The organism is Methylobacterium sp. 092160098-2, assembly GCF_028920805.1.
In the GTDB taxonomy this organism is placed as follows: Bacteria; Pseudomonadota; Alphaproteobacteria; order Rhizobiales; family Beijerinckiaceae; genus Methylobacterium; species Methylobacterium fujisawaense.
The window spans coordinates 2958093-3015763 of record NZ_JAQPZJ010000001.1; the positions used below are offsets into that span (position 1 = coordinate 2958093).

At 71.2% G+C, this 57671-nt stretch carries 48 protein-coding genes (2 of these 48 cut by a window edge); 27 read left to right on the forward strand and 21 right to left on the reverse strand.

The features are described from left to right. On the reverse strand, nt 1-380 hold the 5' portion of the coding sequence (locus PQI07_RS13955) for a 3-deoxy-manno-octulosonate cytidylyltransferase (protein WP_043347096.1). 364 nt of this gene lie to the left of the window's left edge; the window shows 380 of its 744 coding nt (coding positions 1-380); its start codon is at nt 378-380; its stop codon lies off the left edge, out of view. Nucleotides 381-688: 308 nt separating this feature from the next. Between PQI07_RS13955 and PQI07_RS13960 the strand changes: the two genes are divergently transcribed. Together PQI07_RS13960 and PQI07_RS13965 are read left to right on the forward strand one after the other, a co-directional pair. Further along, entirely contained in the window at nt 689-1666 is a 978-nt protein-coding gene (locus PQI07_RS13960) for a c-type cytochrome (protein WP_274926803.1), read from the forward strand. 143 nt (nt 1667-1809) lie between these two features. Continuing rightward, entirely contained in the window at nt 1810-2991 is a 1182-nt protein-coding gene (locus tag PQI07_RS13965; RefSeq protein ID WP_043350030.1) for a multidrug effflux MFS transporter, read from the forward strand. Nucleotides 2992-3069: 78 nt separating this feature from the next. Here the strand turns inward: PQI07_RS13965 and PQI07_RS13970 are convergent, their stop codons facing one another. Both PQI07_RS13970 and PQI07_RS13975 read right to left on the reverse strand, forming a co-directional pair. Then, the gene (locus PQI07_RS13970; RefSeq protein WP_274926804.1) at nt 3070-3579 is read right to left on the reverse strand and encodes a GNAT family N-acetyltransferase; all 510 of its coding nucleotides are present in this window, start codon (nt 3577-3579) and stop codon (nt 3070-3072) included. 64 nt (nt 3580-3643) lie between these two features. Continuing rightward, complete coding sequence (locus PQI07_RS13975; RefSeq protein WP_043758956.1) at nt 3644-4840, reverse strand: MFS transporter; 1197 nt, start codon at nt 4838-4840, stop codon at nt 3644-3646. Nucleotides 4841-4920: 80 nt separating this feature from the next. On the opposite strand from PQI07_RS13975, the gene PQI07_RS13980 reads away from it, so the two are divergent. Then, nucleotides 4921-5712, forward strand: a complete 792-nt coding sequence (locus PQI07_RS13980; protein WP_236952718.1) for an AraC family transcriptional regulator — start codon at nt 4921-4923, stop codon at nt 5710-5712. A gap of 13 nt (nt 5713-5725) precedes the next feature. Here PQI07_RS13980 and PQI07_RS13985 read toward each other — a convergent pair whose 3' ends face one another. From PQI07_RS13985 to PQI07_RS14020, 8 genes are all read right to left on the reverse strand, one after another. Next, the gene (locus PQI07_RS13985) at nt 5726-7189 is read right to left on the reverse strand and encodes an FAD/NAD(P)-binding protein (RefSeq protein WP_274926805.1); all 1464 of its coding nucleotides are present in this window, start codon (nt 7187-7189) and stop codon (nt 5726-5728) included. Nucleotides 7190-7413: 224 nt separating this feature from the next. Next, entirely contained in the window at nt 7414-8520 is a 1107-nt protein-coding gene (locus tag PQI07_RS13990) for a microcin C ABC transporter permease YejB (protein WP_043350022.1), read from the reverse strand. A 4-nt stretch (nt 8521-8524) separates the two neighbouring features. Continuing rightward, nucleotides 8525-10324, reverse strand: coding sequence for an extracellular solute-binding protein (locus tag PQI07_RS13995; RefSeq protein ID WP_274927721.1), 1800 nt, complete (start codon nt 10322-10324; stop codon nt 8525-8527). Nucleotides 10325-10386: 62 nt separating this feature from the next. Beyond that, complete coding sequence (locus tag PQI07_RS14000) at nt 10387-12300, reverse strand: extracellular solute-binding protein (RefSeq protein WP_274926806.1); 1914 nt, start codon at nt 12298-12300, stop codon at nt 10387-10389. A 149-nt stretch (nt 12301-12449) separates the two neighbouring features. Continuing rightward, the gene (locus PQI07_RS14005) at nt 12450-14534 is read right to left on the reverse strand and encodes a hypothetical protein (RefSeq protein WP_274926807.1); all 2085 of its coding nucleotides are present in this window, start codon (nt 14532-14534) and stop codon (nt 12450-12452) included. Nucleotides 14535-14748: 214 nt separating this feature from the next. Further along, entirely contained in the window at nt 14749-17568 is a 2820-nt protein-coding gene (locus PQI07_RS14010; RefSeq protein ID WP_274926808.1) for a DUF4159 domain-containing protein, read from the reverse strand. A gap of 7 nt (nt 17569-17575) precedes the next feature. After that, nucleotides 17576-18487 carry a DUF58 domain-containing protein gene (locus PQI07_RS14015; RefSeq protein WP_043381192.1) on the reverse strand — a complete coding sequence of 304 codons (912 nt, stop codon included), beginning with the start codon at nt 18485-18487 and terminating at the stop codon, nt 17576-17578. A gap of 103 nt (nt 18488-18590) precedes the next feature. Then, on the reverse strand, nt 18591-19595 hold the full coding sequence (locus PQI07_RS14020) for an AAA family ATPase (RefSeq protein WP_043381190.1): 1005 nt from the start codon (nt 19593-19595) through the stop codon (nt 18591-18593). A gap of 356 nt (nt 19596-19951) precedes the next feature. Between PQI07_RS14020 and PQI07_RS14025 the strand changes: the two genes are divergently transcribed. From PQI07_RS14025 to PQI07_RS14045, 5 genes are all read left to right on the forward strand, one after another. Next, entirely contained in the window at nt 19952-23098 is a 3147-nt protein-coding gene (locus tag PQI07_RS14025) for a rhamnan synthesis F family protein (RefSeq protein WP_274926809.1), read from the forward strand. Between the two features lie 19 nt (nt 23099-23117). Beyond that, on the forward strand, nt 23118-24650 hold the full coding sequence (locus tag PQI07_RS14030) for a glycosyltransferase family 2 protein (RefSeq protein ID WP_274926810.1): 1533 nt from the start codon (nt 23118-23120) through the stop codon (nt 24648-24650). 183 nt (nt 24651-24833) lie between these two features. Next, the gene (locus PQI07_RS14035) at nt 24834-25337 is read left to right on the forward strand and encodes a cupin domain-containing protein (protein ID WP_043349987.1); all 504 of its coding nucleotides are present in this window, start codon (nt 24834-24836) and stop codon (nt 25335-25337) included. A gap of 140 nt (nt 25338-25477) precedes the next feature. Further along, nucleotides 25478-26617: an acyltransferase family protein gene (locus PQI07_RS14040; protein ID WP_274926811.1), complete on the forward strand. Its 1140-nt coding sequence runs from the start codon at nt 25478-25480 to the stop codon at nt 26615-26617. A gap of 43 nt (nt 26618-26660) precedes the next feature. Beyond that, nucleotides 26661-27560 (forward strand): phosphatase PAP2 family protein, encoded by a 900-nt coding sequence (locus tag PQI07_RS14045; protein WP_274926812.1) that lies wholly within the window; start codon nt 26661-26663, stop codon nt 27558-27560. A gap of 7 nt (nt 27561-27567) precedes the next feature. On the opposite strand, the gene PQI07_RS14050 is transcribed toward PQI07_RS14045, so the two are convergent. Then, a complete protein-coding gene (locus PQI07_RS14050) occupies nt 27568-28833 on the reverse strand; it encodes an FAD-dependent monooxygenase (RefSeq protein WP_043758941.1) in 1266 nt (421 codons plus the stop codon). A 99-nt stretch (nt 28834-28932) separates the two neighbouring features. Here PQI07_RS14050 and tesB point away from each other — a divergent pair, with 99 nt between their 5' ends. The 3 genes from tesB to PQI07_RS14065 all read left to right on the forward strand — a co-directional run bounded on the left by tesB (nt 28933) and on the right by PQI07_RS14065 (nt 32051). Continuing rightward, nucleotides 28933-29832 (forward strand): acyl-CoA thioesterase II, encoded by a 900-nt coding sequence (tesB, locus tag PQI07_RS14055; protein ID WP_078947062.1) that lies wholly within the window; start codon nt 28933-28935, stop codon nt 29830-29832. Nucleotides 29833-30131: 299 nt separating this feature from the next. Continuing rightward, a complete protein-coding gene (locus PQI07_RS14060) occupies nt 30132-30470 on the forward strand; it encodes a P-II family nitrogen regulator (RefSeq protein ID WP_010683623.1) in 339 nt (112 codons plus the stop codon). Nucleotides 30471-30551: 81 nt separating this feature from the next. Continuing rightward, the gene (locus tag PQI07_RS14065) at nt 30552-32051 is read left to right on the forward strand and encodes an ammonium transporter (RefSeq protein ID WP_043381174.1); all 1500 of its coding nucleotides are present in this window, start codon (nt 30552-30554) and stop codon (nt 32049-32051) included. Between the two features lie 155 nt (nt 32052-32206). On the opposite strand, the gene PQI07_RS14070 is transcribed toward PQI07_RS14065, so the two are convergent. Together PQI07_RS14070 and trmD are read right to left on the reverse strand one after the other, a co-directional pair. Then, nucleotides 32207-33376, reverse strand: coding sequence for a phosphoserine transaminase (locus PQI07_RS14070; protein ID WP_274926813.1), 1170 nt, complete (start codon nt 33374-33376; stop codon nt 32207-32209). Between the two features lie 352 nt (nt 33377-33728). Next, a complete protein-coding gene (gene trmD, locus PQI07_RS14075; protein ID WP_043381166.1) occupies nt 33729-34478 on the reverse strand; it encodes a tRNA (guanosine(37)-N1)-methyltransferase TrmD in 750 nt (249 codons plus the stop codon). Between the two features lie 75 nt (nt 34479-34553). Here trmD and PQI07_RS14080 point away from each other — a divergent pair, with 75 nt between their 5' ends. Further along, entirely contained in the window at nt 34554-35273 is a 720-nt protein-coding gene (locus PQI07_RS14080; protein ID WP_274926814.1) for a class I SAM-dependent methyltransferase, read from the forward strand. A gap of 7 nt (nt 35274-35280) precedes the next feature. Here PQI07_RS14080 and PQI07_RS14085 read toward each other — a convergent pair whose 3' ends face one another. Together PQI07_RS14085 and PQI07_RS14090 are read right to left on the reverse strand one after the other, a co-directional pair. Further along, on the reverse strand, nt 35281-36318 hold the full coding sequence (locus tag PQI07_RS14085) for an aromatic ring-hydroxylating oxygenase subunit alpha (RefSeq protein ID WP_446720977.1): 1038 nt from the start codon (nt 36316-36318) through the stop codon (nt 35281-35283). Nucleotides 36319-36724: 406 nt separating this feature from the next. After that, nucleotides 36725-37354, reverse strand: coding sequence for an ATPase (locus tag PQI07_RS14090; protein ID WP_274926816.1), 630 nt, complete (start codon nt 37352-37354; stop codon nt 36725-36727). A 299-nt stretch (nt 37355-37653) separates the two neighbouring features. Between PQI07_RS14090 and PQI07_RS14095 the strand changes: the two genes are divergently transcribed. The 10 genes from PQI07_RS14095 (at nt 37654) to PQI07_RS14140 (ending at nt 45899) form a co-directional block, all read left to right on the forward strand. Further along, a complete protein-coding gene (locus PQI07_RS14095; protein WP_043381159.1) occupies nt 37654-37872 on the forward strand; it encodes a glutathione S-transferase in 219 nt (72 codons plus the stop codon). Nucleotides 37873-37890: 18 nt separating this feature from the next. After that, complete coding sequence (gene ffh / locus PQI07_RS14100; protein ID WP_043349964.1) at nt 37891-39453, forward strand: signal recognition particle protein; 1563 nt, start codon at nt 37891-37893, stop codon at nt 39451-39453. Continuing rightward, on the forward strand, nt 39450-39782 hold the full coding sequence (locus PQI07_RS14105) for a chorismate mutase (RefSeq protein ID WP_043349961.1): 333 nt from the start codon (nt 39450-39452) through the stop codon (nt 39780-39782). Before ffh ends, PQI07_RS14105 begins: the two co-directional genes overlap by 4 nt. Nucleotides 39783-39789: 7 nt before the next feature. Then, nucleotides 39790-40152, forward strand: coding sequence for a 30S ribosomal protein S16 (gene rpsP / locus PQI07_RS14110; protein WP_020092607.1), 363 nt, complete (start codon nt 39790-39792; stop codon nt 40150-40152). 11 nt (nt 40153-40163) lie between these two features. After that, complete coding sequence (gene rimM, locus PQI07_RS14115; RefSeq protein WP_274926817.1) at nt 40164-40859, forward strand: ribosome maturation factor RimM; 696 nt, start codon at nt 40164-40166, stop codon at nt 40857-40859. A 438-nt stretch (nt 40860-41297) separates the two neighbouring features. After that, nucleotides 41298-41534 (forward strand): DUF6894 family protein, encoded by a 237-nt coding sequence (locus tag PQI07_RS14120; RefSeq protein ID WP_043349956.1) that lies wholly within the window; start codon nt 41298-41300, stop codon nt 41532-41534. A gap of 86 nt (nt 41535-41620) precedes the next feature. Further along, nucleotides 41621-42682 carry an MBL fold metallo-hydrolase gene (locus PQI07_RS14125; protein ID WP_043349954.1) on the forward strand — a complete coding sequence of 354 codons (1062 nt, stop codon included), beginning with the start codon at nt 41621-41623 and terminating at the stop codon, nt 42680-42682. 147 nt (nt 42683-42829) lie between these two features. Next, nucleotides 42830-44449 carry an ABC transporter substrate-binding protein gene (locus PQI07_RS14130; protein ID WP_274926818.1) on the forward strand — a complete coding sequence of 540 codons (1620 nt, stop codon included), beginning with the start codon at nt 42830-42832 and terminating at the stop codon, nt 44447-44449. Nucleotides 44450-44788: 339 nt separating this feature from the next. After that, the gene (gene lanM / locus PQI07_RS14135; RefSeq protein WP_043349950.1) at nt 44789-45202 is read left to right on the forward strand and encodes a lanmodulin LanM; all 414 of its coding nucleotides are present in this window, start codon (nt 44789-44791) and stop codon (nt 45200-45202) included. A 370-nt stretch (nt 45203-45572) separates the two neighbouring features. Beyond that, nucleotides 45573-45899: a hypothetical protein gene (locus tag PQI07_RS14140; protein WP_043381150.1), complete on the forward strand. Its 327-nt coding sequence runs from the start codon at nt 45573-45575 to the stop codon at nt 45897-45899. A 73-nt stretch (nt 45900-45972) separates the two neighbouring features. On the opposite strand, the gene pcaD is transcribed toward PQI07_RS14140, so the two are convergent. Next, nucleotides 45973-46770 carry a 3-oxoadipate enol-lactonase gene (pcaD, locus tag PQI07_RS14145; protein ID WP_274926819.1) on the reverse strand — a complete coding sequence of 266 codons (798 nt, stop codon included), beginning with the start codon at nt 46768-46770 and terminating at the stop codon, nt 45973-45975. 411 nt (nt 46771-47181) lie between these two features. Between pcaD and PQI07_RS14150 the strand changes: the two genes are divergently transcribed. Beyond that, a complete protein-coding gene (locus tag PQI07_RS14150) occupies nt 47182-47451 on the forward strand; it encodes a hypothetical protein (RefSeq protein WP_043381144.1) in 270 nt (89 codons plus the stop codon). Between the two features lie 52 nt (nt 47452-47503). Here the strand turns inward: PQI07_RS14150 and PQI07_RS14155 are convergent, their stop codons facing one another. Continuing rightward, the gene (locus PQI07_RS14155) at nt 47504-47887 is read right to left on the reverse strand and encodes a hypothetical protein (protein WP_043345682.1); all 384 of its coding nucleotides are present in this window, start codon (nt 47885-47887) and stop codon (nt 47504-47506) included. A 101-nt stretch (nt 47888-47988) separates the two neighbouring features. On the opposite strand from PQI07_RS14155, the gene PQI07_RS14160 reads away from it, so the two are divergent. After that, the gene (locus PQI07_RS14160; RefSeq protein WP_274926820.1) at nt 47989-48417 is read left to right on the forward strand and encodes a DUF1810 domain-containing protein; all 429 of its coding nucleotides are present in this window, start codon (nt 47989-47991) and stop codon (nt 48415-48417) included. Nucleotides 48418-48421: 4 nt separating this feature from the next. Here the strand turns inward: PQI07_RS14160 and PQI07_RS14165 are convergent, their stop codons facing one another. Then, complete coding sequence (locus tag PQI07_RS14165; protein WP_274926821.1) at nt 48422-50716, reverse strand: PBP1A family penicillin-binding protein; 2295 nt, start codon at nt 50714-50716, stop codon at nt 48422-48424. Nucleotides 50717-51040: 324 nt separating this feature from the next. Beyond that, entirely contained in the window at nt 51041-51706 is a 666-nt protein-coding gene (locus tag PQI07_RS14170; protein WP_043345689.1) for an HdeD family acid-resistance protein, read from the reverse strand. 191 nt (nt 51707-51897) lie between these two features. Between PQI07_RS14170 and PQI07_RS14175 the strand changes: the two genes are divergently transcribed. Together PQI07_RS14175 and PQI07_RS14180 are read left to right on the forward strand one after the other, a co-directional pair. Continuing rightward, the gene (locus PQI07_RS14175; protein ID WP_274926822.1) at nt 51898-53175 is read left to right on the forward strand and encodes an HlyD family secretion protein; all 1278 of its coding nucleotides are present in this window, start codon (nt 51898-51900) and stop codon (nt 53173-53175) included. Nucleotides 53176-53180: 5 nt separating this feature from the next. Beyond that, a complete protein-coding gene (locus PQI07_RS14180; RefSeq protein ID WP_274926823.1) occupies nt 53181-54863 on the forward strand; it encodes a DHA2 family efflux MFS transporter permease subunit in 1683 nt (560 codons plus the stop codon). Between the two features lie 214 nt (nt 54864-55077). Here PQI07_RS14180 and PQI07_RS14185 read toward each other — a convergent pair whose 3' ends face one another. Beyond that, nucleotides 55078-56310, reverse strand: coding sequence for a transglycosylase SLT domain-containing protein (locus PQI07_RS14185; protein WP_274927722.1), 1233 nt, complete (start codon nt 56308-56310; stop codon nt 55078-55080). A gap of 324 nt (nt 56311-56634) precedes the next feature. Between PQI07_RS14185 and PQI07_RS14190 the strand changes: the two genes are divergently transcribed. Continuing rightward, nucleotides 56635-57671, forward strand: partial view of an inositol-3-phosphate synthase gene (locus tag PQI07_RS14190; protein WP_043381133.1) — the 5' portion only. It continues 154 nt past the right edge of the window; 1037 of the gene's 1191 nt are visible here — the first part of the coding sequence; its start codon is at nt 56635-56637; its stop codon lies beyond the right edge, outside the window.

Consider the following 57671-nt stretch of genomic DNA (forward strand, 5'->3'; position numbering starts at 1 on the left):
GTGACGATGTCGACGGTGCGGTCGGCCAGCGGCACGATGGAGGCGCCGATGATCGCCGGGTCGATGGTCGGCAGGTCGCCCTGGACGTTGACGACCACGTCGTGGCGACCCTCCGGATCGACGATGTCGAGCGCCTCGGCGAGGCGGTCGGAGCCCGATGGGTGATCGGCCCGGGTCATCACCGCGAGGCCGCCCGCGGCCTCGACCGTCCGGGCGATCTCCGCCGTGTCGGTGGCCACCACCACGGGGCCGATGCCGGCCTCCATGGCCCGGCGCCAGACATGGACGATCATGGCCTCGCCGGCGATGTCGGCCAGCGGCTTGTTCGGCAGGCGGGTCGCGGCGAGGCGGGCCGGGATCAGGACCAGGGGATCGGACATCGAGATTCGGATCCGGATGCGCGGATCGGGGCCGCGGCGGCAGGCGGCCGGCTGCTTAACAGGCCGGCCCCCGATTGTCGTCCCCCCGGAGACGGGCCGGAGCGCAGTGGAGAAAATGTGCCACTCGGTGACAAGCTGGGCAATTCAGTGGAACAATCCTGCGCTGGAGCGACGCGGAGCCCTCTGGTGGCATTGTCAGGAGCCGCCCGGAACCGCTAAGGCAACCTCGAAATCTTCCAATGTCCGGTGTCCGAGCCCGCTCGCCCGTGTCAGGCGCGCGATCGGCACGGCCGAGTTGCGAGAAGAGCATGAACTCGTTCGAGGTGAACAAGGTCCTGGGTGCGGTCCTCGGCGCCCTTCTGTTCGCGGCCGGATCGGGTTTCGTCGCCGAATTGATCTACCACCCGAAGCCGGCGGGCAACGCCGGCTACGACCTCCCCGAGCCGCAGCCCGAGGCCGCCGCCGCGGCGCCCGAGGCCAAGGTCGAGCCGATCGCCGTCCGCCTCGCCAGCGCCAATGTCGAGAAGGGCGAGGCCGGCACCAAGGCCTGCCATGCCTGCCACAATTTCGAGAAGGGCGGCCCGAACAAGGTCGGGCCCGACCTGTACGGGGTCGTGGAGCGGCCGAAGGCCTCACATCCAGGCTTCGACTATTCGGCGGCCCTGAAGGAGAAGGGCGGCACGTGGACCTATGCCGACCTCGACGGGTTCCTCACCAACCCGAAGGGCTACGTGAAGGGCACGAAGATGGCCTACGCCGGCATCGCTTCGCCGCAGGAGCGGGCCAACGTCATCGCCTATCTGCGAACCCTGGCCGAGACGCCGAAGCCGCTCCCCGCCGTCGAGAAGGACGAGGCCCCGTCGGCTGCGCCTGCGGCGGCCAAGCCTGACGACAAGCCCGCGGCTGCGCCCGCCGAGAAGCCGTCCGCCGACAAGCCCGCCGCCGGCAAGGCGTCCGAAGGCAAGGACAGCCCGGCCAAGCCCGCCGAGACCGGCACCGCCAAGCCGGTCGAGGCGAAGTCGCCCGGCAGCCCGCGGACGACCGGTGAATCGAGCGACCGCAACGCCCCGGCTCCGCCGGCCGGCGCCCATGACAGCGACCAGCAGGGTCAGCCTTCGAGCCTGATCCCCGCCGAGCCGACCGCGCCGACGGCGCCGGCCGCCAAGGAGCCGCCCGCGCAGGCCAATCCCGAGGCGGTCGACCGGGCGAAGGATCTCGAGGTCGGCGGCCCGACCAAGGACCTGAACGCGCCGCTGCCGACCCCGCAGCCGCTTCCGAAGGAGTAGAGGCACGGACCGGGTGCGGGGCTCCGGACGGTCCCGCCCCTCGCGTGTCAGGCGCGTTCCGCCGGCATGGCTCCGGGCGCGCCCCTTGCTCTAAGGCGGCCGCGCCCCGGCATCGTGCCGGATTGAAAACCGCGTAGGACCCCTTGGCTGACCGAAGTTCCGTTGGGGAGGAGCGCCGGGCGCCCCTCCCGCTGCTCGTTGCCGTGACCATGACCGGGACGGTGGCGCTGCACATCTTCGTGCCGGCGCTGGCGGCGGCGGCCGTGGACCTCGGCACCAACGCCGCCGGCGCGCAACTGACGATCACCGTCTACCTGATCGGGCTTGCGGGCGGTCAGCTGCTCTACGGCCCGCTCTCGGACCGGTACGGCCGGCGGCCGGTCCTGATCGGCGGCCTCGGCCTCTATCTCGCCGGATTGCTGCTCGCGATCCCGGCGCCGAACATCGGCGTCCTGCTCGTCGCCCGGGTCCTGCAATCGCTCGGCGCCTGCGGCTCCCTGGTGATCGGCCGGGCGATGGTGCGCGACGTCTCCACCCGCGAGGACGCCGCCCGGAAGCTCGCGATCCTCACCACCGCGATGACGCTCACGCCCGCCCTGGCGCCGGCGATCGGCGGCGTCGTGACCGAGGCCTTCGGCTGGCGCGCCGTGTTCGTGGTGCTGGCCGGCCTCGTCGCCCTGCTGGGCGCGCTCGTGGTCTTCACCCTGCCCGAGACCAACCGCCACAAGGTGGCGCTGCCGGGATTCGTCGCGGTTCTGTCCGGGTACCTCCGGCTCGTGCGGATCCCCGTGTTCCGCGCCTATCTGGTGGCGGGGGCCTGCGGCGGGACCAGCCTCTACGCCTTCCTGGCCGTGGCGCCGTTCCTCCTCGTGGACCGGCTCGGGCGCTCCTCTCAGGAGGTGGGATTCGACTGCCTGATCGTCGTGTTCGGCATGGTCGGCGGGGCCGTCCTGGCGAGCCGGCTCGCCGCCAGGGTGCCGATCCGAAAGGCGGCGCGGAGCGGCAATCTCCTCTGCATCGCCGCGGCGCTGACGCTGCTGATCGTGGACCGCACCGGGATGCTCGGCGTCGTCAGCCTGATCGTGCCGCTCTTCGCCTACGCGGTGGGCGTCGGCCTGCTCAGCCCCAATGCGGTGGCGGGGCTCATGAACGTCGATCCGCACGCGGCCGGCTCAGCCTCCAGCCTCTACGGCTTCACGCAGATGACCTTCGGGGCGCTGTTCACGGCGGCCGCCTCCGCCTGGCCCGCGACCTCGGCGACGCCGGTGGCGCTGGCGCTCCTCTCCGCCGGGCTGATCGCCGCGCTGGCGCTCCGGCGGGCCTGACGGGCTCGCGCTCGCCGACGGCGTCAGTTTCCGTCGCCATGGCCCCCGCGCGCTGCCGGAGGCGCGCGGCGGTGTCCCTTAAAGCGACGCGCCGCGGGCCTCGACGAGGCCGGACGCGCCTGCGCTGAAGCCGTCGGCCAGTTCCAGCCACAGCAGGCGCGCGTGGTCGACCGGTCCCGGCAGGCTCAGGCGCCCGGGCGGGACCGGCGTGAAGCCGAAGCGGGCGTAGTAGGGCGCGTCGCCGACGAGGATCACGAGACCCTCGCCCGCCTGCCGCGCCCCCTCGATCGCCGCGCGGGTCAGGGTACCGCCGATGCCGCGGCCCGCGAAGCTCGGATCGACGGCCAGCGGACCGAGCATCACGAAGGATGTCGCCCCGGTCCGCACCGGCCCCATCCGGACCGAGCCGACGAGGAAGCTGCCCACCGAGGCGGTGATGCCGAGATCGATCCGCTCGGCCGCGCCCTCGCGGAGGCGGTAGGCGGTACGGGCGAAGCGGCCGGGGCCGAAGGCCCGGGCATGGAGCCGCTCGATGGCGGGGGCATCCTCCGGCCGCTCGGGTCGGATGACGAGGGACAGATCGGTCACGGGTTGCTCGCGGCTCGGACCGGCGCCGCGTAGCAGCGCCGGGCCGGACCCGCAAACCGCCGCGCTACTCGGCGGCCGCCAGAGCGGACTGTCCGCCGCCCTGGGTCAGCCGCAGGAAGCCGAGGGCCGAGAGCCAGATCACCGCGCCGCAGGCGGAGGCGACGCCGAGAACCAGCGCGAAGCCGCCGCGGTCATGCAGGAGGGCGATCGCCGGCACCACGAAGCCGCTCGCCGTGAAGCCCACGAAGTAGCGCAGGCTGTAGGCCCGGGCCCGGTAGACGGGCGGGACGTAGCGGGCGATCATCGCGTCGTTGATCACCACCTGCCCGTAGATCGCCGTCATGGCCAGCACGAGCCCGGCGAGCAGCGGCAGGCCGGTGGAGAGGGCGGCGATCCCGAGCCCCACCGGCTGCAGCACCGAGAGCGCCACGAACAGGGACGGCAGGCTGTAGCGGTCGATGAGGCGGCCCATGGCCAACTGCATCAGCGCGCCGAACAGGAACACGCCGGTGGCGAGGGAGCCGGTGAGCGCCAGCGGCAGCGCCTGCCCGACGCCCTCGTCGATCACCTTCGGCAGGCTGATCGTCGTCAGGTTGAAGGTCAGGCCGCCCGCGAAGATCGACAGGGCGAACATCGCCAGCAGCGCCCAGGGCCGGGTCACCGGGATCACCGCCGCGCCGCCGGCCTTCTGGCCCGAGGCGTCCCCGTCGCCCGGCACCAGGGCCAGGAAGGCGGCCCCGCAGGCGAGGCAGACGAGGCCCGGGACCACGAAGGCCGCGCGCCAACTGACGGCGGCGGCGAGCAGCGCCGTGAGTCCGGAAGCCGAGGCCGCGCCGAAATTGCCCCAGACGCCGTTGATGCCGAGATCGCGCCCGAGCCGGCGGGCATGGGTCACCAGCATGGCCGAGCCGACCGGGTGGTAGATCGCCGAGGCGAGCCCGAGCACGCAGAGCCAGAGGGCGAAGGCCAGCGGCGTCGAGGCGCTCGCCACGCCGAGGCAGGACAGGCCGTAACCGAAGAAGAACACCGCCAGCATGTTGCGCCGCCCGAACCGGTCGGCGAGCGAACCCATCGGGAGGGAGCACAGGCCGAAGGCCACGAAGGCGCCGGTGGCGAGCCCGATCAGCTCGCCGTAGCCGAGCCCCGTCTGGGCCGCGATGGCGATGACGGCGGTCGGGTAGATCAGCAGTACGAAATGGTCGAGGGCATGCGCGACGTTGACGAAGCGCAGGGTGCGGCGGGACAGCGTATCGGAATCCATCGCGGCGTATCCTCCGGGACTGCGCGCTGATAGCCTGACCCGATGGTGGTGTTGGGCCGGATATGTATGCGAACGGGCCAATGTTGACGGAGGCACCTGTCGCCGCGAAGCGGTCGACCGAGGCGGCCGACTATCAGGACGTCCCGCGCCCGGTCGCAGTGATGCCCAAGACCTACGCGGCCGGGATGCATCTCGCCCGGCACTTCCATCCCCGCGCGCAGCTGCTCTACGCCACGACCGGGCTGATGATGGCGTTCGCGGAGGACGGCACCTGGGTGGTTCCCGAGGGGCACGCGCTCTGGATCCCGCCGCGGCTGCCGCACGCGGTCGCGACCCACGGCGCCGTCTCGATGTGCTCGGCCTATCTGGATCCCGCCGCGGTTCGGTCCTTCCCGGCGAGTTGCCGGGTGATCGCGGTGTCGCGGCTCCTCGCCTCCGCGCTTACGGCGCTGGCCGAGGAGCCTGTGCTCTACGCAGAGGATGGCCGCGGCGGCCATCTCGCCGCTCTGGTCCTCGACGAGATCGGCCGGGCCCCCGCCACGCCGCTCGCCCTGCCACTGCCGCGCGACGCACGCCTGCGCCGGGTCTGCCTGGAGCTGATCGAGAATCCGGCCTCGGAGGACGACCTCGATGCCTGGGCCGACCGGGCCGGGGCGAGCCGGCGCACGCTGACCCGGGGGTTCCGCGCCGAGACGGGCCTGAGTTTCGGTGATTGGCGGGCCCGGGCCCGGGTGATCCGTGCGCTGGCGCTCGCGGCCGAAGGACGCCCGCCCCGGGTTGTGGCGGCGGCGGTGGGGTATCGAAGTGTCCAGACACTACGACTGACGGTGGCGCGGGTGCTCGACGCTCACCCTCCCCGCTCGGCAACCTGATCGGGACCGACTCTCAAGCCTGTGCAGAGGGCTCAAGCGATGCGGACGGTTCCTGCGCCGCCGCGACGGACCGAGCCAGGTCGACGGCTTGGTTGCGGATGTCCGGCACGGCCGTGCATTCCCAGTATGCGCCGCGGAGCAACGGGCCCAGAGTCCAGAGGCGCGCCGCTGTATCGGATGCACCCAGGACCGTCAGATCGGGGCGCACGGCAAGACCGAGGCCGAACGGACCGGCTCGGACAAGGCCGCGACCGATCAGATTGCGCAGAAGCGGGTCGGTCGTATCCGCGACCCGTCCGACGCCGCGAACATCGAAGATGCGCTGCACGCCGAGGGTTCTGGGTTCGGATGCCCCCCGCGGCCGGTACGTGACGCGCGCTTCACCGGTCTGATCCTCGATCGCCACCAGCTTTCCGGCGAGCACCTGAAGCGAGCCGGCTTCGATCTCGTCGGCGATGGCCGCGCCCGTGGGCGGTGCGGAGCGGTGCCGATGCGTGTCCCAGAACGGGCGGAGATGGCGCAGGAAGCGCGCCTGGTCGGCTGGCGGCAAGCCGAGCCAGAGGGCGTCCGTAACCGGCCGCAGAGCGTCGATCACCCCGTGCCAGGCGATGCGAGCCTCCGCCGCGGAGGCGACCTCCCGGCGGATCCGGCCCAGAAGCCGGGTGATCGAACGGGTCTCGGCGGCCGTGAAGTCCGGACGCGGCCAGGGGGCGGCGCGTACGTGCACGGCCGGGATCCGCCCCCGCCGCGAGAGCGCGATGATCTGCCCGCGAAAGCCATGGCGCCGAAGACTGATCACCGCATCGACCATGCTGAGACCGGTCCCGATGATGAGAACCGGATGATCCGGATGCAGCCGCGCGTCATGCGCCGGATTCCACGGATCGCCCCGGAAGCGGCTTTCCGGTTCCTGGGGCAGGGCGAGGTTGCCCATCGCCAGCACCGCACCCGCGACGTCGACGCGTCGGCCGCCCTCGGCAACCATGACCAGACGGTCCTCGTCCGGCACGAGGTCGATGATCATGTCGTTGATCAGGTGCAGCCGCGGCGTCGAACCGCCTGTCACCGCTTCGGTCAGAAGCGCCGCCAGATAATCTCCGTATAGCCCGCGTGCCGCGAAGGTCCCGGCCGGGGTCCGCCAGATGCCCACATGTCCGTGCCCGATCGCGGGGTTGCCGGCACCGGTGCCCGCCTCACCCGCGGCGATCTTCGAAAGCCAGTCTTCGAAATGGGAGGGCCGGTCGGGATAGGCGCTCATGTTGGCGGCGCGCACGTTGAGCAGGTGGTCGGGGTTCCCGGTGGCGTAGGCGCGACCGCTCCCGAAGCGCTCCGCCCGTTCACACAACAGAACCGACTGGTGCGGCGGCAAGCGGGCGAGCAGCTGTATCGCCGCCATCGTGCCGCTGAAGCCTGCCCCGATGACGGCAATGGGAGCGGGGTGCGGCCCGGCTTCCAAGCTTTCGTGCTGGTCCGACATCGACGACGAGCCTGCGCCAGAAGACAATGCCACGACCCGTCTGCCTAAAGTCGCGGATCAGGATCGATCCTGCCCTGACATTGCCAGCAAAGGCGGTCTGTGTCAGCCGGCGTATGCGTGTTGAAGGGGTCTGGGTCGGGGTGAATCTTTTCTGTCCCGCGGGATGCGGAAGAAATTTCAGCGATCCGTATCCTTTCGTATGGTGTGGGCGCCCTGGAAAATCTTCACGTCGCCCGCGCGGAGAAGTCGATCCGCGGGTCGATCCAGACGTAGATCAGGTCGGAGAGCAGGTTCACCGCGAGACCAAGCAGCGAGAAGATGTAGAGGGTGGCGAACACCACCGGATAGTCGCGCCCGACGATCGCCCGGAACGACAGCTCGCCCAGGCCGTCGAGGGAGAAGATCGTCTCGATCAGTAGCGAGCCGGTGAAGAAGGCCGAGATGAAGGCCCCGGGGAAGCCCGCGATCACGATCAGCATGGCGTTGCGGAACACGTGGCCGTAGAGCACGCGCCGCTCGGAGAGCCCCTTCATCCGTGCGGTGAGCACGTATTGCTTGCGGATCTCGTCGAGGAACGAGTTCTTCGTGAGCAGGGTCGAGGTTGCGAAGGCGCCGATCACCAGGGCTGTGAGCGGCAACACCATGTGCCACGCGTAGTCGGTCACCTTGTGCCAGGTCGAGAAGCTCTCCCAGCCTTCGCTGGTCAGCCCGCGCAGCGGGAACCATTGGTAGAACGATCCGCCGGCGAAGAGGATGATGAGCATCAGTCCGAACATGAAGCCCGGGATCGCGTAGCCGATGATCACCACGAAGGAGGTCGCGCGGTCGAATTGCGTGCCGTCCGCCACCGCCTTGCGGATGCCCAGCGGGATCGAGATCGCGTAGGACAGGAGCGTCATCCACAGGCCGAGCGAGATCGAGACCGGCAGCCGCTCCTTGATCAGCTGGATGACGGTGACATCGCGGAAGTAGCTGCGTCCGAAATCGAACCGGACATAGTCCCAGAGCATCTTGGCGAAGCGCTCGGGTGCAGGCTTGTCGAAGCCGAACTGCTTCTCGAGCTTGGCGATGAATTCCGGGCTCAATCCTTGAGCGCCGCGATAGCGGGAGCTGGCGTCGCCGCCACCGCCCGACGGCCGGCTGGCGCCGCCGAGGTCGCCCGATCCGCCGGTGACGCGGGACATGGCTCCGTCGCGCTGGCCCTGGAGCTGCGACAGAACCCGCTCCACCGGGCCGCCTGGGGCGAACTGCACGATCGTGAAGGTGATCAGCATGATCCCGAACAGGGTCGGGATCATCAGACCGATGCGGCGCAGGATGTAGGCGAGCATGGCGTCAGTCCCGGCCGATCCGCTTGGCCTTGTCGGCGTCGAACCACCACGTCCCGGGGGCGCCGAGATCGTATTTCGGCGGCGTGGCGGGGCGGCCGAACACGTCCCACAGGGCGAGACGGTGGGTCGAGGCGTACCACATCGGCACCCAGTAGCGCCCGGCCCGCAGGACCCGGTCCAGGGCCCGGCAGGCCGTGGTCAGGTCCGCCCGCGACGTCGCGTCGGCGACGGCGGTGAGCAGCGCGTCGATCACCGGGTTCGCGATCCCCGAGAGGTTGTTGGAGCCCGCGGTCCCGGCGGACCGGGAGCCGTAGGTCTCGCGCAGCTCCGCGCCGGGGGTGAGCCCGCTGCTGTAGCGGCGCGGCGTGACGTCGAAGTCGAAATCCTTAAGCCGCGCCTGGTACTGGGACGGGTCGACCGTGCGCAGGCTCGCCTTGATGCCGAGCAGTCCCAGGTTGCGGATGAACGGCTGCGTGACCGCCTGGAAGACCGGATCCTCATAGAGGAACTCGAGGGTCAGGGGCTGGCCGCCGGGCAGCATGAGGCTGCCACCCTGGCGGGTGCAGCCGGCCTCCCGCAGGAGCGCGTCGGCGCGCTTGAGCAGCGCCCGGTCCTGGCCGGACCCGTCGGAGACCGGCGGCGTCCAGGCCTCGCCGAATACCTCCGGCGGCAGGTCCTTGAACGGCTCCAGCAGGGCGAGTTCCTCGGCCGAGGGCTTGCCGGTCGCCTTGAGGTCGGAATTCTCGAAGAACGAGGCCGTGCGCGTGTAGGCGCCGTACATCAGGTTGCGGTTCGACCATTCGAAATCGAAGCACAGGCCGATCGCCTCGCGCACCCGCGGGTCGCGGAACGCCGCGCGGCGGGTGTTGATCCACCAGCCCTGGGTGCCGCTCGGCCGGGCATCCGGCACCATCTCGCGGACCACGCGACCCTCGGTCATCGCCGGGAAATCGTATCCGGTCGCCCAGACCCGGGCGGTGAACTCCTCGCGGAACGTGAAGGCGCCGCTCTTGAACGCCTCGAACGCCACGGTGCGGTCGCGGAAATACTCGTAGCGGATCGCGTCGAAATTGTTCTGGCCGACATTCACCGGCAGCTCGGCGGCCCAGTAATCAGGCACGCGCTCCAGGCCGATGGACCGGCCCGGATCGACCGTGCCGACCCGGTAGGGCCCGGAGCCGAGGGGCGCGTCCAGGGTCGAGGCCTCGAAGTCCCGGCCGGCGTAGTAGGCGGCGGAGAAGAGCGGCAGCTGCGCGACGAACAGCGGCAGGTCCCGGGCGCGGCCCGGCTCGAAGGTCACCACCAGCCGCCCGTCGCCCTCGGCCCGGGCATCGGTCATGGGCCGGATCACCTCGGCAATCTCGGGGTGGCCCTTGTCGCGCAGGAGCTTGAGGCTGAAGGCCGCGTCCCGCGCGGTCAGCGGCGAGCCGTCATGGAACCGCGCCTGCGGGCGCAGCGCGAACGTGTAGGTCAGGCCGTCCGGACTGACCGTGACGGCGCGCGCCACCAGCCCGTAGAGGGCATCCGGCTCGTCGAGGGCCCGGACCATCAGGCTGTCGAAGGTCAGGGGCATGCCGGCGGCCCCGTCGCCGCGCAGCACGTAGATGTTGAGCGTGTTGAAGGTGTTGAGCGACTGGTTGCCGGTCGTCGCGGCGAGCTGCGCCGAGAAGCGCCCGCCGCGCGGTGCCATCGGGTTCACGTAGTCGAAATGCGCGAAGTCGGGTCCGTATTTCAGCTCGCCGAAGCTGGACAGGCCGTGGCGCTCGGCGGCGTCGGCCGCCTTGGCGCGGCGCCACGGCGGCATCGCCGCCAGGGCGCCGGCCCCGAGGACCAGCCCGCGCCGGGTCGGCAACCCGGGACCGCCCGTCAACGGGGTGCCCCGGTCTTGGCCGCAAGCTTCTCGTCGTACCACCACGTCGTCGGGAAGCCGGAGCTGGCATAGAGCGGCAGGATCGCCGGGTGGCCGAACCGGTTCCAGCGCAGCGTCCGCTGCTGGTCGGAGGACCATTGCGGGACGACGTAATCGTGCGCCAGGAGCACGCGGTCGAGGGCCCGCGTCGCCGCGATCACGGTGTGCCGGTCCTTGGCGAAGATCACCTTCTCGATCAGGGCGTCGATGCCGGGATCCTTGATCCCGATCAGGTTGCGCGAACCGGGCTTGTCGGCCGCCGCCGAGCCCCAGTACTCGCGCTGCTCGTTGCCCGGCGAGAGCGACTCGCCCCACGACGTCGTGGTGACATCGAAATCGAAGTTGCGGATGCGGTTCTGGTATTGGGCCTGATCGATTACCCGGAGGGTGGCGTCGATGCCGATCAGCTTCAGCTGCGCCGAGAACGGCAGGATCACGCGCTCGAACGTGTTCTGGAACTCGAGGAACTCGACGGTCAGCGGCTCGCCGGTCGCCTTGCTGACCATCTTGCCGCCGCGCAGCTCGAAGCCGGCCTCGCGCAGCAGGCCGACGGCCTCGCGCAGGTTCTTGCGCACCGCCTCCGGGCCGTCGTTGATTGGGTTGGCGTAGGGCGTGGTGAAGACGGCAGGCGGGACCTTGTCCCGGACGCTCTCGAGGATCGCCTTCTCCTCGCCCTCCGGCAGGCCCGATGAGGCGAGTTCCGAGCCGAAGAAGTAGGAGTTGATGCGCTTGTACAGGCCGTAGAACAGGGCCTTGTTCATCTCCTCGTAGTTCATCGCGAGGTTGAAGGCCCGGCGGACGCGCGGGTCCTTGAACTTGTCCCGGCGGGTGTTGAACGCGAAGGCCTGCATGATGCCCATGCCGCGCTCGGGGAAGGCCTCCTTGATCAGCCGCCCCTCCTTCACGGCCGGGAAATCCTCATAGGCGGTCGCCCAGTTCCGGGCGATGTTCTCCACGCGGAAATCGTAGAGATCGCCTTTCAGCGCCTCAACCAGCACGGTGCCGTCGCGGAAATACTCGTAGCGCTCGGTGTCGAAGTTGTAGCGCCCGGCATTCACCGGCAGGTCCTTGCCCCAGTAGTCGGGGACGCGGGTGTAGGTCGTGGTGCGGCCCGGCTCGAACTTCGCGAGCCGGTAGGGGCCCGAGCCGAGCGGCGGCTCCAGGGTGGTCTCGGTGACGCTGCGCGGCTTGCCGTTGGCGTCCTGGGCGGTCCACCAGTGCTTGGGCAGGACGCGCAGCTGCCCGATCACCTGCGGCAGCTCGCGGTTGCCGGTCTCCGTGAAGGTGAAGGTCACCTCGCGCGGCCCGGTCACCGCGGCCTTGGCCACGGTCTGGTAATAGGCGGCGTAGAACGGGCTGTTGGCCTTCAGCACGTCGAAGGACCAGACCACGTCCTCGGGGGTGATCGGCTTGCCGTCGTGCCAGCGGGCGTTTTCGCGCAGCCGGTACGAGACCGAGCCGAGATCGGGGGCGATCCGCACAGCCTCGGCGAGCAGGCCGTAGGAGGTGAACGGCTCGTCCGAGGACTCGGTCATCAGCGAATCGTAGATCTGCTGGATGCCGTTCTCGAGGTCGCCCTTCAGGCCGGCGACGACGATGTTGAAATTGTCGAAGCCGCCCTGGGCCCCGAACCGGACCATCCCGCCCTTGGGCGCGGCCGGGTCGGCATAGTCGAAATGCTTGAAGTCGGGGCCATATTTCGGCTGGCCCATCAGCGTGATCGCGTGGGTCCACTGGCCGTTGGCGGCCGGCAGGGTGGCCGGCGTCGACGGCATCGCGACCGGTTCCTGCGCGTGGGCCGGACCGAGCTGGAGGCAGGCGAGGAGGAGCGTCGCGGCGAGGAGGCGTCCAGTCACGGTCTGCGCTGTCACGGGCAGGCTGTCTCCGTTGCATCGGGCCCGCGCGGGCGCGGACAACTCGAAAATATCAGGGGGTCATAGGACGCGGGCCGCCATCCGTCGACCATGCGGGGCCGCACGCCGTCCGGCGCGAGCGACGCCATTCCCCATCCGAAGGCCTGTCACGCCGCCCGGCCCCGTCTGCCCTCGACCAGCCACATGGCGAGCAGGGCGGCCGCCAGGGCGGCCAGCGCCGCGAGGCCGAGTGCCAGGGGATAGACCTCGACGCCGCGGATATTGGCGCTGTCGCTCGGCCGGAAGCCGATCCAGTCGCTGCCCGCGAGGCGACCGCCGCGCACCAGGGCGAGGCGCGGGACCTGGATGCCGCCGCCGGCCTCGGCGACCCGGCGCACCGAGCCGCTCGATCCGTCGGCCACGGCCTTCAGGCGCTCGGTGTCGCTGAACACGTCGGCGAGTTCGCGCGGATTGGCCGGGCCGACGCTGACGAAGGCCACGAGGTTTCCCGAGCGCAGCGTGTGCAGCCCCAGTGTTTCCGCATCGAAGGTCGCCGTGAACAGACCCGGTTCACCGGGCTTCAAGGTGAGGGTCGTCACCTTGCCCGTGGGACCGGTGACGGTGACCGGCTCGGCCTGATCCGCCATGGTCTGGCGCTCCACCCGGACCTCGCGGCCGCGTCCGGTGGTCTGCGCGCGCAGCGCCTCCTCCTCCAGGGCCGGCTCCTTCATGAGCCAGTGGCCGAGGCGGCGCAGCAGATCCAGGTACGGCCCGCCCTCCTGGTAGCCCCGGGCCCACAGCCAGGCGTGGTCGGACAGGAGCAGGGCGACCCGGCCCTTGTCCTCGCGCGAGAGGGCGAGCAGCGGCAGCCCCTCGGCCCCCGACAGGATCGGCTGGATGCCGGGGCGGGTGCGCGCCTCCACGATGCGCAGCCAATCGCCCCAGGCGGGCGGGTTCGCATCCGAGCCCGGCAGGGCCCGGGTCACCGGGTGGCGCTGGCCGACCTGCGTCGGCGTCGCCTTGTAGGGCTTCTCGACCACGCGCCCGTCCGGGTCGCCCGGCAGGATCCCGGCCAGCCGGGTGCGCGCCAGGCTCGCCGGTCCGGCGAATTCGGGCCCGGCCGCGATGAGGAGTGCGCCGCCCTCGCGGACGTAGCGGACGATGTTGTCGAAATAGGCCTGCGGCAGCACGCTCTGATTGGCGTAGCGGTCGAAGATGATCAGGTCGAAGTCCTTGATCTTCTGGACGAACAGCTCGCGCGTCGGGAAGGCGATCAGGGAGAGTTCCGAGATCGGCGTGCCGTCCTGCTTCTCCGGAGGGCGCAGGATGGTGAAGTGGACGAGGTCGACATTGGCGTCCGACTTCAGAAGGTTGCGCCATGTGCGCTCGCCCTGGTGCGGCTCGCCGGAGACGAGGAGCACCCTGAGCTTCTCGCGGATCCCCTCGATGGGCAGGACCGCGCGGTTGTTCACCGTGGTCAGCTCGCCCGACAGCGGCTCGACCTCGATCTCGACGACGTTCGGGCCGCCATGCTCGATGCGCAGGTTGAGGGAGAACGGCTTGTCGGTGGCGACGTCCCGCCGGCCGATCTCCTCGCCGTCGCGGCGCACGGTGACGACGGCGTGGCCGGTCCCGCCGCGCTCCATGACCTCGGCGCGGATCGTCAGATCCTTGCCGACGATGCCGAAGCGGGGCGCCTCCAGGAGCTTGATCTGCCGGTCGCGCTCGTCCGGATGACCGGTGACGAGGACGTGGAGCGGCGCCTTGATGCCGAGCTGCGCCAGGGAGGCGGGGATGTCGTGCACCACGCCGTCGGTGAGCATCACGATCCCGGCCAGGCGTTCCGGCGGCACGTCGGCGAGGGCCTGGCTCAGGGCCGTGAACAGCTTGGTGCCGTCATCGCCGTCCTTGGAATCCGGCACGTCGATGAAGCGGGGCTCGATGTCGGTGAGCGCACCGAACCGGCGCTGCAGCTCGGCACGGACCGCGTCGGTCATCTGCGGCCGGTCGCCCAGGGCCTGGGATCCGGACCGGTCGACCACGATGGCGGCGACGTCCTTCACGGGCTCCCGGTCCTCGCGCACCAGCGCCGGGTTGGTGAGCGCTGCCAGAACGAGAGCGAGGACGAGCATGCGCAGCAGAGCGGTCCGGCCCCGGGCCAGGACGGCGAACACCGCCAGGACGACGACGATGACGCCCAGGACGGCGATCGCCGGCCAGGGCAGGAGGGGGGTGAAGCTGAGGCTCAGCATGATGGTCCGGCCTCCGGGATGCGTATGCGGGACGAGGCGGTCGACCGATCAAATCCCCTCATCCTGAGACGCCGCGTCGGCGGCCCCGAAGGAGGGCTCCAGGGATCGCCGAGACCTCTGGAGGGCTCCTTCGAGGCGCCCGCTGCGCGGCCGCACCTCAGGACGAGGACGATGGATGGGAGCACGCGCGGCCTTGGGAACGTCGCGACGGTCGTCACTGCCCCAACCGCTCCAGCAGCGCGGGCACGTGGACCTGGTCGGCCTTGTAGTTACCGGTGAGCGTGTACATCACGATGTTCACGCCGCCCCGGAACGCCATCTCGCGCTGGCGCTGGTCACCGCCCACGACGGGATAGAGCGGCTCGCCCCGACGCCCCACCGCCCAGGCGGCGGCGAGGTCGTTGCTCGTGATGATGATCGGGCTCACGCCGTCACCGGCCCGGGCGGGACGGCGTTCGACGCCATCGGCGGCCGGTGGCAGAGCCTCCACCCAGGTCTGGCCGGTGGCGTAGCGACCCGGAAAGCTGTCCACCAGGTAGAACGCCTTGGTCAGCACGTGGTCGAGGGGCACCGGCTCCAGCTCCGGGACCTCGAGCGTCGCCAGCATCTTGCGTAGATACGCGGCCTCCGGGGTGGGCGGACCGCCAGGACGGGCGGTGAGTCCGTCCCGGGTGTCGAATAGGACGGTCCCGCCGTTGCGCATGAACGCGTCGATCTTGCGGATCGCCACGTCCGAGGGCTGCGGCCGGTTCGGGGCGATCGGCCAGTAGATCAGCGGGTAGAAGGCCAACTCGTCCTTGGCCGGATCGATGCCGGCGGGCTCACCCGGCTCCAGGGCAGAGCGCGCGGCGAGCATCTGGGTCAGCCCGGTGAGGCCGGTCCGGCTCGCCTCGTCGACGGCGGCGTCGCCCGTGATCACGTAGGCGAGGCGCGTGACCAGTGCCGATTCGACGCCGTTCGGCCGGTTGGCCGGCGGCTCCTCGGCCTGGGCAGGGCGCACCGGCAGGGCGGCGAGCAGGAGCAGGGCACCGAGAGCCAGAGCGGCCGGCCGCCCGCGGAGGCGAGCCGCCAGGCCGCCGCGACGCAGGAAGCCGCCGAGCCACAGGCCCGCCAGGGTGTCGAGGGCCAGCAGAAGCAGCGCCAGGGTGAACAGGCTCGGTCGCAGGTCCAGGGTCTCGGCGCCCGCCAGGGATCCGAACCGGGCGCCGTCGAGGGCTGCGGCGTCGAGGGGCTTCAACCGATCATCCGGTTTCAGGGCGTTCACGCTGATGCCTCCGTCCGGCGGGCCGTAGAAGCCCGGCGGATGCTCAAGGGTCGCCCGGTCGGCGTAGTCGGCCGACACCGCGGTGGCCGAGGCCGGCGGCGAGCCCAATGCGCCGAACCCGTCGAGGGTCACCCGCGGGGCGAGCACCGGCGCGGTGGCCCGGGAAGGATCCCCCTGCACCGGTGCCGAGGCGCCAGCCAACGCCACGACGCGTCGGAGCATGTCGATGAACAGGCCCGAGAGCGGAAGGTTCGACCACGTCGTGTCGGCGGTGACGTGGAACAGCACGATCGTGCCCTGGCCGCGCTTCTGCGCGGTGACGATCGGGGTGCCGTCCTGGAGGGAGGCCCAGGTCCGATTCGGCAGGTCGCCGTCCGGCTCGGCCAGGATCTGGCGGCGCACGCCGATATCGGCCGGCGGCGTCAGGCCCGCGAAGGGGCTCTCGGGCGGGAACGGCGCCAAGGTCTTGGGGCTATCCCACGAGAGGGTGCCGCCGAGCGTCCGGCCGCCCCGGCGCAACCGCACCGGCACCAGCGGATCGTTGCCGGCAGCGAGCCGCGGACCGGCGAAGCGCAGCAGCATCCCGCCCTCCTTCACGAAGCTCTCGATCCGGGCGGTGGTCTTCTCGTCCAGCGCGCCGACATCGGCCAGAACGAGGACCGAGACCTGATTGTCGAGGAGCTGGTTGATCGACTCCGCGATCCCCTTGGCGCCCCGCGGCTCCTGAACGTCCGCGAAGGGCTGGAGCGCCCGGGACAGGTAGTAGGTCGGCGCCAGCAGGGGCTGTGCTTGGTCGAGGGTGCCGCCGAAGACGAGGCCGACCCGGCGCCGCTTGCCGCGCTCGTCCTGCAGCACCACCGCGCCGGCCGAGCGCTCGCCCGCGATCTCAAGCCGGCTGATGCTGTTGCGCAGCTCCACCGGCAGCTCGAAGGTCGCGTCCGCCTCGGTGGCGTCGGCCGCGAAGGCGAAGTCGCGCTCGGCGAGCGGCAGGCCCTTCTGGTCGAGCGCCCGGATCAAACCGGTATCGCGCCCGTTCGGCGCGGCCCGCAGGGCGTGCGTGACGAGCTTGCCGGCGTTCTCGGTGGCGGTGAGGGCCAGGGCCGGCGGCCTGTCGGCGCGCAGCACCGTGAGGGCGGCGCCCTTGTCGCCGACGAGATCGGCGAGACCCTTCGCGAAGCGCGTATCGTTCGCGCCGGCGACGCCGTCGCTGATCCAGACGAGGGCGGCACCCCGGTTCTTGTCCAGGAACGTCTCGATCGTGGCGAGATGCGCGTCGCGGGCGGGGAGGATCGGGCGCGGCGCCAGGGCGCGCAGACGCTCCAGGGCGGCGGCCGGCGTCTTCGCCTCGAAGGCCGATGGCGCGTCGGCGAGCCCGATCACCGCCACCGGACGGCCGTCACGGGCCGCGCCCTCCACGGCGTCGGTGGCGACGCGCAGCCGGTCGCGCCAGTCGTGGGCGGCGGGGAAGCCGTTGTCGAGGAGCACGAGGAGGGCGCTGCGGCCGCCACCGGCCCCGATGCCCCCGGCATTCCAGACCGGGCCGGCCACCGCCAGGATCAGGGCGGCGGCGATCAGAAGCCGGAGGATCAGCAGCCAGGGCGGCGTCCGCGCCGGGGTCTGCCGCTGCGGCATCAGGTCCGCGACGAGCTTCAGCGGCGGGAAATTGATCCGCCGCGGGCGCGGCGGGGTCACCCGCAGCAGGAACCACAGGGCCGGCAGGCCGATCAGGGCGGCGAGCGCCAGCGGGGCGGCGAAGGTCAGACCCAGCATGGCGGCCTCACTCCGTGCCGCGGGCGGCGATCAGCGTGGCGAGCCGCAGGGCCGCCTCGCTCGCCGGCCGGTCCGTCCGATGGATCGTCAGCGTCCAGCCCTGGCCGCGGGTGATCGCCGCAAGGGCGGCCCGGTGCTCGGCGATCCGGGCGCGGTAACGCGCCCCCCAGGCATCGGCGTCGCCGATATCGAGGCTGAGGCCGCCCTCCAGATCGTGCAGGACCGCCTGCCCGGTGAAGGGGAAGGTCTCCTCGATCGGGTCCACCACCATCAGGAGATGGCCGCGGCTGCCGCGGCCGGCGAGGTTCTGCACGGCCGCGGCGATCCGGTCCGGCGCGGTCAGAAAGTCGCCGATGAGCACCACCTCGTCGAAGCGGGCGGGATTGGCCCGAGGCGGCAGGTCCTGGGTGAGGCCCGCAGGGTCGGCCACCAGCGCCTGGGCGAGACGCTCGACGATCCCCCGCGACGCGCTTGCACGGGTCAACCCGAGGAGGCCCACCCGCTCGCCGCCTTCGACGAAGGCGTCCGCCAGGGCCAGACCGAGGACCAGAGCCCGCTCGATCTTGGACGCCGACGCGAGATCCGAAACGAAGCCCATCGAGGCCGAGCGGTCGATCCACAGCCAGATGTTGTGGGCGGCCTCCCATTCCCGTTCGCGCACGTAGAGCCGGTCGTCCCGGGCCGAGCGGCGCCAGTCGACCCGGGCGGCGGCCTCGCCGGTGACGAAGGGGCGGAACTGCCAGAAGCTTTCGCCCGGCCCGGCCCGGCGGCGGCCGTGGAGGCCGTGGGCGAGCAGGCTCGACACGCGCCGCGCCTCCAGGACGAGGCGGGGCATCTTGTCGGAGAGGGCGGCCGCGCCCTCGCTCTCGCGCCGGCCGGGGCTGCGCCTGCCCGCGTCGAGGGCGTTCGTCGCCACCATCGTCAGCGCAGTCCTTCGGCTGGGTTCCGCGCTGACGACGGCTTTGGACCACGCATGTTCTTCACGTTCGCCGGCATCCGCCTCACTCGATACTGCCGAAGGCTCAGAGCTTCTCCGCAAGCTTGGCGATCAGGCCCTCGATGGTCTCGCCGTCGGCGCGGGCGGTGTAGCTCAGCGCCATGCGGTGCTTGAGCACCGGCTCGGCCAGCGCCTTCACGTCGGCCACGGAGGGCGCGACCCGGCCCTCGATCAGGGCCCGGGCGCGGGCGGCGAGCGTCAGGGCCTGGCTGGCGCGGGGGCCCGGCCCCCAGAGGAGCTTGTCCTTCACCAGGGCGTCGCCGCTATCCGGCCGGGCCGCGCGGACGAGGTCGAGGATCGCCTCGACCACGGCCTCCCCCACCGGCAGCCGGCGCACGAGGCGCTGGGCGGTGAGCAGCTGCTCGGTGGACATCACCGCGCGCGGCCGCGCCTCGTCGACGCCGGTGGTCTCGATCAGGATCCGCCGCTCGGCGGCGCGGTCGGGATAGCCGACGTCGATCTCCAGAAGGAAGCGGTCGAGCTGCGCCTCGGGCAGGGGGTAGGTGCCCTCCTGCTCGATCGGGTTCTGCGTCGCCAGCACGTGGAACGGCCGCGGCAGGTCGTGGCGGGCGCCCGCCACCGAGACGTGGCCCTCCTGCATGGCCTGGAGCAGGGCCGACTGCGTACGCGGGCTCGCCCGGTTGATCTCGTCGGCCATCAGGAGCTGCGTGAAGACCGGCCCCTGCACGAACCGGAAGGCGCGGCGACGTTCGGCATCCTCCTCCAGGATCTCGGTGCCGAGGATATCGGAGGGCATCAGGTCCGGGGTGAACTGCACGCGCCGCGCGTCGAGGCCCAGCACGGTGCCGAGCGTCTCCACGAGCTTGGTCTTGGCCAATCCCGGCAGGCCCACCAGCAGCCCGTGGCCGCCGGCCAGGATGGTCACGAGGGCGAGATCGACGACCTTCTCCTGGCCGAAGATCACCCCGTGGATCGCCTCGCGGGCCGCGCCGACGGCAGCGAGGCAGCTCTCCGCGGTCGCCACGATGCCGTCGTCGAGGGTCGTGGCCGGGCTGATCCCCTGCGTCATGCCGCTATCCATCTCCTGTCCGGAGCCCCGCGGGACCCCTCTGGCCATTCCGACAAGTGTGGGGCTTCTGGTGCCGGGCTGGCAAGGTCGGGATCGCCGCACGCCATCGTCGCACGATTTTGCCCGGATGCTTCGGTCCGCGGCGCCGCTATCGCAGCGTGGACCCGACACCACAACCCGAAGCGAAACCGCCTCCCCGGGCGCAGGTCTTGGCGTCGGCGACCGGGACCTTTAGGAAGACGCCCAAGCCGGGGCGGTCCTCACCCGCGACCGCCGGGCCGGCCGAACCCTCTGATGTCTCTCGCGGATCGCGGCGTGGGCAGCTTTGCGGGCTTCCCGCGTATCCGGACCTGACCATGCGCCTTCGAGATGTGTTCGTCGTCGGATCGTCGGAGAAGGCCGGCCTCGCCGGTGCGGCGCAATCCCTCGCGCGCCCGCTGACCCGGCGCCTGAAGCGCCGCCGCCGCAGCGAGCCCCGTCAGGCGGACCTCGTCCGCGCCGTCAAGGAATCCGGCCTGTTCGATCCGGCCTGGTACGCGCGGCGCTATCCCGACGTCGTCGGCGAGGGACTCGATCCCGCGCTCCACTACGCGGTCCATGGCGGCCGCGAGGGCCGCTGGCCGCACCCGTTGTTCCACGGCGATCTCTACCTCGATTCCGTTCCTGGCCTCCGGGCCGAGGGCATCAACCCGCTGCTCCACTATATCGACCGCGGCGCCGCGGCGGGTCTCCGGCCCAACCCCCTGTTCGATCCGGACTGGTACGCGGAGCGCTATCTCGGCGGCGCCGAGCACCGCGCCCGGGCGTTCTCCGATTTCCTGTCCCGGTCCGACACCGACCCGTCGCCGCTGTTCGACACCGCCTGGTACCTGTCCCGCTACCCGGATGCCCGCGCGGCCGGCGGCAACGCCCTCAGCCACTTCTTTGAGACCGGCCGGAAGCAGGGCTACCTGCGCAACCCGGAGGAATTCGCCGGCCTGTCCCGGCATGTCGACCTGATCCGCCGGTCGGGCCTGTTCGACGCGGCGTTCTACCGGGCGCGCTGCCCCGAGGCGGAGACCAGCGGGCTCGAGCCGCTGGAGCACTACGTGATGGCCGGCGGCTACCGCCGCTACGCGCCCCATCCGCTGTTCGATCCCGACTGGTACGCGGCGCAATCCGCCGCGGTCCGGGCCGACAGCCTCAACCCCCTGGTCCACTACCTGGAGCACGGCGCCGCCGAGGGGCTCGATCCCGGGCCCTGGTTCGACACGCGCTGGTACGCCGAGACCTACTTGGCGACCCGCGCGGCCGACGACGCGGCCGGGCAGAACCCGCTGGCGCATTTCCTCGCCGATGGCGGGCGCACGACGAGCCCGTCGCCGCGCTTCGACGCGCCCTGGTACCGCGCCCGCTACCCGAAGGTCGCCGCGCTGGGCCTCAACCCGCTGGTCGACTACGTCACCACCGGCCTGGAGGCCGGCCGCCTGACCCGCCGCGTCCCCGGCGCCGCTGTGCCGGAAGCCTCCGACGCGCGCCTCTCCTGCCTGAAGCGCACGGCCCGCCGGCACGGCCGCACGGCCCTGTTCATCACCCACTGCCCCGAGGGGCGGATCCGCGGCCATGTCGAGCCCTACTTGAGGGCCTTCGCGGAGAACGGGACCGACCTCGTCCTGATCATCGCCGCCGACCAGCACAAGAACGCCGTGCCCCAGGCGATCCTGGATCTCTGCGCCTCCGTCTATCTCCGCGAGAACCGCGGCTTCGACTTCGCCGCCTGGGCGCATGTCCTCCTGGAGGACACCGATCTCCTCGATTCCGAGACGCTCTACCTCGCCAACGACAGCCTCGTCGGGCCCCTCGACCGCGCCGACTTCGCCGGCCTGCTCACCAAGATCGACGCCTTCCCGGAGGCGGTGATCGGGCTCGCCGACAATTTCTACTACAGCCACCACCTCCAGAGCTTCTTCCTGGCCCTGAAGAAGCGCTGCCTGTCCTCCTACGCGTTCAGCCAGTTCCTCCAGGCCGTGGCGAACTGGCCGGACAAGAACGCGGTGATCACCGAGTGCGAGCTGACCTTCTCGGGACGGATGCGCGCCGCCGGCCTCGGTATGCGCAGCCTGTTCTCGGCCCAGAACAAGCACATGTCGCTGGTCAACGACCCGCGCAACAACCGCACCCTGTTCGACTGGGAGAACATGCTGGCCCAGGGCTTCCCGTTCGTGAAGCGCTCGCTGCTGGGCGAGCACGCCGCGATCGGCGGGGCGGCGGTGCGGGAGGCGATCGCCGAGCGCGGCTTCGACCTCGACCGGCTCGACGTGACCTACACGTATCCGGGCGGCAGGGTCTGGGCGGACCTGCGCAAGCCCCAGGCGCCGGAGCGGCCGCTGCGCGTCGCCTTCGTCTCGCCGATGAACTACGCCAACGGGCTCGGCGTCGCGGCCCGCAGCTACGCCCGCGCCCTGCACCGCGCGCCCTTCGCGCTGAACGTCCACCCGATGGAGCGGCCGTTCCACGTCCATGCCCGGGTGGCGCCCGCGTGGCAGGCCCGGACTTTCTCGGGGCCCGCGGACGTCGCGCTGGTGCACTTCAACGGCGACAGCTGGCACTCGCTGATGAGCGACCGGCAGCGGGCGATCGCCGCGGCGGCGCGGTTGAAGATCGGGCTGTTCGTCTGGGAGACCTCCCACGTGCCCGGCGGCTGGCTGCCCACCGTCGACGGCCTCGACGCGATCTGGGCGCCCACGGAGTTCTGTGCGGCGATCTTCCGGCAGATCACCGACATCCCGGTCGACGTCGTGCCCTACGTGGTCGAGAACGAGGCCGGCGAGCCGGCGAACGCCGCCGCCAAGGCGAACCTGCGCAAGGCCTTCGCCATCGACCCGTCCAAGCGGGTGATCCTCTACGCCTTCGACGGCTCGAGCTATCTCGCCCGCAAGAACCCGCACGCCCTGATCCGGGCCTTCCGGGCGGCCGGGCTCGGGCAGGCGGGCTGGCAACTGGTGCTGAAGACCAAGCACGTCTTCGACCTGCCCGAGGAGGGCAAGAAGCTCCTCGACCTCGTCGGAACGTCGGGCGACGTGGTTGTGATCGACCAGCCGCTCTCCCAGAACGAGCTCGGCGCACTGTTCGACCTCTGCGCGGTCTACGCCTCGTCGCACTCCTCGGAGGGCTTCGGCCTCACGATCGCCGAGGCGATGGAGATGGGCAAGGTCGTGGTCGCCACCGATTACGGCGGCTGCCGCGACTTCCTCGACGCCACCTGCGGCTTCCCCGTGAAGGCGGAGGTCACGGCCCTCGACCAGACCTACGGCCCGTATCTGCGCGGCGCCGAGTGGGGCCAGGTGGACGAGGCGGACCTCACCCGGGCCCTCAACGACGCGGCCCGGGCGGTGACCGGCGGCGACGCGGCCCGGATCGGCGCCGCCGCAAGGGCGCGCATCCGCGAGCGGCTGTCCATCGGCGCGGTGGCGACCGCTATGGAGGCGAGCCTGACCCGCCTGCTCGCCGCCGAACGGTCCTGATTCCCCGGAGACGCGACCCGTGTTGAAGAAGAAGCCGGTTCCGGCCCCGTCGGCCTCGTGGGGCACGCTCCCGTGGCCGGACGCGATCCTGCCGCTGCCCCTCGACGCGCAGGTCCGTCCCCTCGACGAGCGCCGGCTCGGCCAGATCGCGGCCGGTCAGATGCCCGCCTGCCGGGCCGTGTTCGTGGCTCCCGCAGCCTCCGAGCTGTGCCCCGACCTCGTGGCGCATCTCACGCGCGCGATGGCCGAGCGGCCCGATATCGGCATCTTCTACGGCGATGACGCCGTGGTGGACGGCGCGGGTCAGGTCCGCAGCGTCCATTGCAAGCCGACCTTCAACCCGGCCCTCCTCATGGCCGACGATTATATCGGCTTCCCGCTCCTCATCCGGGTCTCGGCCCTGGCCGGTCTGAGCCCGGATTTCGGGAAGCGCCACGGCAGCGCCGCGTGGTTCCGCGTCCTGCTCGGCGCGATCTCCGCCGGGATCGGCATCGACCGGATCCCCCAAACGCTGATCGCCTCGCCGCTGCAACGCCCGAAGGCGACGCGTACGGCCCGCGCCCACGCCCTCGACCGGTGGTTCGACGCGTCCGGCATGCCCCTGCGCGCCGCCCCCGGGCTGACGGCGGACACGCTGGAGATCCGCCGGACCTTCGACGCGCGGCCCGGCGTGACCCTGGTGGTGCCGACCAACCAGAGCCGCCCGAAGGACGATCAGGGCCGCGTCGTGGAGGGCGCCAAGCCGCATGTGATCAACCTGCTCGACAGCCTCGGCCGCAGCACCTACCCGGCCGACAGGATCCGCGTGCTGATCGGCGACGACGTGGCCGACGACGCGATCTATCGCGGGCGCTCCGACCGGTTCGCCGTGACCCGCCTGCTGACCACCCGGGCTCCGGGGGAGCGGTTCAACTACGCGGCCAAGATGAACACGCTCTGGCGCGCGGCCGAGACGGATCTCGTCATCCTGATGAACGACGATCTCGTCGTGCGCCGGCCCGGCTGGATCGAGGCGCTCCTGGCCTTCGCGCTGGACCGCGGCGTCGGCGGGGTCGGCGGCCGGCTGCTGTTTCCCACGGGCAAGATCCAGCATGCCGGCATGACCGGCGGCATCTTCGACGTGTTCGCCCACCCCTGGTACAACCGGGACGCGGCCGAGCCGACCTACGGCGACTGGGCCCTGACGCAGCGCGACTGCTCGGCGGTGACCGGCGCGCTCTTCGCCACCCGCAAGGCGGTGCTGGAGGCCGTGAACGGCTTCGACGAGGCCTTCGCCCTCGACTTCAACGACGTCGACCTGTGCCTGAAGATGCGGCAGCTCGGCTACCGCATCGTCTACACGCCGTTCGCCGAGATGGCGCATCACGAGAGCGCCTCGCGGCAGACCAGCTTCGCGCCGGGCTCGCAGATCGCGCGCTTCCTGCGCCGCTGGGGCGACGTCATCGCGGAGGATCCGGCCTACAGCCCGCAACTGCGCATCGACACCGATGTCGTCGCCCCGCGGGCCGACGCGACGCGCTGGATCACGGAGCGCCGGGCCGACGCGGCCTGAGCCGGATCGCACGGGCGGCCCGGGCCGCGTCCGCTCCGGCGCGGGCGCATTAAGGACGACCCAAGAAGATCTTGGGATTGTGCTGGAACAGGGTCGCCCGAGCCGCTACCCCTGCGCGGGCAATGCGCGGATAGTCTTGTCTTCGCCTGAAAGCGGGCCGCGCGCCGAGGTGCGGAGCTGACCGTGAAGAAGTTTCTCGTCGCCGCCGCCATCCTGCCGGTTCTGGTCGGCGCCGGCGCCTTCGCCGAGATCCGGCTGCACGAGCAGGGGCGTCCCGTCGCCAGCACGGCGATCCGGCCCGGCGGGGCCGCCTTTGCCCCGGCGCCGATCCCGGCGCACTGGGTCGTCGCGGGCGATCCGGTCACCGAGGTCGCGGAAGTCGCGCAGACCCATGACGGGAGCGCGCAGGTCTACCTGTGGCGCACCACGGCCAGCACGTTCCGCTGGACCCACCACGCCGACGAGATCGTCACCATCCTCGACGGCGAGGTCTTCATCACCGACGCGGATGGCCGGCGCCATCACCTGACGCCGGGCGACGTGGCGCATTTCCCCGTGGGATCCGTCCAGCTCTGGGAGGTGCCCCGGACGCTGCTGAAATCGGCCATCCTCAAGCATCGCAGCCCCACCCTGATCGAGGCGTCTCTGCGCTGGCTGCGCCGGGCCCGCGCCCTCGTCACCGGCTGAGATCAAGGCGCGGCCCGCCGGTGCGTCCCGACGCGCGGCGCTGCGCGGGCGCCGTCGAGGGTGGATTCCGCAAGCGGGTGATACGGCTTGCTAAAGCATGTCGCGGCATCATCCGGTTCCCGATGCCGCGAACCGATCTCATGGCCCGACACCGCGACACGCAGCTCGACGCCGCGCGCGGCCTCGCCGTGCTGCTGGTCCTCTTCGGCCACCTCCTGCAGCCCGTCTTCTACGGCCCGTCGGGGCCCAACCCGGGGCCCGCCCTCGCGGTCTGGCGGGTCATCTACGCCTTCCACATGCCGTTCTTCTTCCTGCTCTGCGGCATGGTCGACCGGGTCAGGGGGGATGAGGATATCGCCGCGGCGAGCCTCTCCGCCCTGAAGCTCGTCCTCACGGCGCTGGCGTTCAGCACCCTCGCGTTGATCCCGCCGCTTCTCGACGGCACCGTTTCGCTGGGGAGCGCACTCCTCGACATGCTGCGCGCCCGTGACCTCAGCCTGAGCGTGCTCTGGTTCCTGGTCGCCCTGGGGCTGGTGCGGGTGGTCTACGCCGCCGCGCTCGCCCTGACCTTTCCCCATGCCTATTGGGTCGTTCTGGGCGGCGCCCTCGCCGTGTCCTGGATCTGCAGCGCGCAGGCCTTCCCGTTCTGGCAGATCCACGCGCTCCTCGGCGCCCTGCCGTTCTACGTCGCGGGCCGGCGGCTCGGCCGGCGCGCGTTCGACGCGTCCGCGCTGCTCGGCGTCTGCGGTCTGGCCGTGCTCCTCCTCTGCGCGCCGCGGAACTTCGTCCATGTCGCGACGGGGCAGTACGGCAACCCGGCGCTCTTCGCGGTCACGGCCGTGGCGGGCTGCGGGTTCATGCTGGCGGTCGCGGGCCGGCTGCGCGGTCCGCCGCGCGCGGTGGCGGCCTTCCTGGGGCGGACGAGCTTCGATCTCTACATCGTCAGCGGCGCCTTCCTGCTCCTGGCGCCGTATCGTCCGGACTGGGACAGGTGGGGTCTTCTGGTGCTGCTGGCCGCCGTCGGTCTGCCGCTGCACCTGCTGGTAGCCCTGTCGCTGCGAGGGCCGATCCGGGCCGTCCGCAGGGGCGCCGAGGGCGTGGTCGACGGGCTGGCCGGCCGATGGCGCCTGCGGGCTCGGATCGACGCGCCCGGGTCGACGCGGCGATGCCGGGCTTTTCCGATGCGGATCCTTAAGACTTGTGCGGGACCATCCCCGGCCAGTCCGGCCTCAAGACCTTCGATGACAGCGCCACACGCGATCGGCCCCGATGTTCGCTGAGCGCCCCCGAGGCCGCGTCGGCAGCTGGCCTCTGATCGCCGCCATGCTGGTCGCGACCGGCGTCTGGATGGCGATCGCCGGGCTGCGCTTCGCCTGGGACAGCGCGCTCGTCACCCTCGGCGCCTGCCTGGGCCTCGAAGCCCTGGCGCTGATCTATCGCACGCGCCGTCCCGAACCGCGCATCGCGGCCACGCTCGACGGCCTGGCGCAGGTCATCGCCTTCAGCGCCTGCGCGGCCGCCCTGTCCTACGCCGTGGCGAGCACCGGCGGGCCGCTCTGGGACGCGACCTTTTACGCCTGGGACCAGCGGCTCGGTCTGGACTGGCGCGCCTACCTGGCCTTCGTGGACGGCCATCCGCGGCTCGGGCTGGTGCTCTCGCTCGCCTATCGCAGCCTGATCCTGCAGACCATGCTGGCGGTCATCTTGCTGGGCTTCAGCGGCCGGTTGCGGGCCCTGCAGGACTTCGTCCTCGCCTTCGCCATCGCCGGGACCGTGACGGTCCTCATCTCGGCGCTGACGCCAGCTATGGCGAACTTCGAGTTCCTGGGACTGTCTCCGGCAGACTTCCCCCAGCTGGAGCCGGCCGCAGCCGACGTCCATGTCGCGGATCTGACCGGCCTGCGCGACGGCACGCTCCGGACGATCTCCCTCGATCGTGTCGAGGGCATCATCACCTTTCCGAGCTTCCACGCGGCTTTGGGCGGCCTCTACATCTGGGCCTTCTGGAGCGTGCGCGCGGCGCGGTTCCCGGCCCTCCTCGTCAACGCCCTTCTCATCGCCGCCACGCCGATCGACGGGGGCCACTACTTCGTCGACGTGATCGCCGGACTGGTCGTCGCCGCCCTGGCGATCTGTGCCGCGCGGGCTCTCGGGGGGAGGCGGGCCCCGGAGGCCGACCGCCCGCTCGTCTCCGGGTCCGGTCCCGCTCCGGAGCGGGCCTGACGCCCGCTCAGAGCGCTTCGCCCCGCATCAGACGCGGCCGCGATCCGCGCGCGGCCGCGGCCTCGCCGATGAAGAAGCGCTTGAGCCCCGGCAGCCGGTCCACGATCCCGAGGCCGAGGTCGCGGGCGAGGCGCAGCGGCAGGGCGTCGTTCGAGAACAGACGGTTCAACCCGTCGGTGGCCGCCGCCATGGCGAAGCTGTCGAAGCGCCGGGCGCGTTCGTAGGCGCGCAGCACGTCGGGTCCGCCGGGATCGAGCCCGAGACGCAGCGCCTCGGTCACGGCCTCGGCCAAAGCCGCGGCATCCGCGAGCCCGAGATTGAGGCCCTGGCCGGCGATCGGATGGATCACGTGGGCGGCATCGCCCAGCAGGGCGAGGCGCTCGGCCCGGAAGGCGCGGGCGATGCCGAAGGCCAGGGGATGCCGGCTCGGGCCGTGCTCCAGCGCGAGGGTCCCGAGATCCAGGGTGAACCGCCGCTCGATCTCGGCCAGCACCTCGTCGGGCCCGCCGGACAGCAGGGCTTCGGCGTCGTCCGAACGCTCGGTCCAGACGATGGAGGAGCGGTGCCCCAGGGGGCCGCCGTCCCGCAGTGGCAGGATGGCGAACGGGCCTGCGGGCAGGAAATGCTCGACGGCGCGTCCCCCGTGCGGCCGGGCATGGCCGATGGTCGCCACGATGCCGACCTGCGGGTAGGACCAGCCGACCCAGCCGATCCGCGCCGCCTCGCGCAGCCGCGAGCGCGCCCCGTCGGCGGCCACCAGCAGATCGCCCCGCAGGGTCTCGCCGGTCGTCAGCACCGCACCGATCGCCGCACCCTCCGGCACCGCGCGCACGACCCCCGCGGCGACGATCGACACCCCCGCCCCCCGGCAGGCCTCCGCCAGGGCTTCGGCCAGCGGTTCCGCCTCGATCATGTGGGCGAAGGGTTCGCCGGGGTCGCGGTCATCCTCCGCCTCGCGGCCGAAGGTCAGGAAGACGGGCCGCACCGGGTCGGCGAGGCGGCTGTCGCTGATGACCATCTCGGTGATCGGCTCGGCCGCCTCCGCGACGCGGGGCCACAGGCCGAGGCGGTCCAGCATCCGCCGGCCGCCCGCCGCGAGGGCGTAGGCGCGGCCGCGATGCCGCCCGGGATCGGCGCGGCCCGGATCGATCACCGTCACGGCGAGCGCCGGTCCATGCGCCTGCTTGAGCGCCAGGGCCAGGGCGAGGCTGGGCAGGCCGCCGCCGGCGATCAGGAGGCGGCGGCTGCCGGGTCGGGGCGTCTCGGCCGTCATCGTGGCGGATCTCCTTGGGTCGCGCATGCGGGACGCGTGGATTGGTGCATTCGAAAAGCCTATGTCGCACGCGGACAACGAACGGAAACCCCGCGGGTCATGACCGACGCCAACACCGACGCGATGACGGATGCCGTCGCCGAGCTGATCGCCATCCTCGATCTGGAGCGGCTGGAGGTCGACCTGTTCCGAGGCCAGAACCCCAAGACGGGCTGGCGGCGGGTCTTCGGCGGACAGGTGGTGGCGCAGGCGCTGGTCGCCGCGACGCGGACGGTGCCGGACGACCGCCCGGCCCATTCCCTCCACGCCTACTTCCTCCTGCCCGGGGACCCCCGGACGCCGATCGTCTACGAGGTCGAGCGCATCCGGGACGGACGGAGCTTCACGACCCGCCGGGTCAAGGCGATCCAGCACGGGCGGGCGATCTTCGCCACGACCGTCTCCTATCAGGTCGTGGAAGAGGGCCTGACGCACCAGCCGGCGATGCCCGCGGTGGCCGGACCGGAGGGTCTCCTCGACGGCAAGGCCCTGGCGGCCGCCGGCGGCACCGGGATGCCGGAGGCGATCGCGGCCTATTTCGGTCGCGAGCGGCCGATCGCCCTGCGGCCGGTCGACCTGAACCGCTACCTGCCCGCGGGCGCGGGCGGCCGGGCCCCCGACCCGATCTTCAATGTCTGGCTGCGCGCGGCCTCGGCGCTGCCGGACGATCCGGCGCTCCACCGGGCCGTGCTGGCCTACGCCTCCGACATGACCCTGCTCGACGTCTCGCTAATCCCGCACGCCCGCTCGGTGTTCGATCCGGCGATCCAGGCCGCGAGCCTCGACCACGCGCTCTGGTTCCACCGGCCCGTCCGGATCGACGACTGGCTCCTCTACGCGCAGGACAGCCCGGTCGCGGGCGGCGCCCGCGGCTTCGCGCGGGGCCAGATCTTCGACCGGGCCGGCAACCTCGTGGCCTCGGTCGCCCAGGAGGGTTTGATCCGCCCGATCCGGGATTAAAACGCGATCCGGCGCGTGCGTTGCCGATCCGCAACATCGCTGTGTGCACGGAATCGTGCAGTTTGCCTGATCGTTGTGCGGCTCCTGCGCCGGGTCTGCCCGGGATGTGATCGATCCGGGCTAATCGATGGGCAGAATGACGATCCGCGAAAATGTTCCCAGCCAAGCGCGACTGGCATAGTCCTTGAATAGCGGCTTGCGACCGCGGGTCATCCCGAGCTTGCGGATGGTCCGGGCCGGGCCATCCCGCAGTCGGGTGACGGCAACGGTTCCCAATGACTTCGAAGGGGGCGTCGCCCATGAAAATCGTGATGGCCATCATCAAGCCGTTCAAGCTCGAGGAGGTGCGCGACGCGCTCACCGGAATCGGCGTCCACGGCCTGACGGTGACGGAAGTGAAGGGCTATGGCCGCCAGAAGGGCCACACCGAGATCTACCGCGGCGCGGAATACGCGGTGAGCTTCCTGCCCAAGCTGAAGATCGAGGTCGCCGTCGCCTCCGACCTGACGTCCAGCGTGATCGACGCCATCGCCGGGGCTGCCCGCACCGGCCAGATCGGCGACGGCAAGATCTTCGTGATGCCGCTGGAGAAGGCGGTGCGCATCCGGACCGGCGAGACCGACGCCGACGCCCTCTGATCCGCGGCCCGGCGCGTCCGGGCCCGCCGATGTCGAGACCTTCTGACACAACACAGATTTAAGACCGGGAGCCACGTGCCCATGAAACTTCGTCATGCCCTCATGCTCGGCTTGGGAGGGGCGGCCATCGCCGCCCTCCTGATCGAGCCCTCCCTCGCACAGACGCCGACCCCGGAAGCCGCTTCGCCGCCGCCGTCGCCGATCCCCAACAAGGGCGACACGGCCTGGATGATGATCTCCTCGGCCCTGGTGCTGATGATGAGCATCCCCGGCCTCGCGCTGTTCTACGGCGGCCTCGTGCGCACCAAGAACATGCTGTCGGTGCTGACCCAGGTGTTCGCGATCGTGTCGATCGTCGGCCTGCTCTGGGTGTTCTACGGCTACAGCCTCGCCTTCACCAACGGCGGCGGCCTCAACGACTTCGTCGGCGGTCTCTCGAAGGCCTTCCTGAAGGGCATCGACGCGAACTCGACGGTGGCGACCTTCTCGAACGGCGTCGTGATCCCGGAATACGCCTATCTGTGCTTCCAGATGACGTTCGCCATGATCACGCCCGCGCTGATCGTCGGCGCCTTCGCCGAGCGGATGAAGTTCTCCGCGCTGGTGGTGTTCACGATCCTCTGGGTCACGATCATCTATTTCCCGATGGCCCACATGGTCTGGTACTGGGCCGGCCCGGACGCCGTCGGCAACGCCGCCAAGGCGCTGGCCGCGGCCACCGACGACGCCTCGAAGGCGACCGCCCAGGCGGCCCTCGACGCGGTCAACAAGGATGCCGGCTTCCTCTTCCAGAAGGGCGCCCTCGACTTCGCCGGCGGCACCGTGGTCCACATCAACGCGGGCATCGCGGGCTTCGTCGGCTGCCTGATCATGGGCAAGCGCATCGGTTACGGCCGCGACCTCCTCGCCCCGCACTCGCTGACCATGACCATGATCGGCGCCTCGCTGCTGTGGGTCGGCTGGTTCGGCTTCAATGCCGGCTCGAACCTCGAGTCCAACGGCACCGCCGCGCTGGCGATGCTCAACACCTTCGTGGCGACCTGCGGCGCCGCGGTGGCGTGGCTGTTCGCCGAGTGGGCGCTCAAGGGCAAGCCGTCGCTGCTCGGCATGCTGTCGGGCGCGGTCGCCGGCCTCGTGGCCGTCACCCCGGCCTCCGGCTTCGCCGGCCCGATGGGCTCGATCGTGCTCGGCCTCGTCGCCGGCGTGGTCTGCTTCGTGATGTGCTCCACCGTGAAGAACGCGCTGGGCTACGACGACTCCCTGGACGTCTTCGGCGTCCACTGCGTCGGCGGCATCCTGGGCGCGCTCGCGACCGGCATCCTGGTCGATCCGAACCTCGGCGGCGTCGGCATCCCCGACTACACCTCGAAGCCGGGCGAGCTGGCGGTCGGTGCCTACGACATGGTGAGCCAGGTCATCATCCAGGCGGAGGCGGTCGGCCTGACGCTCCTGTGGTCGGGCCTCGGCTCGGCGATCCTCTACAAGCTCGTCGACGTGACGATCGGCCTGCGTGTCACGCAGGAAGAGGAGCGCGAGGGCCTCGACATCGCCGATCACGGCGAGCGCGCCTACAATTACTGAGACGGGACGGCGCGGCCCTGCGGGGCCGCGTCCAGGCAAACGAAAACCCCGGCTCCGAAAGGGCCGGGGTTTTTTACGTCAGGCCGTCATCGCTTCGCTGCGCCGCGCTCGCGATGACGATGCGGGGCTGCGACCGGGCATCGACCCCGACGCTTTTACGCCGCCCGCGTCAGCGCCGCCTTCTCCTCCGCGAAGGCCCAGTCGAGCCAGGGCGTGAGCGCCTCCAGATCGGCGGTCTCCACGGTGGCGCCGCACCAGATCCGCAGGCCCGCCGGGGCGTCGCGATAGGCGCCGATGTCGAGGGCGACGCCCTCGCGGTCGAGGCGCTCCACGATCCCCGCCGCGAAGGCCGAGACCGCCGCATCGCCCCGGGCGAGCACGTCCGGATCGGCGATCACGAGGCAGACGCCGGTGTTGGAGTAGGTGGCGGGATCGACGGCCAGCGGCGCGATCCAGGGCGCCCGGGCGACCCAGTCGTAGATCGCCCGGGCGTTGGCGTCGGCCCGCGCGTGCAGCGCCGGCAGTCCGCCGATCCGCTCGGCCCAGTCCAGGGTGTCGAGGTAGTCCTCCACCGCCAGCATCGAGGGCGTGTTGATCGTGTCGCCCTTGAAGATGCCCTCGATCAGCTTGCCGTCCTTGGTGAGGCGGAAGATCTTCGGCAGCGGCCAGGACGGCGTGTGGCTCTCCAGCCGCGCCACGGCGCGGGGCGAGAGGATCAGCATGCCGTGCGCCGCCTCGCCGCCCATCACCTTCTGCCAGGAGAAGGTCACGACATCGAGCTTGTCCCAGGGCAGGGGTTGGGCGAAGGCCGCCGAGGTCGCGTCGCAGATCGTCAGGCCCTCGCGGTCCGCCGCGATCCAGGCGCCGTCCGGCACCTTCACCCCGGCTGCGGTGCCGTTCCAGGTGAAGACCACGTCGCTCCGCTGGGTGTCGATCGCCGCGAGGTCCGGCAGGATCCCGTAGGGCGTCTGGTGGATGCGGGGCGCGATCTTGAGCTGCTTCAGCGCGTCGGTGACCCATTCCTTGCCGAACGCCTCCCAGGCGGCGACCTCGACGGGCTTCGGCCCGAGCATCGTCCACATCGCCATCTCGACGGCGCCGGTGTCGGAGGCCGGCACGATGCCGATCCGGTACCCGGCGGGCACCTGCAGGACGGACCGCGTCAGGTCGATGGCCCGGGCGAGCTTGGCCTTGCCGAGGGGCGAGCGGTGCGACCGGCCCAGCGCGGCGTCGGCCAGGGCGGCCGGGGACCAGCCGGGCCGCTTGGCGCAGGGGCCGGAGGAGAAATGAGGCACGCGCGGGCGCTGCGTGGGGCGGCTAGTCATGACGGATCCATCCTTGCAGAGGGACGCTCCTCCGCGGGGAGACGTGTCCCGGCTCGCGCATGCGCCGAAACCCGCCGGCTTGCAAGCGCTTGTTCCGTCAGCAGTCTTCGCGTCGATGCCCCTGCCCGGGACAATGCGTCGAGACGCGGGGAACAGTCGATTAATCCAGGCCCGTTAGCCTTAATGCGGTGCCGCGTTGCGTTTGAGGTGCGCCGATGTCTTTCCACAGCGCCGCGATATTGGCGATTTGGTCAGTTCTTCTCTTGGTTATTGGGGCCTTAATACCCCGCGTCGTGCTGGCGAGCCGGACGCCGCGGCTCGTGCCGCAGCCGCTGCAGCTCGATCCCTTGGATTACGACCGCGACGGCCCGGTGATCGACCTCGAGCCGGCCTGACCGGGGTCGCCCCCGGCGCGCAGGTCCGGGCGCCGCTCGGCGGTGATCCGCTCGGCTTCCGCCCGACGCCAGCGGGCGATGGCGGCATGGTTGCCGCCGGAGAGGACGTCCGGGATCGCGCGTCCCTCCCACGCGCGGGGCCGCGTGTAGTGCGGATATTCCAGAAGGCCGCCCTCGAAGCTCTCCTCGACGCCGGATTCCATCTTGCCCATCACGCCCGGCAGGAGCCGCACGCAGGCGTCGAGCACCACCAGGGCGGCGATCTCGCCGCCGGACAGGACGTAGTCGCCGATCGAGACTTCCTCCAGGCCGCGTCCGGCGATCACGCGCTCGTCGACGCCCTCGAAGCGGCCGCAGACGATCAGCGCGCCCGGTCCCGCCGCGAGGTCGCGGACGCGGGCCTGGGTGAGCGGCCGGCCGCGCGGCGACATCAGCAGGCGCGGGCGCGGATCCTCCGCCCCGGTCGCGGCGTCGATGGCGGCGCCGAGCACGTCGCAGCGCAGCACCATCCCGGCGCCGCCGCCGGCCGGCGTGTCGTCCACGGAGCGGTGGCGGCCGAGGCCGTGCGCGCGGATGTTGCGGGCCTCCAGGGTCCAGTCGCCCCGCGCCAGGGCATCGCCCGACAGGGAGACGCCCAGCGGGCCCGGGAACATCTCCGGATAGAGGGTGAGGATCGTGGCCCGCCAGGGCGTGTCCGCGCGTGTCATGGCGCTTGATGGCGTGCCGGGTGCGGCACGGTCAACGGACCCGGCACCGTCGGGGCCCCCCGCGGGTTGTCGGCCATGATCCGTGCCCTCGCTGTCCTCTCCGTCGCCCTGGCCGGCCCGGCCCTCGCCGCCGAGCCGCTGGCCCCCCCGGGTGCGCCTGCGGGCGCCTTTCCCAGGCCCGACCGGCCGGTGGCCGAGATCGTCGCGCCGCGCTGGTCCTCGGAGGCCGAGCGGGACAAAGCCGGCGAGTTCGAGCAGGTCGCCAAGGGGATGGGCATCGCCCCCGGCGAGACCGTGGCGGACATCGGCGCCGGCAGCGGCTACTACGTGGTGCGGCTGAGCCCCCGGGTCGGGTCGGCGGGCCGCGTGCTCGCCGAGGACGTGACGCCCGCCTACCTGTCGGCCCTGGAGACGCGGGTGAAGGCGCTGAAAAACGTCACGGTGGTGCGGGGCGAACCCCACGATCCGCGCCTGCCGCCGGCCTCGGTGGATGCGGCGATCCTCGTGCACATGTACCACGAGATCACCCAGCCCTTCGGCCTGCTCCACAATCTCGCTGCGGCGATGCGTCCGGGCGGCCGCGTCGGGATCGTGGATGCCGACGCGATCCCCTCGCGGCACGGCACCCCGCCGGCGCTCCTGCGCTGCGAACTCGCCGCCGCCGGCTACCGGGAGACCGGCTTCCAGCCGCTGACCGACGGGGCCTATCTGGCGGTCTTCGCGGCGCCCGCGCCGGAGGCGCGCCCGAAGCCGGAGGCGATCCGTCCCTGCCGGGACGACGCGACGGCGCGGTAGACGTGCCTCAGGAGCGCCAGCGCAGCTCGCGGCGCTCCAGCGGGTTGACGAACGGGCGCCCGTCGCGGGCCGATTCCAGGGCCTCGCGCTTCAGCCGGAAATACCATTGCGAGGGCAGATCGCCCTGGCCGAACAGGACCATGGTGGGCTTGCGGTCGAGCCCGTCCTGCGCGTGCTGAAGCACCTGCTGGTCCTGGGTGAGGAACTGCCGCATCAGCGGGCGCGCCACCGGCTTGAACAGGTTCAGAGCCGGCATGCTCCAGTAGAGGGCGTTGGTGAGCAGCGTCCGGTCCGGCGTCAGCGGCGTCGCGAAGGTGTAGTTCGCCACCCGCTTCTCACCCGCGCGGATGCGCTCCAGCCGCACGCCGGGCAGGCGGAACTCGATCTCCACCTCGGGGACGCCGCCGAGCAGGCGGTAGACCGGCGAGCTCGTCGTGGTGGCGTGGCTCGTCATCACGAAGCCGTGGGGCACCGGCTGGAAGGTCTTCACCTTCTCGCGGAGCTGCTTCGAGGGCCGGAACCACCACGAATCGTGGACGAAGGCGACGTGCCCGGGATCGACGAGGCTCAGGGTGGTGAGGTCGAAGGAGGCCTCGACCACGAGTTCGACCACGAGGGAGCCGGCCGGCGCGAAATCCAGTGTGGGCATCTCCGGCACAGCCCCGGTGGCGGGACCGATATGCGGGTTGACCCAGAGGAAGCCGGCGCTCTCGCGGATGGGGAAGCGCTGCACCTGGATGCGGGAGAAGTCGGCCGCGTCGTGCTCCGACAGGGTCGGGACGTCGCGGCAGCGCCCGTCCGTGCCGAAGCGCCAGCCGTGGAACGGGCACATCAGGGTATCGCCGTCGAAGCGGCCCTTCGACAGGGCCATGCCGCGATGGGGGCAGCGGTCGCGCAGCGCGAAGGGCGTGCCGTCGGGGGCGCGGCCCAGCACGATCTGCTCGCCGTTGAGTTCCACGGCCCGCAGGCCCGTCCGGCTGCCTGCCGTGCCGAGGCTCCGGGCCTGCCCGACGCAGTACCACGCATTGCCCAGAGGCTGGCGCATCGCGTCGGGATCGAGCGCGGCCTCGTCGGCGGGACGCGGCGGATTGGCGAAGGGCGCGTTCAAGGCGGTACGGGCTGACCTCGGGGCACCCGTCATACGCCCCGCCGGAGATGCGGGGAAGCGCGGGCCGGGAGAGGACAAACGGGCGCAGGCGCGGGGCTTCACAAGCCGGGCGCGGCCACTTACCTTCGCGTCACCCGCAACCAACGAAAGGAGGTGATCCAGTGTCTCATTGTCATCAGCCGTGTGTCTCGGCTCATCGGACCTGGACCGTCGCCTCCGGCGCGTCGCTCTAAGACGCGTCAGAGACCCGATCTCGGGACAGTTCCGCCGGACAGCACGGTTCGGCAATGGAAGGGCCACCCTCGCGGGTGGCCCTTCGTCGTTTCGGGGGTCGGATGCCGCGTCAGCGCCGCTGGGATTGGAACAGCGGCTGGGCCAGCGCCTCGGTCCGGGCGCGCCACAGGTCGCGCTCCTCGCGCAGGGCATCGCGCTCGCCGACCAGGGTCAGCCGCTCGGACCGCAGGGCGTCGCGATCCGCAAGCGCCCGGTCGCGCTCGGCGCGCATCTCCTCGCGCTCGATCCGGAAGCGTTCCCGCTCCCCGCGGAACTCCTCGCGCTCGATGCGGATCTCTTCCTGCTCGGCCCGCAGATCCTCCAGCGAGCCGATCTCGTCGCGGATGTGCTCGCGCAGGGTCCGGATCTCCTCGGCCAGGATCGCCTGCAACTCGTCCTGGCGCCCGGCCTCCACGCGGAGCTTGGCCTTGAGCATCAGGTTCTCGGCCATCAGCTCGGCGATGTCGGGATCCTCGGTCGCCGACCGCGGCGCGTCGGGGGCCGGCACGACCCGGGGCGACCACGCCGCCTCGCCGCCGCGGACCCGCTTCGGTTCCGGCTGGGCCTCGGCCGGCCGCGCGTCGCCGTGCGTCTCCGTCGGCGCGTGAGCCTTCATCGCCGCCAGCCAGTCGCGGAGCGGGCCGGTGGCGGGGAAGCTGCCGGACTCGGTCGGCGAGAGGGAGCGGGCGGGTTCCGACATCGGAGGGCGTCCTGAGCGAATATGGCACGAAGACAATCCGAACATGCTTAACGTTCGGTAAAGCCGCACTTCGATCGGCCGCCCATTCCGGCACGCCGCCGCCGGCGGCGGGGCCGGAAAATTGACTTTCCGGCCGTGTACCGCTACGCCCCGCCCTCCCGATCCGTTGCAGATCGACCGATGCCAAGCCGACCGGTCCCATGAGACCGGAGGTCAACGCCCGACAGCGCGTCCGCGCCCTCGGGCGCGATGGGTGTTGGCCGATTCGCGGCGACGGGATCCGCCGGCCGAGGCATCCCATGACGCGCGATCAAGAAGCGTTGAACATCGAGGACGCGATCAACGAGACCTGCCCGTGGTCGGGCAAGCCGATCTCGGCGGATTCGCTGACCCTCTACAACGGGGCCGTGGTCGGCTTCTGCAACCCGGAGTGCCGGGACAAGTTCGCGAGCGCGGTGCGCGGCTTCGAGGCGGCCCTGCAGGCCCGCCGCGTCGAGCGCGCCGGGCTCGAACAGTGACGGCGGGGCTCTAGGATCATGTTCGAAGGCCTGTCCGACCGCCTCTCCGGCATCCTCTCGGGGCTGACGCGCCGCGGCGCGCTCACCGAGGCCGACGTCACCGCCGCCATGCGCGAGGTGCGGCGCGCCCTGCTGGAGGCCGACGTCGCCCTGGAGGTGGTCCGCGGCTTCACCGACCGGGTGAAGGAGAAGGCCGTCGGCGCCGTTGTGCTGAAGTCGGTGACGCCCGGCCAGATGGTCGTGAAGATCGTCAACGACGAGCTCGTGGCGATGCTCGGCACCGATGCCGAGACCGTGGACCTCAACGCCCCCGCGCCGGTGCCGATCCTGATGGTCGGCCTGCAGGGCTCGGGCAAGACCACCACCACCGCCAAGATCGCCCGCCGCCTCTCCGACCGCGAGAAGCGCAAGGTGCTGCTCGCCTCCCTCGACACGCGCCGCCCGGCCGCCATGGAGCAGCTCGCGGTGCTGGCCAAGCAGGTCGGCGTCGAATCCCTGCCGATCATCGCCGGCCAGTCGGCGGTGCAGATCGCCAAGCGCGCCATGGACGCCGCCCGCCTCGGCGGCTTCGACGTGGTGATGCTCGACACCGCCGGCCGCACCACGGTGGACGAGGGCCTCATGGCCGAGGCCGCCGAGGTGAAGGCCGCGACCCGGCCGCACGAGGTGCTGCTGGTCGCCGACGCGCTCACCGGCCAGGACGCGGTCAACACCGCCCGCGCCTTCGACGAGCGGCTCGGCGTCACCGGCATCGTGCTGACCCGTATGGACGGCGATTCCCGCGGCGGCGCGGCGCTCTCCATGCGCGCGGTCACCGGCAAGCCGATCAAGCTCGTCGGCGTCGGCGAGAAGGTCGACGCCCTGGAGGAGTTCCATCCGGCCCGCGTCGCCAACCGCATCCTCGGCATGGGCGACATCGTCTCGCTGGTCGAGAAGGCGGCCGAGACCATCGACCACGAGCAGGCGCTCCGCACCGCGGAGAAGATGCGCAAGGGCAAGTTCGATCTCGAGGACTTGTCGATGCAGCTCGCCCAGATGGAAAAGATGGGCGGCATCGGCGGCCTGATGGGCATGCTGCCCGGCATGGGCGCGATCAAGAAGCAGGTCGAGGGCGCCAACCTCGACGAGAAGATGTTCAAGCGCCAGCGGGCGATCATCTCGTCGATGACCCCGCAGGAGCGGAAGAACCCCGACCTCCTCAAGAACAGCCGCAAGAAGCGCATCGCGGCGGGCTCGGGGGTCGATGTCTCGGAGATCAACAAGCTGCTCAAGATGCACCGGACCATGGCCGACATGATGAAGGCGATGGGCCAGGGCAAGCGCGGGATCGGGCAGGCGCTCGGCTCGATGTTCGGCCTCGGCGGCGGTGGGATGGGCGGTGGCATGCCCGGCTTGCCCCCCGGCATGCCGGAGCCGACGCCGGAGCAGATCGCGCAGCTTGAGAAGCAGTTCGGCGGCAAGCTGCCGCCGATGCCGCCGGGCTTGGGCGGGGGCGGAATGCCCAAGCTTCCCGGACTTCCGGGCCTGGGCGGTCCGAAGCTGCCGGGTCTCGGTGGGTTCATGCCGGGGAAGAAGAAATGAGCATCCTCTCCGCTCAAGCCGTCGATCCCGAACTCGCGCGTCTGCGGGAGAGCATCGACAATTTCGATGCGGCGCTGATCCATCTCCTCGCCGAGCGCTTCCGCTGCACGCAGCGGGTCGGCGAGCTCAAGGCCCGAAAGGGGATCCCCCCTTCCGATCCGGACCGGGAGGCCCGTCAGGTCGCCCGGCTCCGCAAGCTCGCGGTCGAGGCCAAGCTCGACCCCGACTTCGCCGAGAAATTTCTGGCCTTCGTGGTCAAGGAAGTCATTCGGCACCACCAGTCGATCAAGGCGGACCACGAGTCCCAGATCGAGCAACAGCGAAAGTAGTCAGACCATGGCCCTCAAGATCCGTCTCACCCGCGGTGGCGCCAAGAAGCGCCCGTACTACCGCATCGTCGTCGCCGACGCCCGCGCCCCCCGCGACGGCCGCTTCATCGACAAGGTCGGCGCCTACGACCCGATGAAGGCCAAGGACGATCCGGCCCGCATCGTGCTCGACAACGAGAAGATCCAGAGCTGGCTCGCCAAGGGCGCGCAGCCGACCGACCGCGTCCTGCGCTTCCTCGACCAGGCCGGTCTCGCCAAGCGCCCGACCCGCAACAACCCGCAGAAGGCCGAGCCGGGCGAGAAGGCCAAGGAGCGCGCCGCCAAGCGCGCCGAGAAGGCCGCGGCGCCCGCCGAGGACGCCGCCGCGTAAGGCGCCCGATCATGGCGCGCCGCCCCGCAGGTTCCACGCCCCGCGACGGCGGCCGCCGCGGCCGCACGAGCTCGGCGATCGGCAAGATCGCCCCCGATGCGGCGACCTCGCCCAAGGCGCCGGCCCCCAAGCCGGCGCCGCTCCCCGTGCCGCCCGATCCGAACCTCGTCCTGCTAGGCGAATTCGGGCGGGCGCACGGCATCAACGGCGAGGTGAGGCTCAAATCCTACACCGGCGATCCGCGGGCGATCGCCGGCTACGGCGCCCTGCTAACCGCGGACGGACGGTCGTTGACGCTCGCCGACGTGCGTCTCGCCCCCGGTTCATCACCCGACATGCTGATCGCCCGGGTGAAGGGCGTCTCCGGCCGCAGCGCCGCCGAGGCGCTCAACCGCGTCGCCCTGTTCATCCCCCGCGACCGCCTGACGGCCCCCGAGGACGACGACGAGGTCTATACGGCCGACCTGATCGGCGCCACGGCGGTGGACGAGGCCGGGACACTCGTCGGGACGATCGTGGCCGTGCCGAACTACGGTGGCGGCGATCTTCTGGAGCTGCGCCCTCCGAACGGCGGCGCCACGGCGCTCCTGCCCTTCACCAAGGCCTTCGTGCCGGTGCTCGACATGGCGCAGCGCCGCGTCACCGTGGCGGCGCCGGAGGATCTGTTCGCGCCCCCGGGCGAGAAGCCCGCCGACGATCCCGGCTGAAGGGTCGGGCGCGGCCTGTCGAACGGTCGTCGCCCGATCGAGGCAGCCCGTGCCCTCGCTCGTCCGGGCCGGGACGTCCGCGCCGGACGCGGCTCCGTTAGTTTTCTCCCGCGAATCTCTCTCGCGGTTCTCTCGTGCGCCGAGCCGGCCCTCGGAACGGGCCCAACCCGGGCCAACGCGCTGCCCATCGGCGCTGCGGCGGCGGATCTCCAGTCCGCCCTTCATCCCGAAAAAAGCTCGTCGGTCTGAGGCCCAGGACGGGCGCAATCCACCGGACGGGCCCTTCGCCGGACTGCCCGATGCGCACCCTCCGGCCGTCGCAGCGGCGGCGTCGGCCGAGCGACCGAGCGGCCTCAAAACCTGAAATTTAAGGCATCATTAACCATAGCAAGACCAATCTTCTCGGCGAACGACTTCTCTTTGAGACGCTTCGAGCCGATGCCCCGCTTCTTCATCGACCTGCACGACGGCTCGCAGCCGATCCATGACGAGGTCGGCTTCGACCTGCCGGACCTCCCCGCCGCCCGCGCCAAGGTGACCCGCATCATGTCGGCGATCGCCCGCGACATGCTGCCGGATGTCGAGCGTCAGGACTACGTCGCCTGTGTCCGCGACGGCGTCGGCAAGATCGTCTACCGGGCACGCCTGTCGCTCGCCGCCGAGATGGTGGAGTGAGCCGGCGGCGTCCCGCAGGCGCCTGAGGCTCCCCGTCGCGCCGCCCGGGTGCTTGACCGGCCCCCGGATCCGGCCATCTCGGATCCATGAAACGGCGCAGCCTGCTCACGGTCGCGAGTGCGGCCACGGTCATGACGCTCGGCGGTGTCGGCTATGCCGCGCACCGGCGCGGCCGGAACCCCTATTACCGCGGCCCGACCTCCGACCATTTCGACGGTCTGCGGTTCTTCCTGCCGGAGCAGGCCACCGACAAGGCGCTGTCCGACGTGCTGCGCTGGCAGGCCAAGCGGCAGCGCGAGCCGTGGCCGAAGAGTTTTCCCAGCCCCTATCCCGCCGACCGGCCGCCCGAGCGCGTGGCGGGCCTGCGGGTCGTGCTGATCGGCCATGCGAGCTACCTCGTGCAGGTCGCCGGCCGGAACATCCTGATCGATCCGGTCTTCGCCAAGCGTGCGAGCCCGGTCCGATTCGCCGGGCCGAAGCGCGTCAACCCGCCGGGCATCGCCTTCGCCGACCTGCCGCCCATCGATGCGGTGCTGGTCACCCACAATCACTACGACCATCTCGATGGGCCGAGCCTCGCCCGGATCTGGCAGGCGCACCAGCCGCTGATCGTGGCGCCGCTGGGCAACGATACGATCCTGCGCGGCTACGACGACACGATGCATGTCGAGACCCGCGACTGGGGGCAGTCGGTCGATCTCGGCGACGGCCTGCAGGTCCATCTCGTGCCCGCCAACCACTGGTCGGCCCGGGGCGTGAACGACCGGCGGATGGCGCTGTGGTGCGCCTTTGTGATCACCTCGCCCCGCGGCGTGCATTACCACGTCGGCGATACCGGCTTCGGCGACGGATCGCTCTTTTCCGACATCCGGGCCCGCTTCGGGCCGCCCCGCCTCGCGACGCTGCCGATCGGGGCCTACGAGCCGCGCTGGTTCATGCAGGCCCAGCACGTCGATCCGGCCGAGGCGGTGAGGGCCTTCGCGCTGCTCGGCGCCGAGCAGGCCCTCGGCCACCACTGGGGCACGTTCCAACTCACCGACGAGGGCGTCGAGCGGCCCGCGGAGGCGCTGACGGCCGCCCTCGGCGGGGCCGGCATCGCGCCCGGGCGGTTCCTCGCCCTCAGACCCGGCCAGGTCTGGGAGGTCTGACCGGAGCGGACCCGGGGCCCGGCCCGTCGGGCATGATGCATGCATCATTCGGTGTGCCGCATGGGGGCACGGTCCGGACAGCGCCGCCGAGCGCCTGAAGGCGTGTGCCGCGCCCTGCGACGCCCGCGCCTTCAGCCGAGAGACACGATGGACCCGATCAAGCCGACACGCCGATCCCTGATGGTCGGGGGCGTCGCCCTCGCCGCGCTCGGGGCGGCGGGCCGGGCCGGCGCGCAGGGCGCGGCCCCCGGCACCCTGACCTACGGCATCTCGATGACCGACCTGCCGCTCACCACCGGCCAGCCCGACCGGGGGGCCGGCGGCTACCAGTTCACCGGCCTGACCCTCTACGATCCCCTGGTCGCCTGGGAACTCGACGTCGCGGACCGGCCGGGCCGGATGGTGCCCGGGCTCGCCACCGCCTGGGAGGCCGATCCGGCCGATCCCAAGGTCTGGACCTTCCACCTGCGGGAGGGCGTGGCCTTCCACGACGGCTCGACCTTCGATGCCGACGCGGTGATCTGGAACTTCGACAAGGTGCTGAACAAGGAGGCGCCGCATTTCGACCAGCGGCAGGCCGCCCAGGTCCGGCCGCGCCTGCCCGGGGTCGCGAGCTACCGGAAGCTCGACGCGAAGACCGTCCAGGTCGTCACGAAGACGCCCGACAGCCTGTTCCCCTACCAGATGCTCTGGTTCCTGATCTCATCGCCGGCGCAGTACGAGAAGGTCGGGAAGGACTGGGCGAAGTTCGCCTTCGACCCCTCGGGAACCGGGCCGTTCCGGCTGGGGCAGCTGGTGCCGCGGGTGCGCCTCGAGTTGCTGCCGAACGTCGGCTACTGGAACCCGAAGCGGGTCCCGAAGCTCGCGAAGCTGACCCTCACCTGCGTGCCCGAGGATCTCGCCCGGGTGAACGCGCTCCTGTCGGGCAGCGTCGACCTGATCGAATCGCCCGCGCCCGACGCGGTGCCGCGCCTGAAGGCCGCCGGCATGCGGGTGGTGGGCAACGAGACGCCCCATGTCTGGAACTACCACCTGTCGATGCTGGAGGGCTCCCCGTGGCGCGACCTGCGCCTGCGCAGGGCCGCCAACCTCGCCATCGACCGCGCGGGCGTCGTCGAACTGATGGGCGGTCTCGCCCAGCCGGCCGTCGGGCAGGTGCAGGAATCGAGCCCGTGGTTCGGCAAGCCGAGCTTCAAGATCAAGACCGACGTGGATCAGGCCCGCAAACTCGTCGAGGAGGCCGGCTACTCGGTCAAGAACCCCGTGAAGGCCACGGTGCTGATCCCGACCGGGGGGACGGGGCAGATGCTGTCGCTGCCGATCAACGAGTTCGTCCAGCAGAGCTGGGCGGAGGTCGGCATCCAGGTGGAGTTCAAGACCGTCGAGCTGGAGGTGGCCTACACCGCGTGGCGCCAGGGCGCCGCGGATCCGAGCCTCAAGGGCGTGAGCGCCGGCAACATCGCCTACGTCACCTCGGACCCGTTCTACGCGATCCTGCGCTTCTACGATTCGCGGCAGATCGCCCCGAACGGGGTGAACTGGAGCCATTACCGCAATCCCGAGGTCGACGCCCTCTGCGACAAGGTCAAGGCGAGCCTCGATGTGGCTGAGCAGAACAGGCTGCTGGCGCGCATCCACGAGATCGTCGTCAACGATGCCGTGCAGGTCTGGGTGGTCCACGACACCAATCCGCACGCGCTTTCGCCGCGGGTGAAGAACTACATCCAGGCGCAGCACTGGTTCCAGGATCTCGCGACCCTCGCCTGACCGGACGTGCGGTGGGAATTGTGCCGGGCGGCGGTCCCGCGGCCGGTTAGGGCTTTCGGGATCCATCTCGCCGGCGCCTCTCTCGCGGATCGCCCGGCCCGCCGGCCGTGATTCGGTAACTGTCCGATGATTCGGCCCGGCGACGGATACTGAAACGCGCCGCCGCGCGCCGTCCGGCGACTATGCGCTCTCTTCAGGGGTCGGCTGCAGCCGGCCCCTTTCTCTATGTCCGTGCCCTCCGAGCCGCGCCGATCTGCCCCCGGGGCGCAATTTCGCACTTGCAGCATGAGGAGTCGGCGACTAGGAAGATCGGGCATAATTTTTCGGGAGCATCTGGCAATGACCCTTCGTTTCATCAGTGGCTTCGCGGCAGTGACCCTCGCGGTGTGCGGCCTCTCTGCTCCGGCCGCGCTGGCGAAGCCGATGGGCGGAGCGAGCGCCGTCAAGATGATCGACACCGACAACGACGGCACCGTCGACATGAAGGAAGTGGAGGCGGTGGCCTCCGCGACCTTCGATCGTCTCGAGAAGGACGCCGACGGGACCCTCGACGCCCGCGAGCTGAAGGGCCGCCTCAGCCAGGCCGGCGTGAAGCGGGCCGATCCGGACAGCGACGGCACCCTCGACAAGAAGGAGTACCTCGCGGCGGTCGGCGAGCGCTTCAAGATGGCCGATCCGGACAATGACGGCACCCTCGATGCCAAGGAGCTGAACTCCAAGGCCGGCAAGGCTCTCATCGCCCTCATCAAGTAAAACGGGCCGGTCGCTCCCAGTGGAGCACCGATGAGAAGGGCTCCCGCGGAGATGGCCGCGGGAGCCCTTCTGCGTTCGACAGGGCCTTCACCTTCGCGCGGGGCTCTGCAGGACCGAGCCTGCACGTAAAAGTTGTGGTTGACCGCGGGTAAATTCGCAGATCCATCCTCAACCCGGTTCGGCTGCGGCCCGAAAATCCTCTATCCCCCGTCCCCTGTCCCCGCCCTGCCGCCAGGTTCCGGACGGGCCTGCCCGATAGCCGCGCGGCGCAATCGGGCTGCGACGCTCGACCGCTCATCGACGGCCCGGAGGGCGGTTGACGCTTCTCAACCTGTGAGTGCAACCTCACGATGGTTGAGGGGCCAAGACGATGCGCAACGACCCACCGGAAGACGGAGCGAACAGGTTCGGGCTCGCGGATCTGTGCGCCATCGCGGAGGCGCCGCACGGGGACGCCGCACGGCCATCGGCGGAGGATGCGCCCGCCCTGGGCGCCGAAGGGGACGGGCAGGCCGCCGATGCGGGCGCCGCGGACCTGCTCGGCGAGATCGGCGACACGCTGATCGTCGCCTATCGTCTGGCGGTTCAGGACGGCGATCCGACGACCGTGACCCTCATCCGACAGGCCCTGCTGCACACCGGGCGTCGGCTGGCGCGGGGGATGTCGCCCGCGGAAGCCGGCCTATCCTGTCACTGAACCGGGATTCCCGCGGCAACCGGTCGATGCGGCGCTGCCCGCCATCATCGACCGGAGCGGCCCTGAGGGCCGCCTAGGCGTCCCGCGACGCGCGGTCGAGGAAGGCCCGCAGATAGCCTCCGACGGCCTCGGCGCGCTCGACGGCCAGCAGATGGGCGGCGTGGGGCAGGACGAGGAGTTCGGCCTGGGCGATGCCGGCGCAGATCTCCTCGGCCATGGCCGGGGGTGTCGAAGGGTCGTCGCGCCCGGCGATCACCAGGGTCGGCGCGGTGATCGCGGAGAGCGCCGGCCGGAGATCCATGCACCCGATCGCCCCGCAGCACACCGCGTAGCCCGCCGGATCGCAGGCGACGAAGCGTTCACGGATCGCCTGGATCGCCGCAGGATCGCGCTGCGCGAAGCCGGGCGTGAACCAGCGCCCGAGCGTCGCCTCGACCACGGCCGCCAGTCCCTGGGTGCGAACGGTCGCGGCGCGCTCCTCCCAGCTCTGCGGGCTCGGCATGTGGGCCGCCGTCGCCATCAGGGTGGCGCTGAGCGCGCGTTCGGGCTCGGCGCTCGCGAGGGCCTGCACGGTCATGCCGCCGAGGGAGAGGCCCACCAGATGGGCCCTGCCGATTCCGAGGGCGTCGAGCAGCCCCGCGAGGTCACCGGCCAGATCCGTCACCGTGATGGGCTGATCCCGGGTTTCCGAGCCGCCGTGGCCGCGCGTGTCGTAGCGCAAGGTGCGGTAGCGCCCGGTCAGGGCCGGCACCAGCGCGTCCCACATCTCCAGGGTCGCACCCAGCGAGTTCGAGAATGCGACGGCGGGAGCGCCTTCCGGCCCCTCGAGGAGGTAGTGGAACCCGATCCCTCCGACTGTGATCTGCGGCATGCGGTTGTCTCCGTCCAAGGTCTTCGCGAGGGCCTTCGCGCGAGGTCTTCGCAGATGTCACGCCGGCGCGATGTCGGCGCCGACGCGCGCGGGGGCCTGTGCCGGCGCGGGGGCGTCACGGGGGCGGACGAGCCGGTCTGCGCCGCGGGCGCGGCGGCGGGGGGGTCATAAGCTGGCACAGCCTCCGCGGGATACGGTCTCCCTGTTGTCCATGCGAAACAATTGCGCGGCGGCACGATCCGTTATGGGCGTCACACCGGACGCGGCCCACCGGATCCGCCCGGGCGCGGATGACGATGCCGCGAGCCCCCCGGCGCCGGCACGGATCGGGGTGCCGCCTTCAACATGGGTCAATGCACCGGCGGGGGAAACGTCCGACAACGAGCGCCGCGAGGCAGGAGGAGACGAGCGATGCACGACCCTTCGACTGGCGATGCCGCGATCCGACCGGCGGAGTTCTGGGACACGGTGGCCGGGCTTGTGACCGCCAAGGTCGAGCCGGTGATCGGCCGGGGCGACCGGCAGCGGGGTCCGGTGATCGACTACCTGCGCGACCTGGAAGCCCTGGCACGGCGGCAATGCGGCAGCCGCGAGACGGTCCAGATCATCGCCTCGGGCCGGCGGCTTCTCGGCGACCGCAGCGAGATCGGGCCGTCGGATGGTCCGTTCACCCACGCCTGAACGCGGCGCCCGGCGCCGCGCCTGATCGCGCGACGGATGGCCAGGCGGCTCGTCAGAAGCGCCCGCGGCGCGGCGGCTGAAGGGGCGCCGCGCGCGCCATCCGTGACCGGATCAGGTAGATCGCCCCCGCCACCACCCAGGCGGCGCAGGTCGGCGCCACCCATTGCTGCAGGTTCGGCAGCGACCACCCGTACAGGAACTCGGCGCCGAGATGCGCCTGCACGGCATCCCAGCCGGCATGCTTGAGGTCGTGTTCCCGCTGCCCGGCCTCGCGGCCATAGTAATAGGTCGAGACCACCAGCGCCGCGATGCCTTCGGGGCGGGGACTGCGCAGCAGGATCAGCGCGGCCGCCAGGCCGGCAGTCTCGAGGGTGGCCGTCAGGGCGTGGCTCATCGCGGGGTTCGCGACCATGAAGGCGACAAGCGTTCCGAGCATGGGCCGCCCTTACACCCATCGGGGCCGCCCGTCTCCGCAGCCTGCATCCGGGACCGGCGCAACGTCGTTGACGGAGCGGGACCGAGCACCGGAGCAGCGCCATGACCGACAGCCACCAACTCGGCCGCTTCGTCGACGCGCAGGAGGAGATCTACGAATGCGCGCTGGCGGAATTGCGGGCCGGTGCGAAGCGCAGCCACTGGATGTGGTTCGTCTTCCCGCAGATCGCCGGGCTCGGGGCGAGCCCGATGGCGCAGCGCTACGCGATCGGATCCCTGTCGGAGGCCGAGGCCTATGCGGCGCATCCGGTGCTGGGCGCGCGCCTGCGCGCCTGCACGGCCGCCGTCAACGCCGTCGACGGGCGCTCGGCCCACGCGATCTTCGGGTCGCCCGACGATCTGAAGTTCCGCTCCAGCATGACGCTGTTCGCCCGCGCCGCGCCCGAGGAGCCGCTCTTCGCCGCGGCGCTGGCGCGCTACTTCGACGGCGTCCCCGACCCGCGGACGCTGGCGAAGCTCCAGGTGGCCTAAGCCCTCACCGGCCCCACAGGCCGACCCGCTCGGCGCGGGCCTGCTCCTCCGCGCCCAGGAGGTCCGGGGGCGCGTCCTCCGTGGCCCGTGCGCCGCCCGCCGCCAGGATCAGCCCGGCGAGGTCGTCGCCCTCGATGCGGCAGCGGGCCGTGGCCCCGTCGGAGAGGCCGGAGCAGACCACCTCGCGGCGGCGCAGGTAGCTGGCGAGCTGGCGGGCGAGATGGCCGCGCTCGCCGACGACGCCGAGGAGGCGCACGACCCGTCCGCGCAGGTTGAGGGTGCCGGTGTCGATCACCTCCGGCACGCCGCGGACCTCGCCGGCCGCGGCCGGCTCGACCGTGGGCGCCGGCGCCCGGGGCGGCTCGGCCCGCTCCGCCGAGGGGCGGGGCTTGCCCTTGGCGAGCTTCTCGGAGGCGCGCTGGATGAAGTCGTGGAAGATCCCGGCCGGCATCTCGCCGCCGAACATGCGGTTCATCGGGCTGTCGTCGTCGTTGCCGACCCAGATCCCGACCACGAGGTCGGGGGTCATCCCGACGAACCACGCATCGCGGAAGTCCTGGCTCGTGCCCGTCTTGCCGCCGATGATCTGCCCCGGCACCCGCGCGGCGCGGCCGGTGCCGGATTCCACCACCGCCTGGAGCGAGTCGAGCATCATGGTGCGCGGCCCCTGCGCCAACGTCTGGCCCGGGGCCGCGTCGGCACGGACGTAGAGCGGCTGCGGCGCGGCCCCGCGGATCGCCTGGATGCCGTAGGCCTGGAGCGGCGTGCGCCCGGACAGGACCGAGCCGTAGGCGCGGGCCATCTCCAGGAGGCTCACCGCGCCCGAGCCGAGAACGAGGCTCGGCACGTTCGGCAGGTCCGACTGGATCCCGAGCTTGCGCGCGGTGGCGATCACCGCCGGGATGCCGACATCCTGCCCGAGCTGGGCCGCTACGGTGTTGATCGAGAGCGCGAAGGCGGTCCGCAGCGGCACCGGCCCGCGGTAGCGCCCGTCGTCGTTCTCCGGGTCCCAGTCGCCGATCTGGACCGGACGGTCGACCATCACGGATTCCGGCGTGTAGCCCTTCTCGTAGGCCGTCAGGTAGACGAGGAGCTTGAACAGGGAGCCGGGCTGGCGCTTGGCCTGGACGGCGCGGTTGAACTGGCTGTCCTCGTAGTCGCGGCCGCCGACCATGGCGAGGATCGCGCCCTCCTTCGACAGCACCACCATGGCGGCCTGGCCGACCTTGCGGCGGGCGCCGTCCTTGTCGAGCCGGCGGGCGACGACGCCCTCGGCGAGACTCTGCAGGTCGAGGTTGAGGGTCGAGCGCACCGTCATGTCGCCGTCGGTGCCGGCGAGGCGCTTCACGTCGCCCGCGATCATGTCGAGGAAGTAGTTGGTGCCGGGCGGCGCCTCAGGGGGCGATTTCAGGGTCACGCTCTGCTTGCGCGCGGCGTCGGCCTCTGCTTGCGTGATCGCGCCGGTCTCGACCATGGCCTGAAGCACCACGTCGGCCCGCTCCTTGGCGCCGCCGAGGTTGCGGGTCGGGGCGAGCTGCGAGGGCGCACGCACCAGCCCGGCCAGCATCGCCGATTCCGGCAGGTTCAGGGCCTTGGCGGGCTTGCCGAAATAGCGCCGCGCCGCCGCGTCCGCCCCGTAGGCGCCGGCGCCGAAATAGGCGGAATCGAGATAGCCGAGCAGGATCGCGTCCTTGCTCATCGTCGATTCGACCCGCAGCGCCAGGAAGGCTTCCTGCACCTTCCGCCAGAGCGTCTTCTCCTGGTTGAGGGAGGTCAGGCGGACATATTGCTGGGTGATGGTCGAGCCGCCCTCGCGCACGCCGCCGCCGCGGAGATTGCGCCACGCCGCCCGGGCGAGGCCGCGCAGGTCGATGCCCCAGTGGCTGTAGAAGCGGCGGTCCTCGATCGCCACGATCGCCTGGGCGAGGTGCGGCGGCAGGTCGGCCGCCGTGAGCTTCTGGCCGCGGAAGCTGCCGCGGGTGGCGAAGACCCGGCCGTCGTCGGCCTCCACGGTGATCGCCCGCTGGCCGGTCTCGACCACGGCGCCCCCGAGCGGCGGCAGGGTCACCAGGGCGGCGAACAGGTAGACCGCCAGCGCCAGGACCGGCAGCAGGATCACCAGGCCGGCGGCGAGCAGGGCCGGGTGCCGGCGGCCGAGGATCGTCCGGGCGCCCCGCCGCTCGACGCGCCCATCGACCTCCGGGACGGCGGTGTCGGCCTGCCTCTCGACCGAAGCCGACCGCGTGCGCCCGCGCCGCCGCGCGGGCGGAAATGGCCCGGCCACCGCGCGCGAGGCCAAGGCCGGCCGCGGTCACCAGGGTCCGGAGATGCCGGGCCAGGTCGCGCGCGGCGCGCCCGGCCTCGCGGGCGGCGAGGCGCGGGTCCGGGGACTCGGCGGCTGGAGCCGGCTTCGGCGGGTTCGGCCCGTCGGCCGGGGCGCGTTCCGGCGCGTCGGGCGTCATCGTGGTTCGGGTTCCGGGACCGATCGATCCGGTCGAGGGAGCCTTCTAGGCCGCATCCGATCCCGTGTCCCGCGCGTGCGGGGACGCAGGGCGGCCGGCGCGTCGATCGCACCGCGACCGTGTGGATCGGGCCACGGGGCCCGATCCGGTTCGGGACCGGCTCACCGGCCGAGCGGCGTTCCCGGCCCCGCGGCCGCCCCGTGCCGGCTGCGCAGCTGGAAGGCCAGGATCAGCAGCAGGATGCCGAAGGCGAAGGTGTAGGAGCCGATCCACCACGTCAGCACCAGGGCCGACATGCCCGGGTTGATGAGCAGCGCGAGGCCGAACAGGATCGACACGACCCCGCCGAGGACGAGCCACCACCGGCCGTAATGCAGGTGCAGGCGGAAGGCGGCCGCGATCATCAGGCCGCCGGTCACCAGCGCCCACACGGCGAGCAGCAGCACGAAGGCCCAGACGGCCGCGGCCGGCACCAGCGCCGCGGCGACGCCGACGACGATGTCGACGACGCCCTCGAGCAGCAGGAAGCCCCAGCGCTCGTGACGCTGCGCCGCGCGGACCGCGCCCACGATGGCGATGATGCCGTCGGCAAGCATGTAGGCGGCGAAGAACAGCACCAGGGAGAGCACGAAGGCGCCCGGGGCGACGAACGCGATGACACCGAACAGGATCGCGATGACGCCGCGCAGCGCCACGAGCCACCAGTTCCGCGCCAGCGCCGCGCTCATGGCGTCGAGGCGGGCGACGCCGACGAGCGGGATGCCGGTGGGCGAAGTCGGCGAGCCGGAGCCGGGGCTCTGCGGGGTCGGGGATGGGCTGTGCGTCATGGCGTACTCCTGGGCTCGGTGCCCGAGAACGGCAAAGGTTCCGGGCGCAGAACGCCGCAGGGCCGCCTGCGTTCCGGTGGCCCGCTCCGCGCATGGAACCTTGAGCCTGCGGCCGGCTTTTGCTGCCTGAGGCGGGCGATGCGACAAGCCCGGTCACCGTGCGGTGACCGGCCATCGGGCGGCGACTTCCCATGTTTGACGATCAGCGGCCTTCCTCCGAGGGTGAGGCGCGCCCGCATCCCGCCGACGGCCGTCCGGCCGCGCGCGAACGGGACGTGCTGGATCTCGGCCGGGCCAAGCCCGCCGGGGACGTTGGCGCCGCCCAGGAGACCGGCCGCAAGCCGGGCACGGAGGATGCGGCCGACGACGCAGAGGCTCAGGACGGCCAATCCGACGACGCCGCGGAAGATGCCGACGACGGCGAGTACGACGCCCGGCGCCCGAACGTCCTGCGGCGCCACCCGTTCGCATTCCTGCTCGGCGGCCTCGCGGTCGTCGCGCTGTGCGTCGGCGTGTTCTTTTACTGGTTGCTGTACATGCACCCCTACGAGAGCACCGACGATGCCTTCGTCGACGCGCGCAGCATTGCGATCCAGCCGAAGGTCGGTGGCTACCTCGTCGATGTGCCGGTCACCGACAATCAGCACGTCGAGGCCGGCCAGATCCTGTTCCAGATCTTCCAGCGCGACTATCAGATCGCCCTCGATCAGGCGAAGGCGCAGATCGAGGCCGACGAGGCCGGCATCAAGAACATCGATGCGCAGATCCAGGCGCAATACGCCAACATCGACGTGTCCAAGGCGCAGGTCGCCACCGCCGAGGCGGCGCTGAAGTTCGCCCAGGAGGATGCGGCCCGCTACAAGGACCTCGCCGAGCGCGGCTCCGGCTCGATCCAGCAATCGCAATCGGCGACCTCGACGCTGCAGCAGCGACAGGCCTCCCTGCAGAGCGCCCAGGCGAGCGTGGTGGCGGCCCAGAAGCAGATCGGCGCCCTCCAGGCGCAGAAGGCCTCGACCCAGGCGCAGCTCGCCCGCGACCGGGCACAGGTGGAGCAGGCCGAACTGAACCTCGGCTACACGACGGTCCGCGCCGTGCAGGCCGGCCGCGTCGTGCGGCTGACCGGCGGCATCGGCCAGCTCGCCCAGGCCGGCCAAAGCCTGGCGATGTTCGTGCCCGACGACATCTGGGTCACGGCGAACTTCAAGGAGACCCAGATCACCGACATGCGGCCGGACCAGCCGGTCGACATCGAGATCGACGCCTATCCGGGCCGCAAGATCCAGGGGACGGTGGCTTCGGTGCAGCCGGGCTCGGGTACGGCCTTCAGCCTGCTGCCGGCGCAGAATGCCACCGGCAATTACGTGAAGGTGACCCAGCGCATCCCGGTCAAGATCGTTGTCAAGAACTGGCCGACGGACGTGTCGATCGGCCCGGGTATGTCGATCGTCCCGACCGTTACGGTGCGGTGAGCGCCATGGCCGGCGGGACCGGTGCGGCCGCGTCCGGACGCAAGCCGAACACGGGCAAGGCGCAAGGAGGCAAGACGCAAGGAAGCAAGGCGCAAGGCGGCACGGCATCCGCGAAGGCGCCGGGTGGCCACAATCCGTGGCTGATCGCCGGCGTGGTGGCGCTGGCGACCTTCATGGAGGTGCTCGACACCACCATCGCCAACGTGGCGCTGCGCTACATCTCGGGCGGCCTCGCGGTCGGCCCCGACGAGGCCGCCTGGGTGGTGACGAGTTACCTCGTGGCCAACGCGATCACGCTCACGGCGTCGAGCTTCCTGGCCAAGCGCTACGGCCGCAAGGCGTTCTTCATGTGGTCGGTGGCCCTGTTCACCGTCTCGTCGATCCTGTGCGGCTTCGCCTGGAGCCTGGAATCCCTTCTGCTGTTCCGGGTGCTGCAGGGGCTCGGCGGCGGCGGCATGGCGCCGCTCGCCCAGTCGATCCTGGCGGATTCCTTCCCGCCCGAGAAGCGCGGCCAGGCCTTCGCGCTCTACGGCGTCGCCATCGTGGTGGCCCCGGTGATCGGCCCGACCCTCGGCGGCTGGCTCTCCGACAACGCCTCCTGGCACTGGTGCTTCCTGATCAACGGTCCGGTGGGGGTCATCGCCCTCGGGCTGATGTACTGGCTCATCGAGGACAGCGCGGCGGCCAAGAAGGAGCGCCGTGCGCTGGTCCGGAAGGGGATCCGCTTCGACATCGTCGGCTTCGTGCTGGTCGCCCTGTTCCTCGGCTCGCTGGAGGTGATCCTCGACGAGGGCCAGCGGAAGGACTGGTTCGGGACCTCGACGCTGATGAACGTCTCCGGCGTGCTGATGGTCGTGTCGTTCGTGGCCATGATCCCCTGGCTCCTGACCAAGAAGAACCCGGCCGTCGATCTCCGCCTCATCGGCAACCGCCAGTTCGGCTCCTGCTTCCTGGTGATGATGTTCACCGGGGCGATCCTGATCGCCACCACGCAGTTCATCCCGCAGATCACGCAGGAATATTACGGCTACACCGCCACGCTGTCGGGGCTCGTGCTCGGTCCGGGGGGCATCGTCACGGTGGTGATGATGTTCCTCACCGGCCGCGTCTCCGCCTACGTGCAGCCGAAATGGCTGATCGCCGCCGGCATGACCATCGTGGCTTTGGGCATGGTCGACCTGACGCGGCTCGACGGCTCCACGACGTTCTCGTTCTTCGCGTGGTCGCGGGTCTATATCGGGATCGGCCTGCCGATGGTGTTCCTGTCGATCACCTCGGCCTCGTACGAGGGGATCCGCAAGGACCAGACCGATCAGGCCTCGGCGCTGATCAACGTCGCCCGCAATGTCGGCGGGTCGATGGGCGTCTCGCTGGCCCAGAACATCCTGGCCTACCGGAGCCAGTTCCATCAGAGCCGCCTGGTGGAGAGCGTCAACCCGACCGCGCCGGCCTATCAGGAGACCATGCGGCAGGCGACGCAGTACTTCTCTGAGCACGGCTATGCCGGCGTCGAGGCCCAGAGCCAGGCGACCGCGTGGATCGGGAGCGTGCTCAGCACGCAGGTGGCGTACTGGGCCTATATCGACGTGTTCTGGGTGCTCGGCCTCGTCGCCGCCTGCGCGGTCCCGCTGGCGCTGAGCCTGAAGAGCGTCAAGCTCGGCGGCGGGGCGCCGGCCGGGGGCCATTGAGGCGGATCGGCTTGGCTGGACGTCATCCCGAGGCGCCGCGCCCGCCCACCCGGATTGGCGGAAATCATCCGGTGGCTCCGGCGCCGGAGCCCCGGATTCGGGTTCGGGTTCGGGTCCCCTGACCTGAAGGGAGCGGGAGGCGCGTTGGAAGCCCCCCGCGCCCCGATTGAGACGATCGAGCGCCTCAACAGGATCCGCTTCCCCTGCGCGATCCTCACACGCCGTCCGGCGGCAACGCCTCCGTCACCTCGACGCGGCGGTTGCCGGCCACCGGCGCCGTTTCCTCGGCGCTGACGATCTCGTTCTGGGACTGGCCCTTGTCGAGCGCCTCGGCGACCGCCGCGACGCCCTGGTAGCGGGTCAGCCGCCGGTCGATCATGTCGTCGATCCGTCCGTGCAGTTCCGCGACGGTCAGGCTCCGGCGCTTGCCGCCCGTCTTCGCGGTGAACAGGCTGCGATTGGCCCGCGCCGCGGTGCGGAACTCGCGCCCTGCGACCTCGTCGGGCTTCTCTGAGGAGAGCGACAGGAAGCGCCCGGCGCTCGCAGTCCCGAGGAAATGGGCGAGGTACAGCTCGGTCGTGGTCAGCGCACGCCCGACCCGGGCCTCGATCCGCTCACGGTCGCGCTTGATCAGCTCGGCCGCCATCAGGGCGGCGACGCGCGGGTCGTTGCGCAGGCCGAGCACCCGGCCGCGCATGCTGCCCGTGACGGTGATCGCGGCGCCCCGGCCCTTCACGGCGGCGGCCTCCTCGGCGAGCCCGTAGCGGGCGCCGTAATCACGGATCATCTCCAGCCAGGTGCGGGCCACGAACTGGAACAGGCCCGCCGCCGAGGAGGTCGCCGCCTTCGCGTCCGTGTCGAAGCTCGATTCCTTGTCGGCCAGCGCCATCATGTAGACGGGGTCGACGCCAGCCTCGTCGGAGGCCTTGACGATCGTGTCGACCACCTTGCGCGGCACGCTGCGCTCGCCGAACTTGACCGCGTCCTGACCCTGCTCCTGCGTCACCCGCGGCAGGGCCGCGAGGTCTTCCTGGATCAGCGCCGTGGTGGCGGGCTCCTGCTCGGGAACCGGCAGGCCGTTCCAGGTGTTCTGGACAGGCTCGTCCGGCGCGACGGTCGGGGCCGCGGGCTGGGAAGCCGTCTGCGCGAGCACCTGAGCGGCGCGCGGGCTGGTGTCGATCCGGTCGTGGGCCTGGGCGGCCGGGGCGAAATACGCCGGCGCGAAGGCGGCCTGCGGCAGGCCGAGCCCGGCGACGAGCCCCAGGGCCAGCGTCCCGGAAATCCGGCCGAGGCCGGTGCGGCGAAGTGACCGGCGCCCTGTCCCGCGTCCGGCCCGCGGCAGCCATGCCACGGCTTCATCCTCGATATGGCCCGTGCCGTTCAGGGTCGGCGGCACGAGTCGGCTCACGTCGTCGGCGCAACGCGCCGGCTCCGGGAAAACCCCCATCATTGGTCCTCTTCAGATCGGTCCTTGCGTCCGCCCGGCTCTGACGGCCGGGTTTTTTCGGAAGCGGCGGCCCTATCGACGCCGGCCGTGACCAGAATGGGACGGCCCCGTGATCCAAGCGTGGCACGGTCAACGAAGGGTTAACCCTGCCGCTTAGGGGGGCGTTAACACCGTCAACCGGCCACGCTTCGGACGACGGAGGGGCAATGTTGTCGCATTCGGGTTGGAACGCGGCACCGTCGAGCCAGTTAGATACGGCCCCGGGGGGGTCGAACTTTCCGTCCCAAGACGCCACCCGCGTCCGCACAAGGACATCATTTTCCGATGAGCATGCAGTCCGGTCGCCGCATCGGTGTCGCGTTCGTTGGCATGGGAGGCGCCGTCGCCACCACTGCCATCGCCGGCATCGAAATGATCAAATCCGGCTCCAATCGCCTCGACGGGCTGCCGCTCGCCGGTCTCTCCGTGGCCGGCATGGCCGACTACAAGGATCTCGTCTTCGGCGGCTGGGATCTCAACGGCGACGACCTCGCGTCCGCTGCGAGCGGCCACGGCGTGCTCTCCAAGGACGACATCGAGAGCGGCGCGCAGGCCCTGAAGGGCATCACCCCCTGGCCGGCGGTGGGCAGCGCCAAGTTCTGCAAGAACATCGACGGCCAGAACCGCATCGTCGCCAAGGACCACCGCGAGGCGGTCTCGGTGATCGCCAACGACCTCCGCCGCTTCCAGAAGGAGAGCAACCTCGACGACGTCGTCGTGGTGAACCTCGCCTCCACCGAGCGCTGGCCGGACCTGAACGACCCGGCCCTGAACTCCACGGCCGCCTTCGAGAAGGGGCTCGATTCGAGCGACGAGGCGATCTCGCCCGCGATGCTCTACGCCTACGCGGCGATCAAGAGCGGCATCCCCTACGCCAACTTCACCCCGAGCGTGGCGGCCGACGTCCCGGCCCTCCTGGACCTCGCCAAGGAGCTGAACGTCCCGGTGGCCGGCAAGGACGGCAAGACCGGCCAGACCATGATGAAGACGGTGCTGGCCCCGGCCTTCAAGGCGCGGGCGCTCCACGTCGACGGCTGGTTCTCGACCAACATCCTGGGCAACCGCGACGGACTCGCCCTGAACGATCCGAACTCCCTCCAGTCGAAGCTCAACACCAAGGGCACGGTGCTCGACTCGATCCTCGGCTACCCGGTCGAGGACCACCTCGTGCACATCCACTATTACCGCCCGCGCGGCGACGACAAGGAAGCCTGGGACAACATCGACGTCACCGGCTTTATGGGCCAGCGGATGCAGGTGAAGGTGAACTTCCTCTGCAAGGACTCGATCCTGGCCGCGCCCCTGGTCATCGAGATCGCCCG

Coding starts and splice junctions, on each gene's coding strand:
- PQI07_RS13960 (WP_274926803.1), top strand. CDS start 689: ATGAACTCGTTCGAGGTGAACAAGGTCCTGGGTGCGGTCCTCGGCGCC.
- PQI07_RS13975 (WP_043758956.1), bottom strand. CDS start 4,840: ATGGATTCCGATACGCTGTCCCGCCGCACCCTGCGCTTCGTCAACGTC.
- PQI07_RS13980 (WP_236952718.1), top strand. CDS start 4,921: ATGTTGACGGAGGCACCTGTCGCCGCGAAGCGGTCGACCGAGGCGGCC.
- PQI07_RS13985 (WP_274926805.1), bottom strand. CDS start 7,189: ATGTCGGACCAGCACGAAAGCTTGGAAGCCGGGCCGCACCCCGCTCCC.
- PQI07_RS13990 (WP_043350022.1), bottom strand. CDS start 8,520: ATGCTCGCCTACATCCTGCGCCGCATCGGTCTGATGATCCCGACCCTG.
- PQI07_RS13995 (WP_274927721.1), bottom strand. CDS start 10,324: ATGCCGCCGTGGCGCCGCGCCAAGGCGGCCGACGCCGCCGAGCGCCAC.
- PQI07_RS14005 (WP_274926807.1), bottom strand. CDS start 14,534: ATGCTGAGCCTCAGCTTCACCCCCCTCCTGCCCTGGCCGGCGATCGCC.
- PQI07_RS14010 (WP_274926808.1), bottom strand. CDS start 17,568: ATGCTGGGTCTGACCTTCGCCGCCCCGCTGGCGCTCGCCGCCCTGATC.
- PQI07_RS14015 (WP_043381192.1), bottom strand. CDS start 18,487: ATGGTGGCGACGAACGCCCTCGACGCGGGCAGGCGCAGCCCCGGCCGG.
- PQI07_RS14020 (WP_043381190.1), bottom strand. CDS start 19,595: ATGACGCAGGGGATCAGCCCGGCCACGACCCTCGACGACGGCATCGTG.
- PQI07_RS14025 (WP_274926809.1), top strand. CDS start 19,952: ATGCGCCTTCGAGATGTGTTCGTCGTCGGATCGTCGGAGAAGGCCGGC.
- PQI07_RS14040 (WP_274926811.1), top strand. CDS start 25,478: ATGGCCCGACACCGCGACACGCAGCTCGACGCCGCGCGCGGCCTCGCC.
- PQI07_RS14045 (WP_274926812.1), top strand. CDS start 26,661: ATGCTGGTCGCGACCGGCGTCTGGATGGCGATCGCCGGGCTGCGCTTC.
- PQI07_RS14050 (WP_043758941.1), bottom strand. CDS start 28,833: ATGACGGCCGAGACGCCCCGACCCGGCAGCCGCCGCCTCCTGATCGCC.
- tesB (WP_078947062.1), top strand. CDS start 28,933: ATGACCGACGCCAACACCGACGCGATGACGGATGCCGTCGCCGAGCTG.
- PQI07_RS14060 (WP_010683623.1), top strand. CDS start 30,132: ATGAAAATCGTGATGGCCATCATCAAGCCGTTCAAGCTCGAGGAGGTG.
- PQI07_RS14065 (WP_043381174.1), top strand. CDS start 30,552: ATGAAACTTCGTCATGCCCTCATGCTCGGCTTGGGAGGGGCGGCCATC.
- PQI07_RS14070 (WP_274926813.1), bottom strand. CDS start 33,376: ATGACTAGCCGCCCCACGCAGCGCCCGCGCGTGCCTCATTTCTCCTCC.
- trmD (WP_043381166.1), bottom strand. CDS start 34,478: ATGACACGCGCGGACACGCCCTGGCGGGCCACGATCCTCACCCTCTAT.
- PQI07_RS14080 (WP_274926814.1), top strand. CDS start 34,554: ATGATCCGTGCCCTCGCTGTCCTCTCCGTCGCCCTGGCCGGCCCGGCC.
- PQI07_RS14085 (WP_446720977.1), bottom strand. CDS start 36,318: ATGCGCCAGCCTCTGGGCAATGCGTGGTACTGCGTCGGGCAGGCCCGG.
- PQI07_RS14090 (WP_274926816.1), bottom strand. CDS start 37,354: ATGTCGGAACCCGCCCGCTCCCTCTCGCCGACCGAGTCCGGCAGCTTC.
- PQI07_RS14095 (WP_043381159.1), top strand. CDS start 37,654: ATGACGCGCGATCAAGAAGCGTTGAACATCGAGGACGCGATCAACGAG.
- ffh (WP_043349964.1), top strand. CDS start 37,891: ATGTTCGAAGGCCTGTCCGACCGCCTCTCCGGCATCCTCTCGGGGCTG.
- PQI07_RS14105 (WP_043349961.1), top strand. CDS start 39,450: ATGAGCATCCTCTCCGCTCAAGCCGTCGATCCCGAACTCGCGCGTCTG.
- rpsP (WP_020092607.1), top strand. CDS start 39,790: ATGGCCCTCAAGATCCGTCTCACCCGCGGTGGCGCCAAGAAGCGCCCG.
- rimM (WP_274926817.1), top strand. CDS start 40,164: ATGGCGCGCCGCCCCGCAGGTTCCACGCCCCGCGACGGCGGCCGCCGC.
- PQI07_RS14120 (WP_043349956.1), top strand. CDS start 41,298: ATGCCCCGCTTCTTCATCGACCTGCACGACGGCTCGCAGCCGATCCAT.
- PQI07_RS14125 (WP_043349954.1), top strand. CDS start 41,621: ATGAAACGGCGCAGCCTGCTCACGGTCGCGAGTGCGGCCACGGTCATG.
- PQI07_RS14130 (WP_274926818.1), top strand. CDS start 42,830: ATGGACCCGATCAAGCCGACACGCCGATCCCTGATGGTCGGGGGCGTC.
- lanM (WP_043349950.1), top strand. CDS start 44,789: ATGACCCTTCGTTTCATCAGTGGCTTCGCGGCAGTGACCCTCGCGGTG.
- PQI07_RS14140 (WP_043381150.1), top strand. CDS start 45,573: ATGCGCAACGACCCACCGGAAGACGGAGCGAACAGGTTCGGGCTCGCG.
- pcaD (WP_274926819.1), bottom strand. CDS start 46,770: ATGCCGCAGATCACAGTCGGAGGGATCGGGTTCCACTACCTCCTCGAG.
- PQI07_RS14150 (WP_043381144.1), top strand. CDS start 47,182: ATGCACGACCCTTCGACTGGCGATGCCGCGATCCGACCGGCGGAGTTC.
- PQI07_RS14155 (WP_043345682.1), bottom strand. CDS start 47,887: ATGCTCGGAACGCTTGTCGCCTTCATGGTCGCGAACCCCGCGATGAGC.
- PQI07_RS14160 (WP_274926820.1), top strand. CDS start 47,989: ATGACCGACAGCCACCAACTCGGCCGCTTCGTCGACGCGCAGGAGGAG.
- PQI07_RS14170 (WP_043345689.1), bottom strand. CDS start 51,706: ATGACGCACAGCCCATCCCCGACCCCGCAGAGCCCCGGCTCCGGCTCG.
- PQI07_RS14175 (WP_274926822.1), top strand. CDS start 51,898: ATGTTTGACGATCAGCGGCCTTCCTCCGAGGGTGAGGCGCGCCCGCAT.
- PQI07_RS14180 (WP_274926823.1), top strand. CDS start 53,181: ATGGCCGGCGGGACCGGTGCGGCCGCGTCCGGACGCAAGCCGAACACG.
- PQI07_RS14185 (WP_274927722.1), bottom strand. CDS start 56,310: ATGGGGGTTTTCCCGGAGCCGGCGCGTTGCGCCGACGACGTGAGCCGA.